This window comes from Streptomyces canus 299MFChir4.1 (genome assembly GCF_000383615.1).
In the GTDB taxonomy this organism is placed as follows: Bacteria; Actinomycetota; Actinomycetes; order Streptomycetales; family Streptomycetaceae; genus Streptomyces; species Streptomyces canus_C.
Window position 1 is genome coordinate 1 of record NZ_KB911628.1, and the last position, 47,902, is coordinate 47,902.

The window sequence follows — 47,902 nt, forward strand, 5'->3', positions numbered from 1 at the left end:
GGCCATCGCCCCGCACTGGCGCACAGCCCCAATCAACCCACCGACCAAAGTCCCAAGAAGCTGGGACCCGATTCCTTAAGTCACTGGTATTGGGGCTACGTGCCCAATCTCGCGGCCCGCTCCCTGGCCGGGCAGCGTGCGGACGCCGTGGCCCTCGTCCTGACTGAGCCGGACTGGCGGCAGTTCGCGGAGCCGTTCTTCTCGGAGATCGTCCGCTCACTCGGCGATGCGCTGGCGGACACCGGGATGCAGCTGATGCTGACCCTGGTCCGCTCGGAGACCGAGCGGCAGCGCTTCCTGGAGTACGCGCGAGGCGGCCGGGTCGACGGAGTCCTGCTGATGTCCGTACACGCGGACGACAGGCTGCCGGACATGCTCGCCGAGGCGCGGTTGCCGACCGTTCTGCTGGGGCGCCGCTCGGGCGACGAGTATGTGAGCTACGTCGACGCCGACAATGTGGGCGGCGCCCGAAACGCCGTGTCCCACCTTCTGAAACAGGGCCGCACGGCGATCGCCACCATTACGGGGCCATTGGACATGTACGTTGCCCAGTGCCGGCTGCGCGGTTATCAGGACGCGCTGGCGCTGGCCGGCCTGAAGACGTCACGGTCCTGGGTCGCGGAGAGTGATTTCTCGGAGGAGAGCGGCCGTAGTGCCATGACGGAACTCCTCGAACGGCACCCCGAGATCGACGCCGTCCTCGCTGCCTCGGACACCACCGCGGCCGGGGCGTTGCGCGCACTGCGCGCGGCCGGACGGCGGGTCCCCGGAGACGTCGCCGTCATCGGTTTCGACGACTTTCCACTGGCAGAGCGCACCGAGCCGCGCCTGACCACTGTGCGACAGCCGCTGGAGCAGATGGGGCGGGCCATGATCAGGCTGCTGCTGGAGGAGATGGAGGAGGAGTCCGTGGCCTGGCGCCACGTCATCCTCCGCACAGAGCTGGTCGTCCGGGAGTCGTCCTGACCGCCCTCCGCCCGACAGCTTCACGCGCCACGCACAGGTCAAGTCGGCCTCGTCGGCCGAGGCCGCGGAGGTGGTGCAGAACGCCGCTCATCCAGTGGTCGTGCAGCAGCGACAAGAACCAGCAGTGGAGCCTCACCGAACGCCCAGGGTAGGCGCCTTCGTCCCCGCTGTGACCTCCGGCGGTGACACCTTCTCAGAGCAGACGCTGCGGATGGTCGTCCACATCAGCGCCGCAGGTTCCGGGGTGCGGATCCGGGTGTCCAACCTGCGCGGCACCACCGCGCTGTCCGTCGGCGCCGTCGACGTGGCCGTCCGGTCCAGTGGCGCCGCCGCGGTGCCCGGCACCCATCGCACCGTGACCTTCGGCGGAGTCGGCAACCCGACCGTCGTAGCCGGGGCGCAAGTGACCAGCGATGTCATCCCGATGTCGGTGAGCGCGGGGCAGGACCTCCTGGTGAGCCGGCGCGCGCTGGGTAGGTGCTGTTGAACCTCAAGCCTGGCGAGGAATCCGGTCATCCCGTGGGCGCCGAGGTCACCCACGGGATGTACTCACCCGGTGAACCGGGAGACGGGGTGCCGATGCGTGATCGGGATGCCGGTCACGCTGTCAGACGCCAGAGGGACGTGGTCTCTGCGCTTCGCGCTGCGTGGAGTGGGTCGGTGGCGTCCTTGGAACGTGGGTGACGGGGCTTGGCGTCGATCTTGTCGACGACGCGGAGGTGTGCTGCCTGGATGGCGTTGAGCAGTTGCTGACGTGTCCGGAGCCCGAGGTGCTCTGCCAGGTCGGACAGGATGAGCCAGCCCTCGCCGCCCGGCCGAAGATGGGCGGACAGGCCAGCGAGGAAGCTGCGGAGCATGGCGCTGTCCGGGTCGTAGACGCCTTGTTCGATGAGGCTGGTCGGATGGGCGGGGAGCCAGGGCGGGTTGCACACGATGAGGTTGGCGCGGCCTTCGGGGAACAGGCCGGGGCCCGACACTTCGATACGGCCGGTCAGTGCGAGCCGGTGGGCGTTCTCCCTGGCACAGGCCAGGGCGCGTGGGCTGATGTCGGTGGCCACGACGCGGTTGATTCCGCGGTAGGCCAGGACCGCAGCCAGGACGCCGGTTCCCGTGCCGAGATCGAATGCCGTACTGGTGTCGGGACTGCGCAGGGTCGCCGGTGGCAGCGGTGTGTGGGCGACCAGGTCGACGTACTCGCCTCTGACCGGCGCGAACACGCCGTAGTGGGGGTGGATGCGAGTGCCGAGCGCCGGCACATCGACCCCTTTCAGGCGCCATTGGTGAGCGCCGATCACTCCCAGTAGTTCCCGGAGGGAGACCACCGTGGGCCCCTTCGGGGGACCGTAGGCCTCAAGGCACGCCTGACGGACGTCGGGAGCCCGTCGCAACGTCAAGGTGTGGTCGTCGTCCAGCAGTACCAGGAGTTTTCCGAGCACACGGGCACGGTGACTGTTGTTGCGTCGGTGCAGGTGGAAGGACTCGCTCGGGGAAGTGCTGGACCTGGGCGTTGTGCGGTCGATGCGGCGGCCCATCGCCTGAAGCAATTGCTGGGCGTTGTGGAAGTCGCCTTGCCAGAGCAGGGCCGTCCCTTCGCATGCCTGACGGTAGGCGTCGTTGGCCTTCATCCGGTCGTCGGCGACGACGGTCCGCCGTGGAAGGGGGGCGGCGTTCTCGGAATGCCAGCGGGCGGACTGTTGAGTGTCGGCTGTGGTCCAGTGGATGGTGGACACCACGTACTCCTCGTGATCGAACGTGCAGGGGCACGAAGAGCACTTCGACGAGGAGCAGGCTGAACCCACGTCTGTCCATCGGGCAGGCGTGTGCGTTGAGGCAGGTGGCTGTTACCGCTCTCGCGTCGAAGTGCGAGAGCGGACGTCCCAGACAACCATGCCGAGCATCAGGTCAGTCCTTTCGGAGGAATGGCAGCAGGCTCGCACAGGTGTTGCTCGGCTTCCAAATACGCCAGCGCCGGCAGCAACTTCCTGATCCACTGCTGTGCCCTGTCGGCCGCCACCATGTCGGCAGGATTGATGACCCGCACCGGTGCCGGGCCGTGCCTGCTGCCAGGCCGCACCACACAACTCCGCACTCGCCAAAGTCCGTGCAAGGCCCGTACAGAGCCCCGTCCACGCCGCCAGGAGCGTGCCGCGCCCCGCGCAATCGAGCTGGTTCCCACGGCAGTTGTGGTGGAACTGCCCGAGTCGGTGCGTGCGCGCCTGCGGCGCCTGGCTCCATCCCTGACCGCGGAGGGCCGGCAAGCTGTGCGGGCAAAGCTCGTTCTTGCCGCGGCCGAGGGGCTGGCCAACGCCGCGATCGCACGCGAGCTGAACGGCAGCGTCAACATGCTGCGCAAGTGGCGGGGCCGCCGGTTCGCGTTCGGTGGCCTAAAGACATGAGCCACGCGAAACGTTCCGGTCGGCCTCATATCCAGGGGCCGTGGGTGCACGTGGCTGTGGTAGCCGCCGCCACCAGCGAGCCCCCGCACCCGGAGGCGACCTGGTCGTACCCAAGGGTCGCCGCGCAAGTAGCAAACACCGCCCTCGCTGCTCGCGCCGCGGTCTCACCGTCTCGGGTTGGTCGAACCCCGGCGGACCTGGACCTCAAACCACACCAGGTACGGGGCTGGCTCCCCGCCGCCTGGCAGGCGTTCAAGGTGTTGACCGCCGCCGTGCCCCACCGCAGTTCCAGGCCTCGCCGATCCGCTCGGCGGTCTTCCCTGATCCCGTAGTTCCGGATCGTGTTGGGGTTGGTGAGCGAGCCGAGGAAGAGGTCGGCGGCCGGCCCGACTGTCGTACGGCCCCTGCCGGGAGCTGGGCGAGAGCGGGTACCGCTTCCCCTCTTGCCACAGACAACGGGGCCGCCCGACACCCCCGCCGGCCACTCACCGGGGCCGACGAACATTTGGCGCACGATCTGACGCGGATGTTCCTCGGCCCCCGATCACGTCAAGTGCTCCCAGGCGCGCGGAGTGTGCGGCGAACAGCGCTGCGGAGCCATTGGTGGGCTCCGTCGGCTGCGTGGCGGGGGTGCCAGGCCATGCCGATGGTCAGGGGCGGCAGCGGCAGGGGAATGTCGAGGAGACACAGGCCGAGGGCGGCGGCTGTGTGGGTGAGAGGCGATTCGGGGTCGCCGGGAAGCGCGGCGGGGACGAGGCAGACGACGTCGCTGCGGGCCGCGAGGGTCATCGCCGCCAGGTGGCTGGGGAGGACGGCGGTGACGCGCCGGTGGAGGTTCTGCCCGGCGAGGGCGGTGTCGAGAGGGCCGGTGAACCGGCCTCGTCGGCTGACCGAGACATGTTCGGCGGCAGCCAGCCGCGCCGGGTCCAGGGCCTTCCCGGCGAGGGGGTGGCCCGGGCGGACGGCCGCCATCATCCGGAGCGTGACCAGTTCTTCGACCTGGGTCTCCGGGGCCATGTGGTCGATGGATCCGACCTCCAGATCGATCCGGCCGTCGCGGAGGGCCGAACCGGCCTCCAACTCCTCGTCCCGGAGCCGGAACGAGACGCCGGGCGCTTCCTGGCGGGCGAGGTGCAGCAGTCCGGGGGTCAGCGCCGCACCGACCAGGTCGGCGGCCTGGAGGGTGAAGGCGCTGCGCAGGGTGGCGGGGTCGGCGCCTTCGCCGGGGCTGAGCAGCGTTCCGAGGCGGCGCACCACCGCGGCGGCTTCGTCGCGCAGAGCCAGGGCGCGGGGGGTGGGGACCATGGTCTGTCCGGCCCGCACCAGGAGCGGGTCCTGGAGGGTACGGCGCAGGCGGCCGAGGGTGCGGCTCATGGCGGCGGGGGAGGTGCGCAGGCGGGCGGCGGCCCGGGTGACGCTCTGCTCGGTCAGCAGGGCGTCCAGCGCGACGGCGAGGTTGGCGTCAAGGGCCGAATGTGGGCTGTTCACCAGCGTAATTCCATTTCAGGCAACATCTCCTTGCTGAAGTTCCCATTGTGGCATCACTGCAGCGTTACCCAGGATGGGGGCGTACCGACCCGACACGGACCCGTGAGGTTTTCATGATCGTCATCACTGCTCCCACCGGGAACATCGGCCGCCACCTGCTCGCCCGGCTCCTGGAGTCCGCCCCTGCCGCCGGTGAGGAACTGCGTGTGATCGTGCGTGACCCGGCACGGCTGCCGGACGCGGCACGCGGACGCGTCGAGGTGATCACCGGCTCGCACGGGGACGCCGAGGTGGTCGACAGGGCCTTCCAGGGCGCGGACGCCGTCTTCTGGCTCGTCCCCCCGGACGCCGCCCTGGCACCGGAGGACGCCTGGACCGGCTTCACCCGCCCCGCCGCGAGGGCACTCACCGCCCACGGAGTCGGGCACGTCGTCGGCGTCTCCGCCCTCGGCCGCGGCACCCCGCTCGCTGGCCGCGCCGGACTCGTCACCGCCTCTTTGGCCATGGACGACCTTCTGGCCGACACCGGCGTGGCCTACCGCGCCCTGGCCAACCCGTCCTTCTTCGAGAACCTCCTGGAGGAGGCCGCCCCGATCCGCGAGAAGGGCGTCTTCACCGACGACGCAGACGCCGACCGCAAGGTGCCCCTCGTCGCCGTCGCCGACATCGCGGCCGTCGCCGCCGGCCTGCTGCTGGACCGTTCGTGGACCGGCACCGACAGTGTCCCGGTCGTGGGGCCGCAGGACCTGTCACCCAATGACCTGGCCCGCATCATGACCGAGCAGCTCGGCCGCCCCGTCCGGTATGAACGCCAGCCGCTCGACGCGCTGTACACCACCCTCGTCGGCTACGGCCTCAACGAGGCATTCGTCCAGGGCGTGGTCGACATGAAGCGGGCCAAGGACGAGGGCCTCGATGCCGGAGTCCCCCGCACCCGGGACACCGTCGGCCCGACCACCTTCGAGCACTGGTGCGCCCAGACCCTCAAGCCTGCCGTCCTCTCCTGAAAGCCTCCAGCCCCTTCGCCATCGCGTGTGGCGCCCATGGCGTCAGACCCCCGCCACTCAGGAGACATCCACCATGCCTGTTGAGGAAGCCGAACCGCCGGTCACCGCGTTCATGCTCGTCAAGACCACGCCCGAGTGGCTCGCACTGACTGTCCCGGAGCGGATCGAAGCCTTCACCACTCAGGTCGTCCCGACGATCGAGGCCAGGACCACCGGCGTCCGGTCACGCTTCTACGACACCGAGTTCTACTCCGCTCGTGTTACCGACGTGTGGGTCTGGGAAGCCGACGACCACCACAGCTATCAGCTCCTCATCGACGCACTGCGCGAAACCCCGTTCTGGGACCGCTACTTCGAGGTCGTAGACCTCCTCGTCGGTACCGAAAACGGCTATGTGCGCAACTACCAGGTCGACCCCGCTGCCACCTACCCGGGTGCGTCGCAGATTTGTCGGACATCGCGTCGCCTGGGGACAAGATCGTGAGACGGAATGGCGTGGCCCATGAATGAGACGCCCGGAAACGGCCCAGGTCACTGCTGCGGAACGGGACATCAACGAGGGCCTACACAGGCCCTGTCCCGCCACGGCCCGAAGTGCCGTGCCTGGACCCGCGGTCAGAGCGGCCTCGACCGTGGGGAAGGACTCCCGCGGTTACGACCCAGGCAAGAAAATCAATGACCACAAGCGGCATCTCGTGGTCGACACCCGTGGCCTCCCGCTGATGGCCATGGTCCCCCTGGCCGACCTGCACGACTCCCAGGCGGCGAAAGAAGTCCTCTTCCGGCTGCGGCCGACCCACCCCGGGATCACCACCGTCCGGGCCGACCGTGTGTACGCGGGCACGCTCGTGACCTGGGCCAAACGCCATCAGAACCTCACGATCAAGACGGCCGGCCGTCCGAAGGGCACCTACGGGTTCGTCCTGCTGCCCCGCCGTTGGGTCGTCGAACGCCGGCATGGATCATGCACGCCCGCCGGCACGCCCGGGACTACGAGCGGCTCGTGGAGCACGGAGTCTCTCATCACCTGTGCGGTGATCACGCTGATGACCCGCCGTCTCACCCGGAAACCCACCGCCGGACCCTGCCCAGGTCGCCGCCTCCGCCTGACAGGCGATGGTGATCCACAAATACCTCGACGCACCGTTGCAGTGCCCGACGAGACCGGACTGGCCGTCCGTGAACTCCTGTCACTTTTGATCACCGCCTGGGCCCGTGAGGAATCGGAACGACCGTCACCGTCGCTCAGAACGGTGCCGGCCCTTCACCGATAAAGGGCACGGACGTTTCACCGTCAGGGGTGGCAAGAGGCCGGATTCGACGCTCATCGCCAGTCGGCAGACGCAAACGAGCCTCAGCGTCTCTCGACACCTCTGCCAGCCACCCCGGAACACGGCGCAGGACACCGCCCCACACCCCCGTGTCCGGCAGGAGCAGCCCCAGGTCGACCTCCACCGCGATCTGCTGATCACCAAGGAAGAGCCAGGCATCCATACAGCGCAGGTGGGCTGTCACGTCCTCATCCTGCACCGGCGGCAGCCTCCGAAGACGCCGCCGTCAGCCGAACAAGTGACACGGGAGAAGCCACTGGAGCTGCCGCATCGTCTCAGATCCTGAGGTGCTGGTTCTGGAGCGACTGTTCGCGCCGGCCGGGGTGGAGTCTTTGTTCTGCGACTGTTCCGTGCTCGACGCCCTGCTCAGTGCCCGCGAACATGCCTAGGAACAGCGCCGCAGATCAACAGACAGGCGACCTTCAGAACGGGTTCCCGCCGACCAGGCTGCGCGGCACCGCGTCTCTGCCTACCGCCTTGCACGCCGACGCCGACGCCGACGCCGACGCCGACGCCGACGGCGGCAAGCCGTGCATGCGGTAGCGGGGTCGGCCGGGACCGGCGGGCGCCGGGTGAGAAGACGATCACTCTGCGGGAAGGAGACGCCGACGGACGGAAGGCGCTCAGACACCGAAGGTGACGGGCCGACCCCGCCACAAACCATGCTGATGCATTTCAATCGTTGTTGCAAGTAGTTCGCAATAGAGGCATAGGCTGTCCCCGGACGATCACCCACCCGGAAAGGGGACGTGCCTGATGGGCACCTACGCGCTTCCCGACCTGCCCTACGACTACGCAGCACTCGAGCCGGCCATCACCGGGCAGATCCTGGAACTGCACCACGCCAAACACCACGCCGCCTACGTCAAGGGCGCCAACGACACCATCGAGCAGCTCGCCGAGGTCCGAGACAAGGACCAGATCACGCCCACCGGTCTGGTCGGGCTGGAGAAGACCTTCGCCTTCAACCTCTCCGGCCACGTCCTGCACTCGATCTTCTGGCAGAACCTCTCCCCGGACGGCGGTGACCGCCCCGACGGCGCGCTGGCCGGCGCCATCGACGAACACTTCGGCGGCTTCGAGGCGTTCAGGAAGCAGCTGACCGTCGCCACTGCCTCTGTGCAGGGCTCCGGCTGGGGCGTGCTGGCCTGGGAGCCCCTCGGCAAGCGCCTGATCGTCGAGCAGATCTACGACCACCACGGCAACGTCGGCCAGGGCAGCACCCCGCTGCTGGTCTTCGACGCCTGGGAGCACGCCTACTACCTGCAATACAAGAACGTCCGCCCCGACTACGTCACCAAGCTGTGGGACCTGGTCAACTGGGAGGACGTTGCCACCCGATTCGCTGCGGCAGCCAACACCTGAGTGACCCGCCGCCGCCCGACTGGCGCAGGAGGGGGTGTCGGGCGGCGGCGGGGGCAGAGGGGTGCGGACTCGCCAGCCGAAGCGGGATGGGCGAGTCCGCAGACCGGGCAGAGGGTGGCCCGGCACAAGGCAGTGCGGGACCGCGCCCGATGGGGACGGAAGGGAGGGACAGCCGCGTCCGGGAGACGGAGGCCCACAGGCCTCAACGGCCGCCGTGGCCGAGGGGAAAGGCATCAGGGACGCCTGGACGTCAACGTCCTCGGCATGGTGCGCGACCCGTGCCGCCCTGCCGCATCTACGGCGCGCTGCCACTGCCCGTCCGGGCACTGCGGCGATCGTCAACATCGGCTCGATCGCTGCCACGGCCGGCCTCCCGCAGCGTGCCCTGTACTCAGCGAGCAAGGGTGCCGTCCTGGCGCTGACCCTGGACCTGGCCGCCGACCACGTCCATGAGGGCATTCGCGTCAACTGCGTCAACCCGGGCACCGCCGACACCCCCTGGGTAACCCGGCTCCTCACCGCCCCCGCGACCCGGAGGCGGAACGCGCCGCCCTCAACGCGCGCCAGCCCATGGGACGCCTGGTCGGCGCGGAGGAGATCGCGGCGGCCGTGGCCTACCTGGCCTCCCCGGCCGCCCCCTCCATGACCGGTATCGCCCTCGCCGTCGACGGCGGCACGCAGGGGCTCCGGCTCCGTCCGAGGGGCGGGTCATGAGGACGTCGACGCTGGGTGACACCGGTGTCCGGGTGACCGAGCTGTCGTTCGACGCCGCCTGGGGCGCGGGCATCCGCAGCTTCGACACGGACCCGCACTACGGACTCGGGCTGACCGAGCGCCGCCTGGGCACCGCCTGTGCGATCGTCCCCGACATGACTGACACCGTCGGCGTTTCGCTCGACGAGGCACTGGCGGTACTCAAGCCGCAAACCCGCATCGCCACGGAGCCGGATGAGCCGACCGACAAGTCGTCGGCCGACGGGCATGTACGGGTCACCACGGGACGTCCCCTGAGGGCGCGGGCCTGCTGTGACTTCTCCCACCTGCTCTTGCCGGGGCGAGAAGCGCTTGCCTACGTTCGGTCCCATGTCCTCTCATGGCCGCGCCCTTCCAGGCGAACCGGACGAACCCGCCACGGAAAGCAGGTCCGCGGCGGACCGACCCGACCCGTCTTCGACGGTCGACCTGGACATCGACCTGAGCTCGCATGAACTGCTCCGGCGCGCTCATGTCCTGGACGCTCTCGGTCCCGACTGGGACCCCGTCGCCGCGCTGCGCGGCGAGGAAGCGGCGTATGAGCTGCTGTATTCCGGCCTCAGCGCGGAGCAGCAGCGCATGTACGACGAACTGGTCTCGGCCGGTGTCCTGCCGCGGCGAGGCGGCGGCGATGCTGCCGCTTGACCCACAGGCGGACATCGGGCGTCGCGCCTGGGTGGCCTGCCCGAACTGCGACGACCGTCGCGGGTGCGCCACCTGCGAGCAGGGGCGCACCTGTTCGGAGCACTGGCGCTACCTGCTGTCCCACGTCGGCAGCCTGCTCCACCTGCAGTGCCGGTCGTGCACCCACATCTGGGCACACGAGACCCACTTCGGCGCCACCCGCTCCCGGTGGGAGCGCATCACCAGCGGCCTGCGACGAATGTGATCATCGGTGGCGCCGTCTGCCGCGGCCAGTGAGGCCGGACGGCGGATCGGCGTCCGCTTTCGGATGACCTCACCGCCTGTCGTCGGGGACGGCAGGTCGCCCTGCCCGAGGATCGCGTGCGGCGGCCATTGCTGCCTGCCGTTCGTCCGTCTCGGAGGCAGCCGTGCACATCCTGCTCCTGGCCAGTGCGTTCAACAGCCTCACCCAGCGTGTCCACGCCGAGCTGCGCGACCGTGGCCACACCGTGGCGGTGGAACTCGCCCTCCCCGGCAGCCCGTTGCCCGACCTCGTGCGGCGGCACGCACCGCAGCTCATCGTGGCGCCGATGCTGAAGACGGCGATTCCCGAGGAGGTATGGACAGCGCACACCTGCCTCATCGTCCATCCGGGGCCCGTGGGCGACCGCGGTCCCTCCTCCCTGGACTGGGCGATCCATGAGGCTGTCGACCAGTGGGGCGTCACCGTCCTGCAGGCCGACGGGGAGATGGACGCCGGTGACGTGTGGGCCTGCGTATCGTGCCGGGTTCCTCCGGTTCCCAAGAGCGAGCTGTACCGGGGCGAGATCGCCGACGCCGCTGTCGAGGCCGTCATGCTCTCGGTCGAGCGGTTCGCCGAGGGAACCCACGTACCACGCAAGCAGGACGTGGCACCCACGGCCGACGCTCTTCTGCGCCCCCGTCCCTACCTCGACCAGAGCGTCCGGCGAATCGACTGGGCCGAGGACTCCACCCAGGATGTCCTGCGCAAGCTGAGAGCGGCGGACTCGCAGCCCGGTGTGCTGGACATCCTGCTCGGCCGTGAGTGGTACCTGCACGGCGGTCATCCCGAGAGCGTGTTGCGCGGCCGCCCGGGCGAGCTGCTGGCCACCAGGGCCGGAGCGGTCTGCCGGGCCACCAAGGACGGCGCCGTGTGGATCCCCGAGCTGCGGCCCCGGCGCATGCCCGGGCAGCCGCCCACCTACAAACTGCCTGCCGTGCGGGCACTGGGCGACCTGCTGCCAGCCCTGCCCGAACATGCCCTGCCCCTGCTGCCCGAGGCGGGGCACGGTACCTGGACGGACATCCGCTACCGGGAGCAGGGCAACGTCGGGTTCCTCTCGTTCGCCTTTCCGGGCGGCGCCATGAGCACGGAGCAGTGCCGACGTCTGCTGGACGCATACCGGCAAGCGTGCCGGCGGCCCACGTCCGTCCTGGTGCTGGGCGGCGAACGGGACTTCTTCTCCAACGGGATCCATCTCAATGTCATCGAGGCCGCGGACGATCCCGCCGCAGAGTCCTGGGCGAACATCAACGCCATCGACGATCTGGTCGAGACCGTCCTGACGACGACGGACCGACTGGTGGTCGCGGCGGTCGCGGGCAACGCCGCGGCGGGCGGGGTGATGCTCGCCCTGGCGGCCGACGAGGTGTGGTGCCGCTCGGGCGCCGTGCTCAACCCGCACTACCGCCTGATGGGCCTGTACGGCTCGGAGTACTGGACGCACACGCTGCCCCGCAGGGTGGGTTCCGCGACGGCCGAACGGCTCCTGCGTGAGGCTCTGCCGGTGAGCTCGGCGGGCGCGCTGAGCCTCGGTCTCGTCGACCGGGTGGTCGACCGCGGACCTGAGGAGTTCGCGGGGGAGGTCGGCGCTCTGGCGGCGCGTCTGGCGTCACTGCCGGCGACGGCGTCACGGATCGCCGCGAAGAAGGCGGAGCTGGACCGGTTGGAGAGCACGACCCCGCTGGCCGGCTTCCGTGAGCAGGAGCTGGCCCGGATGCGGCGCACCTTCGACGACCCGGACGCCCCGTACCACTCGCTGCGTCGTGCCTTCGTCCACAAGGAGCGGCCCGCGTGCACCCCGCCGCACCTCGGCCCCGCCCGGGTTGCGCAGACCGGCCCGACCCCCTCCGTCGCGGATGTCACCGGAACGGCCCTCATTGGCGTCTCATCACGGCCGAACGGCTGATACGAAGAGAAGCGATGGTCGAAATCTGGGCCTTCATCCCTTACCTCCCCAGGAGGCGGTCCCATGACTGAGGCGACGCCGGACACGGTCGATGCTGCGGACGCGAGTGGCGCGCCCGCCGACGAGACACCCACGATCCACATTCTCTGGATCAACGCGGGCCTGAGCTGCGACGGCGACTCGGTCGCGCTGACGGCGGCCATGCAGCCCAGCATCGAGGAGATCGTGCTCGGTGTGCTGCCGGGCCTTCCGAAGATCGCCGTCCACTGGCCGCTCATCGACTTCGAGTGCGGTCCGGTCGGCGGTTCGGACACGTTCATCGAGTGGTTCTTCAAGGGGGAGCGGGGCGAGATCGACCCGTTCGTCCTGGTCGTAGAGGGCTCCATCCCCAACGAGGCGATCAAGCCCGAGGGCTACTGGTGCGGCTTCGGCGACAACCCGGAGACCGGTCAGCCGATCACCACCAGCGAGTGGATCGACCGGCTCGCCCCGAAGGCACTGGCGGTCGTCGCCATCGGCACCTGCGCCACCTACGGCGGCATCCACGCCATGGCGGGCAACCCGACCGGCGCGATGGGCGTGCCGGACTACCTCGGCTGGGACTGGAAGTCGCACGCGGGCATCCCCATCGTGTGCGTCCCCGGCTGTCCGATCCAGCCCGACAACTTCTCCGAGACGCTCACCTACCTGCTCTACCAGGCGACCGGCGCGGCCCCGATGATCCCGCTGGACGACAAGCTGCGCCCGACCTGGCTGTTCGGGGCCACCGTGCACGAGGGCTGCGACCGTGCGGGCTACTACGAGCAGGGCCAGTTCGCCCTGTCGTACGACTCGCCGACGTGTCTGGTCAAGCTCGGTTGCTGGGGCCCGGTCGTCAAGTGCAACGTGCCCAAGCGCGGCTGGATGAACGGGATCGGCGGCTGTCCCAACGTCGGCGGCATCTGCATCGCCTGCACCATGCCCGGCTTCCCCGACAAGTTCATGCCGTTCATGGACGAACCCCCCGGCGCCAAGGTGTCGAGCGGTACCAGCGGGGCGTACGGAGCCGTGGTCCGCAAGCTGCGGTCGATCACGGCCAGAACCGTGGACAAGGAGCCCAAGTGGCGTCGTACCGGAGACACGCTCACCACCGGATACCGACCCCCGTGGTGAGCGCTCGCCGCAGCTGACCCGCTCCCCGTTCTCGTGCATGCACCCCCCACCCGAACCTCCCGCGCAACGAAGGGCACGGCACACAGATGGCACCGAAGACGAAGGCGGCCGGCGACGGCAGCGGCCTGGTGGAGATGGCCTGGGACCCGATCACCCGGATCGTGGGCAGCCTGGGCATCCACACGAAGATCGACTTCAAGCAGAAGCGGGTCGCCGAGTGCTACAGCACCTCGTCGGTCTTCCGTGGCTACAGCGTCTTCATGCGCGGCAAGGACCCCCGCGACGCCCACTTCATCACCAGTCGCATCTGCGGCATCTGCGGTGACAACCACGCCACCTGTTCGGTGTACGCGCAGAACATGGCGTACGGCGTGAAGCCCCCGCACCTCGGCGAGTGGATCATCAACCTCGGTGAGTCCGCGGAGTACATGTTCGACCACAACATCTTCCAGGAGAACCTGGTCGGGGTCGACTACTGCGAGAAGATGGTCAAGGAGACCAACCCCGGCGTCCTCGAACTCGCCGAGCGCACCGAGGCCCCGCACGCCGCGGAGCACGGCTACCGCACGATCGCCGACATCATGCGCTCGCTCAACCCGCTGGAGGGCGAGTTCTACCGCGAGGCCCTCCAGGTCAGCCGCTACACGCGCGAGATGTTCTGCCTGATGGAGGGCCGCCATGTGCACCCCTCCACGCTCTACCCGGGCGGCGTCGGAACCATCGCCTCCGTGCAGCTCTTCACGGACTACCTCAGCCGGCTGATGCGCTACGTGGAGTTCATGAAGCGCGTCGTGCCGCTGCACGACGACCTGTTCGACTTCTTCTACGAGGCGCTGCCCGGGTACGAGGAAGTAGGCCGCCGGCGTGTCCTGCTCGGCTGCTGGGGCGCGCTCAACGACCCCGAGTACTGCGACTTCACCTACGCCAACATGACGGACTGGGGCAGGCGGATGTTCGTCACGCCCGGCATCGTCGTCGACGGCAAGCTCGTCACCAACGACCTCACGGAGATCAACCTCGGCATCCGCATCCTGCTGGGCAGCTCCTACTACGAGGACTGGCAGGGCCAGGAGCAGTTCGTCACCCACGACCCGCTCGGCAACCCGGTGGACCCGCGCCACCCGTGGAACCAGCACACCATCCCCACCCCGCAGAAGCGGAACTTCGACGACAAGTACAGCTGGGTCATGTCCCCGCGCTGGTTCGACGGCAAGGACCACCTCGCCCTGGACACCGGTGGCGGCCCCATCGCCCGCCTGTGGTCGACGGCCCTGTCCGGTCTCGTCGACATCGGGTACGTCAAGGCCACCGGGCAGAGCGTGGTCATCAACCTGCCCCGCACCATGACCAAGCCGGAGACCACCTTCGAGTGGAAGATCCCGAAGTGGTCCAACGCCCTGGAGCGCAACCGCGCCCGCACCTACTTCCAGGCGTACGCCGCCGCGGTCGCCCTGCACTGCGCGGAGATGGGCCTGGCGGAGGTCCGCGCCGGACGCACCCAGACCTGGGAGAAGTTCGAGGTTCCGGACGAGAGCATCGGCGTCGGTTTCACCGAGGCCGTCCGCGGTGTCCTGTCCCACCACATGGTGATCCGGGACGGCAAGATCGCCAATTACCACCCGTACCCGCCGACCCCCTGGAACGCCAGCGTCCGGGACACCTACGGCACGCCCGGCCCGTACGAGGACGCCGTGCAGAACACGCCCATCTTCGAGGAGAACACCCCGGAGAACTTCAAGGGCATCGACATCATGCGCGCCGTCCGCAGCTTCGACCCCTGTCTGCCCTGCGGAGTCCACATGTACGTCGGCGGCGGCAAGACCGTGAAGTCGATGCACGTCCCCACGGGCCTGAGCGGACTGGGCGGATGAGCGCGGCGACGGCGGCGACGCCGGTGAACGCGGAGCAGACCGGACGCCGTGTCGAGGAGGTGCTGGAGCGGCTCACCGCGAGCGGCGACCCGGCCGCCGCCGCGGCCGCGGAGGAACTCGTGCGCTCCCTCATGGACTTCTACGGCGCCGGCCTGGCCCGCGTCCTCCACCTGCTGTCCTCCACTCCAGGCGAACTCCCCGCGGAGCTGCTCGGTGACGGACTGGTCGCGAGCCTGCTCGTCCTGCACGACCTGCACCCCGAGGACCGCGACACCCGCATCGCCCGCGCCCTCGACGGGGTCCGGGAACACACCCTGGAGGTGGTGGGCTTCGACGAGGAGAGCGGCACCCTGACCCTGCGAGCCCGGGAGGCCGGCGGCGGTTGCGGTTGCGGCAGCGGCACGGGTGCCCAGGAGGCCGCTGAGGCAGCGCTCGCCTGCTTCGCACCGGAGGTCAGGGCGGTCGACGTACAGACCGCCCCCGCGGGGCCGAGGCTCCTCCAGATCGGCACGGCACCGACGGGGGCCCGATGACGGCGTCCCCGGCGACGCGCACGCCCGGCCTGCGGAGGTTCCTCACCGAGAAGCCTCCGCAGCCCGAACGCTGTGAGCTGTGCGCCGTGGCGGTCGAGGCGGGCCACCGCCATCTCGTCGACACCGAGAAGCGCGCCCTGGTGTGCGCCTGTGCCCCGTGCGCGCTGCTGATGGAGCAGCCGGGCGCCGCCGCGGGCCGCTTCCGCACGGTCCCGGCCCGCTACCTCACCGACCCCGGGCACCGCCTCGACGAGAGCGCGTGGGAGGCGCTGCAGATCCCGGTCGGCGTCGCCTTCCTCTTCCGCAACGCGGCGCTCGACCGGTTGGTCGCCCTCTACCCGAGCCCGGCCGGAGCCACCGAGAGCGAACTCGAACCGGCCACGTGGACGGACGTCCTCGGCGGCAGCCGCCTCGCCGGACTGCTCGAACCCGACGTGGAGGCGCTGCTGCTGCGCCGCACGAAGGCCGGCTGCGAGTGCCACCTCGTACCCATCGACATCTGCTACGAACTCGTCGGCCGTATGCGCCTGTTGTGGCAGGGCTTCGACGGCGGAGCCGAGGCCCGCGCCGCGCTGGACGCGTTCTTCGCGGATGTCGCGCGACGGGTCCGGCCCCTGGGCGAGGTGGGTCATCCGTGACCGAGTTCTCCTTCGCCTGCACCGGCGTGCGAGCCGACCGCTACGCCGCCGGTCCGACCCTCGTCTTCCGGCTGCGCGTCACCGCCGGCGACAACGCGCACGTGCACGCCCTCGCGTTGCGCTGCCAGATCCGGATCGAACCCGCCCGCCGTGGCTACGAGCCCGCCGAGGCCGACGGCCTCGCGGACCTCTTCGGCGAGCGCTCACGCTGGGGCAGCACGCTCCAGCCGGTGCAGTTCGCCCAGGTCTCGGTCATGGTCCCGAGCTTCACCGGAGAGATCGAGACCGACCTCGTCGTTCCCTGCACCTACGACATGGACATCGCCGCGACCCGCTATCTCGACGCCCTCACCGACGGCGAGGTCCCCTTGCTGATGCTCTTCTCCGGTACGGCGTTCACCGGAACCGGTGGCTTCCGGGTGGAGCCCGTCCCGTGGGACCGCGAGGCAGCCTTCAGAATGCCCGTCACCGCCTGGCGGGACATGGTCGAGCAGCACTTCCCCGGCTGCGGCTGGATCCGGCTGCCCCGCGACACCATGGACGCCCTCCTCGCCTACCGCTCCCGGCATGCCCTGCCCTCCTGGGAGGCGACCGTCTCGGCGCTGCTTGAGGGTGCCGACCCGCCGGCGCACGACCCGCTGCGCGCCCTCACCGCCACCACCGGAAGGACCGATCCGTGACCGTGACCGCGTTCGCCCCGGAGACCGAGGAGCGCTTCGCTCTGGCCCGGCAGGTGGCCGACGCCGTCCTCTTCGAGGGCTATGTGCTCTACCCGTACCGCGCCTCGGCGGCCAAGAACCGGCTGCGCTGGCAGTTCGGTGTGCTCGTGCCGCCCGGCTGGGGCACCGAGTGCGAGGAGCACGACTTCCAGCACACCGAATGCCTGATGGAACCGAAGGCGGGGGCGACCCTCTCGGTCGAGGTGCGCTTCCTGCACGCCCGAAGGCGCACGGTGCAGCAGTCCTGTCCGGACGGCGGCTTCGAGACGGTGCCCGAACTCCGCCTCGACGACCGGGTGCTGGTGCCCTGGGACGAGGGAAACGAGGAGCGCGTCGAGGTGGTCGCGTCGGTGGACGAGCTCCTCGGCGACGGCGTCACACATCCCTTCCGGCTGCCCGCCCGCGAGGAGTCCGAGCCGGTCGTGGACGAGGCCGGCCGCACTGTCGGCCGGCTGGTGCGGCGTTGCGAGGAGATCAGCGGGGCGGTACGGCTCTCGGCCCGCGAACTCGACGGCCCCTACCGGACCGTGCGGCTGACCGCCGTCATCGAGAACACCAGCGACTGGACACCGCCCGCGGGCCGCGGCGCGGACCGGGAGGCGGCTCTGCCGCACTCCCTGGTGGCCACCCACCTCCTCATGGGCCTCAGCGCCGGCTCGTTCCTGTCGATGACGGATCCCCCCGAGTGGGCGAAGGGCGCGGTCGCCGCCTGCCGCAACCTGCACACCTGGCCCGTACTCGCCGGCGAACCGGGCCGTGCCGACCTCGTGCTGTCCTCGCCGATCATCCTGCAGGACCATCCGGCCATCGCGCCGGAGAGTCCCGGCGCGCTCTACGACGCCACCGAGATCGACGAGATCCTCGCGCTGCGCACAGCGGCCCTCACCGACGAGGAGAAACGCGAGGCCCGGGGCACCGACGAGCGGGCGGCCGCCGTGATCGAGCTGGCGGACTCGATGCCGGCCGAGGTCCTTGAGCGGCTGCACGGCGCGGTGCGAAGCCTGCGCGAAGTGACCGGTCCGGGCCCGTCCGCCCCGGACGGCGGCTTCCCCGACGAGTACGGGGTGCAGCGGCCCGACACACCCTGGTGGGACCCGGCGAGCGACGCGGGCTTCGACCCCGAGCGGGACCGGGTGGTCGTGGACGGCCGGTCGGTGGGCCAGGGCAGCCGCGTCGAACTGCATCCGGGCCTGCGGCGCACGGACGCGCAGGACATCTTCCTGCGGGGCCGCACCGCGACGGTCGAGGCGGTGCTGCACGACGTCGACGGCGGGGTGCACCTGGCGGTCACCGTCGAGGGCGACCCGGGCGCCGACATCCGCCGCGAGCAGGGACGGTACCTGTACTTCCAGCCGGACGAGATCACCCCGCTGGAGGACGACGTATGAACCCCGCTTCGCAGTCAGGACCCCGGACTCTCGTCGCCGGCATCGGCAACGTCTTCCTCGGGGACGACGGCTTCGGCGTGGAGACCGCCCGCCGGCTCGCCGAGCACGACCTGCCCGCACACATCGAGGTCGTGGACATCGGGGTGCGCGGGGTGCACCTCGCTTATCAGCTGCTGGACGGCTACGACACCCTGGTCCTCGTGGACGCCACGGCACGTGGCGAAGCCCCCGGCACGCTGTACGTGATCGAACACGACATCGGCGGAAGCCCTTCGCCGCCCGCCGCCACGCTGGACGGCCACCGGATGACCCCGGACGCCGTCCTGGCACTGCTGGACACCCTGTGCGCCGGGACCGGCGGCGAGCCACCACGCCGCGTCCTGGTCGTGGGATGCGAACCGGCCTCGGTGGACGAGGGCATCGGTCTCAGCCCGCCGGTGTCCGACGCCGTACCGGAGGCCGTCCGGCTGATCGAAAAGCTGCTGCGGCACGAGGAGCCGGGAGAGTCCGCGCCGCGGGCCACGGCCGGTGGGATCTCGACATGAGGAGAGACGGGATGAAGAAGATCGTCATCGGTGGAGCGGCCCTCGCCGCCCTGGTCGCTGTCGCCGCCGAGGTGCTTCCCGACGTCCGGCGCTACCTGCGGATCCGACGGATGTGAAACGCGGGAGCCGGCGGTGCGCCGTGAGGTTGCGTCGAACGGTGTATCCGCCGGCCGGCGACGGCGTGCCGGGCCGCCCCTCCAGGGGGCGCCCGCCTCTAATGAAGCCCGCGGAAGGCAGCCTGCGGAAGGACGAAGCCCCATGCACGAGATGTCCGTCGCGCTGGCCGTCGTCGACCAGGTGGAAGAGGCCGCCATGCGGGCCAAAGACGTCACGGCGGTGCGATCGGTACGGCTCCAGGTGGGCGAACTGGCCGGCGTCGTACCCGACGCACTCGCCTTCTCCTTCGAACTCGCCTGCGCCGGAACTCTGCTGGAAGGCGCCGAACTGATCACGGAAGCGGTGCCGGGGCGGGCTCGCTGCACCCCCTGCACACACGAATGGGCCGTCGGCATGCCGCCCCGGCTGACCTGCCCCGCGTGCGGCGGTACGCAGACCGACCTGCTCGCGGGTCGGGAACTGCAGATCCTCGACGTGCACTGGGAGGACGGCGGCCCCCCGCAAGTACTCACCCGCGAACCGATCCCCGAGGAGCGCTGAACCATGTGCCGTGTCGTCGACCTGCGGCAGGCCGTACTCGCGAAGAACGACGCGAGCGCCCACGAACTGCGCGCGCACCTTACGGCTCGAGGCATCGCGGTCGTCAACCTGCTGTCCAGTCCGGGCAGCGGCAAGACCGCGCTGCTGGAGCGCGAACTGCTGCGAGCACGGGAGCGGGCGGTTCCCGTCGCGGCGCTGAGCGCCGATCTGGCCACCGAGAACGACGCGGCCCGGCTGGCGCGTTCGGGGGTCCCGGTCAAGCAGGTGCTCACGGACGGACTGTGTCATCTGGAGGCGGGGATGCTCGCCGGGCACCTGGACGGCTGGCTGCCCGAGGACACCCGGCTGCTGTTCGTGGAGAACGTCGGCAACCTCGTCTGCCCGGCCTCCTACGACCTGGGGGAGACGCTGAGAGTCACGCTCGCCTCCGTGACGGAGGGCGAGGACAAGCCCCTCAAGTACCCCACCGCCTTCGGTCTCGCCCACCTCGTGGTGGTCACCAAGACCGACATCGCGGAGGCCGTCGAGTTCGACGAGGCGGCGTTCCGCGCGAATGTGCAGCAGGTCAACCCGGGGGTCGAGGTGATCCTGACGTCGGCACGCCGGGGGCAGGGAGTCGGCGCGCTGCTCGACCGGGCGCTGGGCGCGGCGGACGGCACACCCGTCCACTCACCGGTCATGGCCCGGCAGCCTCATCTCCACACCCACACCCACACGCACCCGGAGGCCACCGGCACCATGGCCCACACCCACTCGTGAGCGGTCCGCAGGCTCCGACCGCCGTCGCCGGGAACACCCCACGACGCCGCCGGGTCACCGTCCGGGGAGTCGTACAGGGCGTGGGCTTCAGGCCCTACCTCTACGGCCTCGCCACCGAACTGGCCCTGGCCGGACATGTGACCAACACCCCGGAGGGCGTCGTCGCGGAGGTCGAGGGCAGCGCCTCGGCCGTGGCCCGGTTCTGCGACCTGATCGCCGCCCAGGCACCGCCGCTGGCCCGCGTGGAGTCCGTCCACCACCGGGAGATGGCTCCCGTCGGCGGCACCGCGTTCACCATCCTCACCTCGCGCACCGGCGGACCGGCCCGCACCCTGGTCTCCCCGGACTCCGCCACCTGTGCCGACTGCCTCGGCGAGCTGGCCACCCCGGCGGACCGGCGCTACCGGCACCCGTTCGTCAACTGCACCCACTGCGGCCCGCGCTTCACGATCGTCACCGGCGTGCCGTACGACCGGGCGAACACCACCATGGCGGGCTTCCCGATGTGCCCCGACTGCGCCCGGGAGTACGAGGATCCGGCCGACCGCCGGTTCCACGCGCAGCCGGTCGCCTGCCCGGCCTGCGGGCCCCGTCTGCGGTTGGTCCTCGCCCAGGAAGCACGGATCGGGAAGATCGAGGGGGCGGACCCGGTCACCGAGGCCCGCGCGCTGCTGACGCGGGGCGCGATCCTCGCCGTGAAGGGCCTGGGCGGCTACCACCTGGCCTGCGATGCCTCGAACCAGGACGCGGTCGCCCTCCTGCGCCGGCGAAAGGCGCGCGGGGACAAGCCGTTCGCCGTCATGGCCAGGACCGCGGACGACGTCCGTCACCTCGTGCGGCTGAGCCCGGCGGAACGGAGCCTGCTCGAAGGCCGTGCCAGGCCGGTCGTGCTGCTGAGGCGGCGTCCGCGCCCGTCGCACATCCCCGGGGGCCTCCGGCCCGCCGAGGCCGTGGCACCCGGCAGTCCAGACCTCGGCGTGATGCTGCCCTACACGCCCGTGCACCATCTGCTGCTCGGTCTGCCCGGCGACCCGGACGGCCCCGGGCTGCTCGTCATGACCAGCGGCAACCTGTCCGGTGAGCCCATCGTCACCGAAGACAACGAGGCGTTGGAGCGACTCGCGCACCTGGCGGACGCCTGGCTCACGCACGACCGGCCGATCCACGTCCCCTGCGACGACTCCGTGGTCCGCGTCTGCGACGGGGAGCCACTGGTGATCCGCCGCTCGCGTGGCTACGCCCCGTTGCCGCTTTCCCTCCCGCTGCCCGTGCGTCCGGTCCTGGCCGTCGGCGGAGACCTGAAGAACGCCTTCTGTCTCGGGGCGGGCCGTCAGGCCTGGCTGTCGGCGCACATCGGCGACATGGACGACGTCGGCACACAGCGGGTCTTCGCGGGCGCGGTGGCGCAGTTGGAGTCCATCACGGGAGTGCGGCCCGAGGTCCTGGTCGCCGACCGGCATCCTGGCTACCGCTCCGCCGGATGGGCCGACCGGAACGCGGCGCACCGGCCCGTCGTACGCGTCCAGCACCATCACGCGCACATTGCCGCCGCCATGGCCGAACACGGACTGGACGGCACCCGGCCGGTGATCGGCGTCGCCTTCGACGGCACCGGCCACGGTGACGACGGCGCCGTGTGGGGCGGGGAGTTCCTGGTCGCGGACTACGACCGCTTCACCCGGTTCGGACATCTCGCGTATGTTTCCCTGCCCGGTGGTGACGCCGCGGTGCGCCGGCCGTACCGCATGGCGCTGTCCCATCTGAGGGCGGCCGGGATCGACCGGTCCGACGACCTCGCCTGTACGACCGCCTGCCCGCCCGACGAACTCCACCTGCTGGAAAGGCAGTTGGAGCGCGGCCTGAACTGTGTCCCCACATCCAGCATGGGCCGGCTCTTCGACGCCGTGTCCTCCCTCGCCGGGGTGTGCCACCGAGCCGGATACGAGGCACAGGCCGCCGTCGAACTGGAGGGGGCGGCGGTGCGTGCACCGGCCGACGACACCACCGCGTACGCCTTCGCCCTGCACGCACCGGAGGAGAACCGGGACGGCGCCGTACAGGCCGATCCGGAACCGGTACGGGCCGACCCGGCACCTGTACTCGCGGCGATCGTCGGCGACCTGCGCGGGGGAGTCGAGCCGGCACTGGTCGCCGCGCGCTTCCACCGGGGCGTGGCCGGCCTGGTGCACCGGATGTGCGTGCGGGCGCGAGAGCGGCACGGGCTGGACACGGTCGCACTGACGGGAGGCGTGTTCGCCAACACGCTGCTCTCCGCGGCCTGTTCCGCCACCCTGCGCGAGGACGGCTTCACGGTCCTGCGGCACCACCTGGTGCCGCCCAACGACGGTGGCCTGGCGCTGGGCCAACTGATGGTGGCCGCCCGCGCCACTCCCACTCCCCGTCCCATCCCCACCGACTGAGCAGACGCGCGACCGACAGCGAGGAGATCACTCATGTGCCTGGCGGTACCCGGCAGAGTGCTGGACATCGAGGAACGGGACGGCACCCGGATGGCCACCGTCGACTTCGGCGGCGTGGTCAAGGAGGTGTGCCTGGAGTATCTGCCCGACCTCCAGGTCGGCGAGTACGCCATCGTCCACGTCGGGTTCGCCCTGCAGCGGCTGGACGAGGAGTCGGCGCGGCAGACACTCGAACTCTTCGCCGAACTCGGCTTGTTGCAGGAGGAGTTCGGCGACGCCTGGGAGATGGCGGCGACCGAGGCGGGCGTCGACCCGGTGGAAGAGGTGCGCAAGTAGTGAAGTACATCGACGAGTTCCAGGACCCGGAGCTGGCCCGCCGCCTGCTCGACGACATCCACGCCACGGTGACCAGGCCGTGGGCCCTGATGGAGGTGTGCGGAGGGCAGACGCACAGCATCATCCGTCACGGCATCGACCAACTCCTGCCGGAGAAGGTCGAGTTGATCCATGGACCCGGCTGCCCGGTGTGCGTGACTCCACTGGAGGTCATCGACAAGGCCCTGGAGATCGCCTCCCGACCGGAGGTGATCTTCTGCTCCTTCGGCGACATGCTGCGCGTGCCGGGCACCGGACGGGACCTGTTCCAGGTCCGCGGCGAGGGCGGTGACGTGCGCGTCGTCTACTCACCGCTCGACGCGCTGCGGATCGCCCGGCAGAACCCGGAGCGCGAGGTGGTGTTCTTCGGCATCGGCTTCGAGACGACTGCACCCCCCAACGCCATGACGGTCCACCAGGCCCGGAAGCTGGGCATCGGGAACTTCAGCATGCTGGTGTCCCATGTCCGCGTACCGCCCGCCATCGAGGCCATCATGTCGTCGCCGAGCTGCCGGGTGCAGGGCTTCCTCGCGGCCGGCCATGTCTGCAGCGTGATGGGCATGGGGGAGTACCCGGAACTGGCGGAGCGCTTCCGGGTACCGATCGTCGTGACGGGCTTCGAGCCCCTGGACATCCTCGAAGGCGTACGCCGTACCGTCCAGCAGCTGGAACGCGGCGAGCACACCGTCGACAACGCCTACGCCCGTGCCGTGCGCGCGGAGGGCAACCCGGCCGCCCGGGCCATGCTGGAGGACGTCTTCGAGGTCACCGACCGTGCCTGGCGCGGCATCGGGGTGATCCCGCAGAGCGGCTGGCGGCTGGCACCGAAGTACCGCGCCTACGACGCCGAGCACCGCTTCTCCGTCGAGGGCATCCGGACCCAGGAGCCGGCCGAGTGCCGCAGCGGAGAGGTCCTGCAGGGGCTGCTCAAGCCACACGAGTGCGAGGCCTTCGGCACCCTGTGCACCCCTCGCACCCCGCTGGGGGCCACCATGGTCTCCAGCGAGGGAGCCTGCGCCGCGTACTACCTCTACCGGCGGCTGGACATGCCCGCCACCAAGGCTCAGGAGGCGACCCCCGTTGTCTGACACCACCGATCTCCCCGTCCCCGCCCTGGACGTCGAGGCGTGGACGTGTCCGGCGCCCCTGCGGGACCGGCCCCGCGTCGTCATGGGCCACGGCGGTGGGGGAGTCCTCTCCGCCGAACTGGTCCAGCAGATCTTCGCGCCCGCTTTCGGGGGCACGGTGCTCGCCCAGATGGGTGACGCCGCCGTCCTCTCCCTGGGCGGTGCCCGGCTGGCCTTCTCCACCGACTCCTACGTGGTGCGGCCGCTGTTCTTCCCCGGCGGCAGCATCGGCGATCTGGCGGTCAACGGCACCGTCAACGACCTCGCCATGAGCGGAGCCCGCGCGGCCTACCTCTCCTGCGGATTCATCCTGGAGGAGGGTGTCGAGCTCGACGTGGTCACCCGCGTGTCCGAGGCGCTGGGCGCGGCCGCGCGCACCGCCGGTGTGGAGGTGGCCACCGGCGACACCAAGGTGGTGGAGGCCGGACACGGCGATGGGATCTACATCAACACCGCGGGCATCGGTCTGGTCCCTGCGGGCGTCGATCTGCGCCCTCAGCGAGTCGTCCCCGGCGATGTCGTGATCGTCAGCGGCGCCATCGGCGTCCACGGGGTGGCGGTCATGAGCGTGCGGGAGGGCCTGGAGTTCGGAGTCGAGATCAAGAGCGACTGCGCGGCGCTCGGCGGCCTGGTCGACGCCATGCTCACCGTCACCCCGGATCTGCACGTCCTGCGCGACCCCACCCGAGGCGGCCTGGCCGCCTCGCTCAATGAGATCGCGCAGGCCTCCGGCACCGGAGTGGTCATCCAGGAACGCGACGTCCCGGTCCCGCCGGCCGTCGCCAACGCCTGCGCCATTCTCGGACTGGACCCCATGTACATCGCCAACGAGGGCAAGCTGGTGGCCTTCGTCCCGCGCGAGCACGCCGACGCGGTCCTCGCCGCGATGCGAGCCCATCCTCTGGGCGCGGACTCCGTGATCATCGGTGAGGCCGTGGAGGGGCATCCCGGCATGGTGGTGGCACGGACCGGCCTGGGAGGGACGCGGGTGGTCGATCTACCGATCGGGGAGCAACTGCCGCGGATCTGCTGACGGCATCCGAACGGATCCGCTGACAGGGGCGTCGCTCGTCCAGCCGCGAGTCAGGCCGCCGCGAATCAGGCCGTCCAGGCGCCAGGGGACCGTCAACCCTGTCGGCGCCCGGACGGCGGGTCCTGTGGATCCACGCCGGTCGCGGCGGAAGCGTCCCTGGTGCCGCTGGGGCGCTGGGAGCGGCCCTTGGGCCCGGTGTCGCGCCTGCCCTTCTCGTCCGCGTCGCCGTACTCCTCGCCTCTCGCACTGCTGCTCTTGGCCGTGTCGCCCGGAACGGACTTCGTCTCCTCCGGGGAGCCCGACCGGCCCCGACCCTTTTCGCCGGCCTGCTCTGGCCGGAAGGAGCGGTGGGCGCTCGGGTTGTCCTGCTGGCGCGTCTCGTCCACATCGGGCGACCAGCCGTGCTGTCCGGTGCCCTGGTGACGGCTGGGACCCTTACCGTGCGGTGGCTCGGACGAACGTGGTTTCTTCGACATGGTCGGATCCGCCTCTTCACGGTCAGTGGGGGAGGGGGACCGGTGACGCGTCCCCGCTTAACTCAATTATCCCACCTTGCACTATTTTGGGCATTTAATGACCTACTTCGGTGCGACCACGGAAGTCGAGCTGCCCACGCGACGGACGCGGCCCTGGCTGGGTGCGTCGGTCGGGGCTGCGGCCGCCACCCGGTGCCAACGCTTGACCGCGGCGAACAGCCCCAGCCCCATGCGCGGATCGCAGAGGAGGACGGTCCAGTCGTCGCTTCAGTGTCCGTCGCGGATGACCGCTACTCCGCCGACCCGGGTCGTGATGCCCGCAGGCCCGCGTCGGGCCGAAGCGAGCACGCTGGCCGGTCGACCGAGGGTGTCGCCCTGCTCCACCTCGATCGCGACCGTCTGTGCCCCTGTCATGTCGAGCGCGGGAAGTCAGTGGTGTGCCTTTTCCGCGGGTTGGCCTTTCGGTTTCGCTGACTTCTCGGATGGGTTCTTGTCATTGGACCGAGCAGCGCCCGGGCGGGTGCGGCTGCTCCGTGCGTTCTTGCGGTCCGCTGATGTTCCAGGTCCGGGAGTGCTTGCCGTACGGGCCCGCGGTCCGGAAGCCGCCGATGTCGCGGGACGATGAGCTTTCGATGGGGGTGTGGACGTGGATGCGGCCGGCCGCCCGGCCGCATCCCGTGGGCTTTCTGCGGAGGTGGTGGGGGAGGTCTGCTGTAGGGGAGTGGATCCGTGTGAGCCTGGGGCGGACCGTTCGGCGCCGTCTCCCGCACCGTCCAGTGAGGCGACCAGGGTGGCGCCGAGGAGTGCTGTGAGCACGGCCGCACCGGTGGCCAGCAGTGGACGGCGGGTACGGGACGGCTTCGATACCTGGTGCCGGAGGCTCGGCCCGGCGGCAGTCGGTGCGGGGCCTTCCTCAGGTCGTGCCCCTGCCCTGGCGTGCGTGTCCCTGCCGCTGCCGCTGCCGGGACCGTTGGGACGGACAGCGTTGGCCGCGGTTGGCATGAGGGCCTCAGCGGACAGGGCCGAGAGCGTCTCGGTGCACTGTTCGGCGTCAGGTCGTGCCTTGTCCTCAAGTGCTGTCATGGCATGGATCAGCTCGGCCAGCCGCGGAGGCACTGAGGGCGGAACTACAGGCGGGCGGTGCAGGCGAGCCACAGCGGCTTCAAGGGGCGTGCCGCCGTATTCGAGTTCGCCCTTCACACATTCCAGCAGGACCAGGCCGAGCGCGTAGATGTCGGCGGACGGTCCCACGACCTTGCCCAGCACCTGCTCCGGTGCCAGGTAGGCGGCGGTGCCGAGAAGCGCCCCGGAAGCCGTGTGCCGGGTGGCGCCCATCATTCGTGAGATGCCGAAGTCGGCGAGGTGCGGGACGCCCGCGGTGTCCAGCAGAACGTTCGAAGGTTTGACGTCGCGGTGCACGATGCCCGCCGCGTGCACATGGGCGAGAGCTCCTGCGAGGGCGGTGCCGAGCCGGGCCACACGCGCAGGCTCCATGACCCCAGCCGAGATGCGCTGGGCCAGGGTGGGGCCTTTCACCAGCTCCATCACGAGGAAGGGGCGGTCCTGGTGCCGTCCCGCGTCGTAGAGAGTGACGAGCCCCGGGTGCTGCAACCTCGCCAGCAGCACGGCCTCGTCCGCGAAGCGCTGCGCCAGCGCCGGCTCGCCGTCGGGCCGGAAGACCTTGACGGCCACCGGACGCTTGAGGCGGAGATCGATCCCCTGGTACACGTCGGCGGCGCCACCGGAGCCGAGCCTGGCCTCCAACCGGTATCGGTCGGCCACGACTTCGGCGGGCGTGCCCAGCGCCGTGGGGGAGCCTGATCGGCGCACCTGCATGTGTGGTCTCCCGGTGCTGCGCCGCGAGCTGGACGCGGACATCGACAAAGTTTCGTGGCGTGTACCCGCCACGGCTCTGCCCACCCCCGCTGATTCGGCGCCGAGCAGGGCGGATGCGTCAACCGGCTGGACGGCGCCTCGATGCCTTCCGGGATCGACGGGGTTCCACGCTCGGTGGAGGTGGCCACCTGGCACCCGCCTTCCGTCCGTCCAGGATTGTGGAGCGGGACTGAGCCGGGCGCCGCCCCAGTGCCCGCGGGCGCGGCGGCCCAGCGGTGGTGTACTGCGGGCAGCCGGGCGTGCGCCGGCCCTCGCTCGGCACTGCTAACTCGGCGCAGCTAATGCCGCGTCAGACAACGTTCCTTCGTGATACGTTCCTGCCGCCGTGCACTGCTGCGAATTGAGGAGGTGAGACCGATCAACGCTTTGACAGGTCGGGCCTTCCTCCCTCGCATGGCCTAGGGAGTGCCCGCAGAGGCATCCCGAAAGGCATGAACCGCTATGCGCTTCATCTCTGAGACGTCGTCCGACGGCGTCCGCGAACAGCAATTCACCCTCGGCGACATTCCTGGCGTGTTGTGGACGCCGGAAGGTGCCGGCGCCACTCGTCCGCTCGTCTTGATGGGACACGGTGGCGGTCAGCACAAGAAGGCCCCTGACGTCCTGGCTCATGCACGCGGCTTCGTGACCGAATGCGGTTTCGCGGTCGTGGCGGTCGACGTGCCCGCCCATGGCGACCGGCCGAAGGTGGAGGAGTACGACCGGATCGCGACCGAGAACCGGTCTCGTGTTGAGGCCGGGGAAGAGTTGGCTCCGCTGATCGCCGGCTTCCAGGCGCTCGTAGCCCGCCAGACCGTGCCGGAATGGCGGGCGGTCCTGGACGCGGTTCAGCAACTCGAGCACGTAGGCGCCGGCCCGGTGGGCTACTGGGGGGTCTCGCTGGGATGCGGACTCGGTGTTCCGTTCATCGCTGCCGAACCCCGGGTCCGCGCAGCGGTACTGGGTTTGGGCGGGGTGCTGGCGTCGGCCGAGGCCGCCGCGCGGATCACCATCCCCGTGGAGTTCTTGGTGCAGTGGGACGATGAGCGAGTGCCACGGGTCCAGAGCTTGGCGCTGTTCGACGCCTTGGGCTCGGCCGAGAAGACGTTGCACGCCAACCCCGGCAGGCACGGGGAGCTCCCGGCATTCGAGCTGGAGAGCACGCTGAGGTTCTTCGCCCGGCACCTGGGCTGATACCGCCGCCTGCAGTCCGCGACGCGCCGATCGGGAACCGGATCCCGGTCGGCGCGTTCACTGAAACCGGTTGGCATGGCCGTTCAAGGTCAGCGATCTTTGTCGGGGGTTGAGGCGGGTGAACTCGCATGGTGCGGTGTCGCGTATTCGCGAGCATCTCGATGCACTGAGCACGTGGAGTGATCGCTTGGGGTTGTGGCGGCCGCGTGCGACTACCAGAGCCAGCGGTCGAGGAACTCGGCCCAGATGAACCCGTGGTAGCCGTCGAAGGCAGGTGGATCGATCTTCTTGAGTTCGTCAGCGAGCGTGCTGAGCTCGGCCAGGGCTTCGTCCTCGCGGTCATCCGGGTCGCTGAGGATCTCGGATTCGCTGACGTGCAGGCCGTAGTGGTGCAGGGTTCGCAGCCACAGGCCGATGGAGGAGTTCGCGAACCATGCCTCGCGTTGCGGAAGGACGTAGTGGACCCTGCCTGTCCCGAGTTCGACGCCGAACGACCATTCCAGGCCGGGCACGAGGTCACCATGGCGGTTCCGGGTGAGGCGGTAGAGCGACCTGACGTCTGACGTCTGAAGTACTGGAGCCGCTTCCACCTGGAGCGATATGTACTCGATCAACTGATCAACGATGGGGATCCCGACACTGACCAGTAGTGCCTTCTGATCCTCGGGGATCTGCCAGCCCGCCGACACGACTGCCGGGTCTGCCCTTGTAACGTTCCCGGTGCCGGCCCAGGCGGTGAGCTCGGCAAACGTCGTCATGTGAGAGTCCTTCCGGGGCTGGCTGCCATGCGGACCCTATCGGCAGGGCTGACAGACAGGCGGCCTCAGCGACACAGTCCTCAGTGGTCGCCGAGGGCGAATCGGCTCCAGGTTCCGTCGGACTCGGTGACCAACAAGACCACCACCCACCTGTCGGGTTGCGGAGGTCCTGCCGCGCTGCGGCGGGACGCCGATCTCACGCAGAGGGACTTGAAGGCTGACCGGGTCCACCGGGCTGTCCGGGCCGGCGGCCGGGAACGCACGCCTGCGGAGGACGCGCTCCAGGGGCGGGGACTCCTGCTCGTCGACGCACTCGCCGACCGGGGGGCTACGACTTCAGGCGCAGCCCGGTGTGCAGCCGTGGGTCAAGCGCGTGACACGCTCGCGACCAAGCTCGCGATGATGCTAGAGACGGCCAGGATGAGGGCACGTCCACAGTTCTTGACAATTCCTCGACGCTCAGACGTTGGGGACCTGTAGTTTGTCCCAACTGGTCTCGCCGGGTATGCCGTTGGCGGCGGCGCCGTCGAAGCCGAGTTTCTTTTGCCAGGCGGCGTAGGACTTCACATCGCCCGGGCCCCATACGTCGGTGTTGGCGTGGGACTGGTACCGGTCGCAGCCTTTGGCGACGAGTCGGTGGTGCATTGCGGCGATGATCGGCGATTTCCGTCCGGTGTGGAAGAACGACGCACCGGGGAACGGCTCGGTGTTCGACACACGGACTGGGTGTGAAGCCTTGAAGTGGTCGTACGCCTCCTGAGCCGCCGCGAGGACCTTGTTGTAGTGCGTGTCCATGTGCGGGCCGGCGCAGGCGGTTGAGGACCAGTGGTGGTGGTAGAAGAGGTTTCTTGTGCTGGGGCGTTCGCCGATCACCTTGGCGAAGAGCCAGCCGGCGAGCCGTGCGGAGTTCTTCCACGTGATCTCGGAGACCGTCCAGGCGGGTGCGAGCGTTTCGTTCGCCATTTCGATGCTGATCGATCTCTGGTTGCCGACCGTGTCTCCTACGGCCCAGGCGTACTCGTTCACTTTGACGTACTGAGCGACGGCACCGGCTGCGTCCACGTCGAAGTGCGCCGAAGCGGGACGCGTCTTCCAGACGTTGAGCACACCCTGGTGCGAAAGCCGGCCGCCGTTGTGGTGCAGCGTGACCGACGTCTTCCTGTAGGAGTTGTGGGTGACGTGGCCCGTGGCGCTGAGTTTGTCGATGAAGTTCGAGACGGGGCGGTCGTAAGCGATGGTGGCGGTCACTTCGGGGTCTCCGCGTCGTTCTCGACCCCGCCCTCGGCGAAGGCGACGAAGTCGCTTGCCGGAAGGCCATCGAGGTTGTCGGTGCCGGGTCCGTCGGCGGTGTCGGTCTTCTCGAGGGCCGCCTTCACGTCCTCGTGGTCGAAGTTCTTCTCGTGCATGACGCAGTCCTTCCACTCACCACTTTTTGTGCCATTGGCGGTTCGACCTGCGGCCGGGGGAGAATTCTCTCGTCGCCGTAGGGAAGAACACCGGGGTTTGTTCATACGTTGGGGACTTGCAGTTTGTCCCAACTGGTTCTGCCGGGTATGCCGTTGGCGGCGGCGCCGTCGAAGCCGAGTTTCTTTTGCCAGGCGGCGTAGGACTTCACATCGCCCGGGCCCCATACGCCGGTGTTGGCGTGGGACTGGTACCGGTCGCAGCCTTTGGCGACGAGTCGGTGGTGCATTGCGGCGATGATCGGCGATTTCCGTCCGGTGTGGAAGAACGACGTACCGGGGAACGGCTCGAACTTGGCGGGGTTGCCATCCATGTGCTGCTTGTAGGCCCCGTTTGTGAACGTGGACCATTGGTTCCAGTCGTGTGCGTCTTTGATGGCCTTTGCCGTCTTGGCGTTGTAGAGCGGATCTTTGAGTTTTGCCTCAACCCTGAGTGTGTCCGGTGGGGAGAACTGCCCCGGGTGCTTGAGTGAGCGTATCTGGAACAGGCCTATGGACGGCCCCCACTTGTGGTCGATCAGATGCTGGTCCCCGATGATGACCGGGTCGCCCTTTGACTCTGCCATGGCGACGGCCGCGGCGATCTTGATGTCGCTGCCGGTGAACCCTGCCTGTGTGGCGAGTGCGCGCAGCTGGGCCAGGCTCATTTTCATTTCCGACGCCCCTCTCTGCCGCTGCAAGCCATCCCTGATGGGCGCTCAACGCATGAGACCGGGATCCTTATCGCTGCGCCTCTGCGGGGGCGAACAGCTCTGCGAAGCATGAAAGATCGGCATTTCTAAGATATTGCAAGGTCAGGTATGGGGCAAGCGCAGTGTCGACGAACTGGTGCACGGTTGAACGAAATCGCCGCGTACTTGGGTCTGGCCGTGTTCACAACTGTTGTGTCGAGTTCAGATCCGTGGCCTGCTGGTCGACTACAGTCCGGCGAGTGCTGGATGGGGTCTTCGCCGGGTCGCCGGTCTGGGCGCCCACTCCCTGACCGCCGGCACAGTGTGCTGCCGGTCGCTCAGCTGAAGGCCCGACACCGATGCGTCGGCCGTACGCCGTGTCCTGACCGTCTGATCCTGTGACAGTTGTGGCTGCGTCAGCCGCGTCTGACTCTTGACTATTGCCATCAAGAGAGGTCTGGTCGTGTGAGCCTCGGCAGACGGGGCCGACCGTTTGCGCTTCTCGGTAGCGCGCCGCCGAGTTCGGCGCGAACTGGTCGTGGTGAAGCCTCCGAACCCCCGACAAGGAGTCCGCATGGCACCGCGTATCAGCCGTCGCACCATACTGACCGCCGGAGCGAGCGCTGCCGGCCTGTCCCTGCCCGGCGTTGCCGCGTACGCGGACGACCGTGCGACCACCAGCGTGAGATTCACCCTGAACGCCCGGGTGCTCGACGGCGGAGAACAGGTCACGTCGATCACTCTCAGGACCTCCCGGCTCGGCCCGATCGACCCGGCCGGCCTGACCACCGACACCTTCAGCGTGCACGCCAAGGCCGTCAGCCCGTTTCCCGTCGCCCCGGACGACATCATCTTCGGCGAGTACGACCTCGACCGTACGGTGACCGCGGTCCGGCTCGACCACCGCGGAGACATCGTGCTCGAACTGAGCCATGGCGAGGGACAATCCGGGGGCGGCACGCTCGGCTACCTCGCGGGCGCGGGCCGCAACGTGATGCTCGACCTCGTCTACACCCTCACCCAGCACGCCCCGATCCCCTTACGCAACGACCGGACGATCACCATCGACAACTTCGTGCAGGACCCGCGACTGTCGGACCCCGAGGTGGACGCCTTCAGCTCGCACATCTCCGGCTCGGGAATGAAGTACCGCCTGCACTCGCGCACCGCCTCCCACGCTTTACGGCACAAGAAGCGTCCGCTGATCGTGTGGCTGCACGGCGGAGGCGAGGGCGCCTCACTGCCCAACGACTACTACGACAACGAGACGACGCTGCGCGCCAACCGCGGCGCCCTGGGCTTCGCCACCCCCCAGGCGCAGCGCATCTTCGACGGCGCCTACGTCCTCGCCCCGCAGAGCACCTCGTACTGGATGGAGGACGGCCCCCGCTTCGCCCCCCTCATCCACGAGATCATCAGCGACGTCACGCGCCGCCACCACATCGACCGCAACCGGATCTACGTCGCGGGCTGCAGCAACGGCGGCTACATGAGTCTGAAGATGACCACCGTCTATTCCACGCTGTTCGCCGCATCGGTTCCGATCTGCGGCGTCGTCGCGTCGCTCCCGCCCGGCGGTGCACCCCTGATCCCTGACAGCGACCTAGCCCGGATCAGCACCCCTACCTGGCTCGTCACCTCCCGCGACGACCCCACCGTGGACCCGCAGGCCAACACCGTGCACGCGCACGACCTGATTCCCGGTTCACTGATGACGCTCTACGACCACGTCGTCCGCGACGGCCACCAGTTCAACGGCCACTGGTCATGGATCTACGTCGCCCGCAACGACCCCAGCATCAGCGGAACTCACATCTGGCAGTGGATGGCAGCCCGGCACCGTCACTGACAGGCGGGTGGGGGGGTGCCCCTTTCTCTTTGGTCAAGCGGGTTGGGGCGTTGTTTCAGTCTGGGTGCGGGATCGATGTCCTTGTGTGAGGAGACCCAGCCTGCTTGGGGCGTAGTCCCGATGGGCAGACGAGCGTGCGAAGCTCCGGGCGGACAGGTTGATCTTGGTCGACAACTCGTCTACCAGGAGCTTCACTTCTTCACGCGGGCAGTGCCCCAGCTGCCGCGCAAGGCAGTGGAAGCGCCACCTGTCGTCCCAGACCGAACTCCTCGGCCTCGTCGTTACTGACGACCGCGACGGTTCCCGCGGGGACGCCAGGAAGGGTGGCCACGCGGGACCCCACCGCCAGAAGATCCCCCTCACCGGCTCCGGTGATGAAGAAGACGTACACGTCCCCGTCCTCCTCTCCCTCGTCGAAGACTTCCACGTCACCTTGGCCGTCCGGCAGGCCGGGCGTCGGCAGCAACGGCACGTGGATCTCAACAACCATGGTCGGCACGATGCCATTCTCCCCTTCCCCACAGAGCCTCCGCCTGGCTCAACCAGCGGCCCTGCTGAGGTTGAAAAGTAGGGTGATCGAGAACCGGCTGTACTTCGTCCGTGACACCACGTTCACCGAGGTCGCCTCCAAGATCCGCACCGGCCACGGCCCCGACAACAAGGCCACCCTCCGCAGCTTCGCGATCGATCAGCTACGAGTGGCGGGTCACACGCGTATCGCTGCCGGGCTCCGCGAGATGTCCTACCAGCCCTTCCACCGCCCGCTGGACCTCTTCGGCCTGGCCTGACCAACGCCAACGACGATCCAAGATCGTCAGACTGTGCAACAGCCCTGCGTTTGCCAGCGGTCGTGCCCGGCGGGAAACTGGACGTATCGGTGCGGGCGTGCTGTTACCAGCGAATGCCGACTGTGCCAGAGCATCTCTCGCTCCTGCCGCGTCGGCACCTGTGCCCGCTGCTTCGCAGCGGCCTTACTCCAGTCCCGTCTTCTCGGGAGCACCCATGACAACGCTGCGACTGGCCACGTTCAACGTCGAGAACCTGTTTGCCCGCTGGCGGTTCAAAGCCGATGTCGATCCCGCAACTGCCAATACACGGGGGTGGATTGTCGACCAGACCCATTTCGAGGAACTGGGCGTGGACGACAAGGCAATCACCGGGGCAGCGGTTCGGGAGCTGCGGGCCGACGTGCTGTGCCTGCAAGAGGTGGAGAACGTCGACACGCTCAAGCATTTCAGGGCTCAGGCCCTCGGGGGGCGTTCGGAATACCCTTACGTCGCTGGGGTTGACGGCAACGATCCTCGGCTGATTGACGTCGCCGTGCTGTCGAAGCTGCCGATCACGCGTATTCGCTCGTACCAGCACCTCATGGACCCGGCGAGCCCGACGGCAGCACTGTTCTCCCGTGACTGCCTCGAGGTCGACATAGAGGTCGAGGTGAACCCGGGGCAGACAAGATCGGTCACCCTGTTCGTCAACCACTTCAAGTCGATGCTCGGCGGGCGTGCGCAGACCCGCGGGAAGCGGGAACGCCAGGCCAAGAAGGTGATGGACGTAGTCACCGACCGCTTCGGGCACGAGGCTCCGGGCGACCATCCGTTCGTGGTTCTGGGCGACTTGAACGACTATCTGGAACCGGACGGCGACGGGAGTTCGGGCATCGATCAACTCGTCACCTGGGGCCAGCTCGAGAACGTCGTGGCCCGTCTGCCCGAGGAAGACCAGTGGACGCACTACTGGGACGACGCCGACGAATACCGGCAACTGGACTACCTCCTGCCGTCGGTATCGCTCGCCCGGGCCGTGCCGCAGGCGCTCCCGGAGATCTTCCGTAAGGGGACCCCGCTGCGTGCCACCCGGTACAAGGGCCCTCGCTTCCCAGGGGTGGGGCAGGACAAGCCCAAGGCATCCGACCACTGCCCCGTCATCTTCAGCCTCGAAGTCTCCTGAGCAGCCGCTGGCCGGGGCGACGGGAGAGCATGTGCCGGCAGTCGCCTGCGCCCGCTCAGTGCGGCGCGCCCGGCCTGCCGGCGCATCCCGGGCGTGACTTCTTGTCCTGGCCGGCATTGCTCGCCGGGACGGCACGCGTTGCCGGGGGTTATGGGCGATGAAGGAGGCCCTCTGTGGCCAGGGCTGTTGCACAGTCTGACGATCTTGGATCGTCGTTGGCGTTGGTCAGGCCAGGTCGGAGAGGTCCAGCGGGCGGTGGTAGGGCTGGTAGGACATCTCGCGGAGCCCGGCAGCGATACGCGTGTGACCCGCCACTCGTAGCTGATCGATCGCGAAGCTGCGGAGGGTGGCCTTGTTGTTGGGGCCGTGGCCGGTGGATGCCTGGCGGGCGTTGAGGTCCCTGAGTGCGTAGACGGTCTGCCGTGTCACCTTTCCCGAGCGCACGTCGGTGCGGTGACGAACGGTCTTCGAGGCCTGCACCGCGTGGGGGAAACCCAGCCCGACATCGGTGACGGTCAGCGCCCTGGTCGTCCGCGTCTCCTTGCGGCCATGCCCCCCGTTTCGCGGTCGTAGCGCCGCGCGGTGGCCTGCGTCCAGGGCAGCGACCTCAACTACCGCAACAGTCCAAGCTGGTTGCTTCCCCCGCCGATGCAGCGGGTCAGGCAGTGTGGCCAGCCGCTGCGGCAGTCTCGCAAGGGCGCGGTGCTGACGCGAGGGCGACTTGATCAGACAGACGCTGGCAGACTGACCACACACCGAGCTCCGGTTCGGCAGGGCGACTTGGTAGGTCACCCCCTCCAACCGGAGCTTCGCCGCGTACGAGGTGGGACGGTCGGCAAGCGTCACACCACCGTGAAAACGGTCGGGGTGGGAACGACTGCACCCCGGTCCCACCGGCCCCGATTCACCTGACCCGGCCCCACCCCTACCGCGGAGCAATCGCCCCGTCATAGACGTTCCCCGGCGTGACAATCCCCGTCACCGCCCGGGCCAGCAGCGTCGACGGCTCCTGGCCGCCGCTGCTGATGTCCGTGTTGATCATGATGACCAGGGTCGCCTTCTTCGAGGGCAGATACACCGTCACCGTCTGGTACCCCGGGATCGAACCGTTGTGGCCGATCCACCCTCCCGTCTCGAAGATGCCGAGGCCGTAACTCAGGCCCGGAAGCCCCGTCGGCAGCGTCTTCAGCCTCTGCGCCTGGGTCTCGGGGCTGAGGAGCGACCCGGTTGCGACGATCGGCGCCCAGCGGCGCAAGTCGTGCAGATTGGAGATCATCGCGCCGGCCGCCCAGGCCCAGCTGGGGTTCCAGTTGGTGGCGTCGGCCACCTCGCCGGTCAGGGTCTGGTTCGTGTAGCCGTGTGGGTGTGGCTCGGGGAATTCCGGGCCCTGGGGGAGCAGCGTGTGGTGCAGGCGGGCCGGCCGCAGCACCCGGCTCTCGATGAAGTCGGCGAGGCTCTGGCCGCTGACCTTCTCGATCACCAGGCCCAGGAGGACCAGGTTGGAGTTGGAGTACTGGAACTGCGTGCCCGGCGCGAAGGTGTTGTCGTGGCGGTAGCCGTACGCGAGTACCTCCTGCGGGGTGAAGCAGCGCTGCGGGTCGCTCAGCAGGGCGCGGGCGAAGTCCGGGTCGGCGCTGTACGGGAACAGACCGCTGCGCATCCCGGCCAGGTGGCGCAGGGTGATTCGGTGTCCGTTCGGTACGCCGTCGACGTAGCGGGAGATCGGGTCGTCCAGGCGGATCCGACCGTCGTCTACGAGTTTGAGCAGCGCGGTGACCGTGAACGTCTTGGTCTCGCTGCCGATCCGTAGGAAGACATCGGAGGTCATCGGGCGGCGGGTGGCTGTGTCGGCGACGCCGGTCGCGCGGACGTAGCTTCCCTTGCCGGGCAGCCAGACGCCGACTACGGCACCGGGGATGCCTGCCTGCCGGCGGACGTCCTCGATCGTCCTGTCCAGGCGGGCGGTCAGCTCGGGGCCGAGGCCGTCCGGCGGGTAGTCGTCCCCGTAGCGCCGGTCGACCCCTGTGGTCTGGGCGGTTGCGGCGGGAGCCACGGTCGTCGGGACCAGAGCGGCGCACGCCACGAACAGCGTTGCGGCGAGCATCCGGAGGTGGGGGGTACGTCGCATCTGCGGGGCTTCTTTCAGTCGCGGGCGGGCTCGGACGGCAGCAACCTCACCATTGGCAACGTGTCGTAAAGGGCCCCGCCAGACCACGTACCGGTGAGTCCACTCGTTCGGAGCCGCGCGAGTGCTCGACATTCCCGTCGGCGTCGTGAAACACCCACTTGCGCACGTTGCCGTACTGCTTCACGCTCACCGGCCGCAGGCCCCGCTCAGCGATCCGTGCGACCTCGGTAGCGGGGTCGTCCAGCCAGATCAGGCTCACAGCGCCGCCCGCCCGGTCCACGTTTTTGACGAGCTACACGTACAGGTCCTCGGCCGGCTGCCACACCGCCTCGACGTCGCTGGGGTAGAAGGCCGGTTCCGCTCCGAGCAGTTGCTTGTACCACTCAAGAGTGCTTGCTTAGGTGCGCACCGTGATCCCCGGGAAGTTTCCTGCAGACACGACCGGTCACCACACGACAGCCGTGTGCCGGGTCGGTGACCGCCGGCCCGGTTACCGGGCCGACCACGTCCACGACGACCAGGCGCTGACGGCCGGCTGGCCGATCGCCAGCGGAACGGTCGAGGGAGAGGGCACGCCACTTGATCGCCGACAGACTCGATATCACGGGCTGCAGGCGGAGCCTGGTCGGCGCCGATCCGGACGCCTGCCGCCTCCACCTCGACCTGGTGGGGCTCGCCCTCGGACGGGAAGCGGAACTTGTCCGGCATCCCACGGCTACGGAAGAACGCTGCGCAGCCCGCCACGTCGTCGCACCACAGGTTCACCTGAACAGACCCGAACACCGCCATGCCCGTCCGCTATCCACCCAGACGCCCGTTCGCGGGGGTCCCCCCCCCGGGAGCTTCGGCCAGGGCGTCACTCCGCCGTCAGACGGGAGGCACCTGTCAGTCCGGGCCGGGGCCGAGCATGCGGCGGGAGAGTTCGGCGAACTGGTTCAGCTCGGGCATGGTCCGGTGCTTGCTGTAGGCCAGGGCGACCATGCGTGGTGCGACGCCTTCCAGGGTCAGGTAGGTGACGTCGTCGCGGCGGTAGAAGCCGGCCATGCCGGCCGGCATGACGTAACAGCCGGTACCGGACGCGACACCTTCCAGACACTCCTCGATCGTGACGGGAAAACGGCCGGTGTCCGCCTGTGGCGCAAGGGGGGCGCGTGGCAGGCGCCCGCGCCACTCCGGGACATCTTGCGGGTCCTGCAGCAGGACCATGTCCCGCAGGTCCTCGACGTGCACCGCTTTGCGCTCCGCGCACGGATGCCCGCTCGGCAGCGCCACCACCCGGGGCTCCGGGAAGAGCGGGACCACCTCGAACATGCCCTGCGGCAGGGGCAGTCGGACGAAGCAGACGTCGACCCGGCCGTCGATCAGGAAGTCGGCCTGGTCACTGATCGAGGTGTGCACGACCTCGATGTCGAGTTGCGGTGCCATCGCGGCGAACTCCCGCACGATGGGGGTGACGACGATGCCGGGCATGAAGCCGACGGCGAAGTGGTTCACCTCTCGGTTCGCCATGTTTGGTCCCTGCCGCGGGTGCTTCCCGATCGGCTTCGGAACCCTCCCCCGAGGTGCCGTGGGCCTGTTGGGCTTGGACCCGGGGCACCGGGAACGGTGACGCGGCCAGGAGGCGTCCAGTGCGGCCGACGAGCCGTATCCCTTGCCTGGTTGCAGGGTGGGGGCTGCTCGCCGGTCCGGCTCCGGCCTGTGCCGAAAGGACACGGGCCGGAGCCGTACCGCGCAGGACGCGAAGGCGATGGTCAGTCCGCGGATCGGACGGTGGGCATGGCGAGTGTGACCGGCACCGTGCCGGCGCCGCTCTTGCAGGAGTCGTGGCAGTCCTTCTCCAGGCTGCAGCACAGGGAGCAGATCGCCCCGGAGTGGAAAGCGCAGTTGGCCACGTCGGGCCGCTCGAAGTCGGTGGTGCACACGGTGCAGGTGAGCGTGACCGCCGACGGCAGGCCGTCGGTGCCGAGCAGCGGTTCCGCCAGGTCGTCGACGCGGGCGATGTAGTACTTGCCCTTGGTCAGCACCGCGAAGAGCGGCGAGAGCACCATGGCCAGGAACAGGGCGATGAAGGGGGAGTACGCCTTGCCGTAGTCCCCGAAGGCGTTGAAGTAGGCGGCGATGGAGACCGCCGAGGCGATGAGCATCGAGCCGAAGCCCACCGGGTTGAAGTTGTAGAGGTGGGCCCGCTTGAACTCGATGTACGAGGGGCTGAGCTTCAGCGGCTTGTTGATGACGAGGTCGGCGACCACGGCGCCGATCCAGGCGATGGCCACATTGGAGTAGAAGCCGAGGACCGTGTTGAGGAAGCCGAAGACACCGCCCTCCATCAGGGCCAGCGCGATCCCGACGTTGAGGAAGATGTAGACCACGCGGCCGGGGTGGCGGTGGGTCAACCGGGAGAAGAAGTTCGACCAGGACAGGGAACCCGAGTACGCGTTCGTCGAGTTGATCTTTATCTGGGAGAGGATCACGAAGAACGTGGCCAGGCCCAGGGCGACGGGCGCCGCGAAGGTCTTGAAGCCGTGGACGTACTGCTGGATGGGCTCGTTGGCCTTGCTCAGTCCGACGCTGCCGGCGATGAAGAAGGCGAGGAAGGCCCCGCCGATCTGCTTGGCCGCGCCGAGCACCACCCAGCCCGGGCCCGCGCTGAGCACGGCACCCCACCACTTCCTGCTGTTCTCCGGCGTCTTGTCGGGCATGAAGCGCAGGTAGTCGACCTGCTCACCGATCTGCGCGATCAGCGACAGCGCCACGCCCGCACCCGCGCCGATGCCGAGCATGCTGATGCTGGAGCCGGTCGGGGAGTTACCGGCGAAGTGGGTGAACTGCGAGAACTTGCCCGGCTCCTGAATGGCGATGGACACGAACGGCGCGACCATCAGCACCAGCCAGACCGGCTGCGTCCACACCTGCATCTTGGACAGCGCCGTCATGCCGTAGATCACCAGCGGCAGGATGATGAGGGAGCAGATCAAGTAGCCGACGGCGAGCGGGATGTGCAGGCCCAGCTCCAGGGCCTGCGCCATGATCGAGCCCTCGAGGGCGAAGAAGATGAAGGTGAAGCTGGCGTAGATGACCGAGGTGAGCGTGGACCCGAGGTATCCGAAGCCCGCGCCGCGGGTCAACAGGTCCATGTCGATGGAGTACTTCGCCGAGTAGTACGAGATCGGGATGCCGGTCAGGAAGATGACCACCGCCGCCGCCAGGATGGCCACCATGGCGCTGGAGAAGCCGTTGGAGATGGCGATCGAGCCGCCGATGGCGAAGTCCGCGAGATACGCGATGCCGCCCAGCGCGGTCGTGGCGACCACGTAGGGGCTCCAGCGTCGGAAGGACTTCGGCGCGTAGCGCAGCGAGTAGTCCTCCAACGTGTCGTTCTGCGCCCAGTTGTTGTACGTCCGTCCGCCCGAACTCGTCGGCGGTGCTTCCTTGTCGACGATCTCCGTCACGACATTCCCTCTTCCAGCACTGGGGACGACCCGAGTGACCCCGGGCGATTGCACGGAAGAGTCACGCCGCACTGTTTCTCGAAGGTTTCGCTTCCTTTAAGGGGAAGGTCTTTAACGGGCCTTTATTCAATGCGCGTAGATAGCGCGCGAACAGGAGCGGAGCCGCGTGGGCTGGAGCGCCCGTCCATGGGCGAATGCGGCGAGCGAACGGCCTGATTGAGTACGGATGTCTCGCCTCCGCCAGATGCTTCCCGTAGAAAGTATTTCTGTGGCAGGGTAATGTCAACGGCAGGGAGTGGGGTCAGAGTTGGGTGACGATGTGGAAGTCGAAAGCATCCGCCCGTGCCAGGTACAGCCGTTGGGTGAGATGGTTGCCGCGCAGCCGCAGTACGCCGCGCGGGCCCTCATAGGAGACCGTTTCGCCCACCGCGCACATCGTCCGCACGTCCAGCGTCCGCGCCCGCTCGGCCAACGCCGCCAGCAGGCGCACCCCTTCGAAACACGACTCGCCCAGACTGCCCACGACGGGTGCCTCCACACCGAACCGCGCCGCGTACCGGGCGCTGAAGTCCAGGCTCTCAGCGGTCGCGAGCGTCTCGAAGAAACCGGCCGTCGCCCACAGCCCGTCGGTGGCCTCGGCACCGGTGGCCAACAGGATGTTCTCGTCCATATGAGTGCTCAGCCGCAGACACCGCTGGTGAAGGCCGTACGCGGCGAACGCCCGGTTGAAGCGTGCCGCGTCGTCGCCGACCAGCAGCATCAGCACCGCGTCCGCCTCGCACCGCTCGATCCGGCGCAGGACCCGCCCGAACTCGTGCGTCCCCAGCGGCACGAAGACCTCGTCGCGCACCAGGCCGCCGCACGCCCGGGCGTATCGCCGTGCGGCGCGGGCGCTGACGCGCGGCCACACATAGTCGTTGCCCACCGTGCACCAGCGTCGCGCGCCGGTCGCCTCGGCCAGCAGCCGCATCGCCGGCAGCAGTTGCGCGGCATCGGTCTCGCCCGTCAGGAAGACGCCGGGCGTACGCTCGCCGCCCTCGTACTGGGCTGTGTAGACGTAGGGCACGCGGCCCGCGATCCGCGGCAGCAGTGCCTGGCGCACGGCCGATGTGTGCCAGCCCACCACCCCGTCGACGGCCTGCAGCGACACCAGGGCCTCGACCTCGGCCGCCACCTGCTCCGGCGATGCTCCGCCTTCCACCGTGACCAGGCGGACCTCGCGGTCCAGCACGCCGCCCGCGGCGTTCAGTTCCTCCGCGGCCAGTTGTGCGGCCAGCTCGCACGACGGGCCGAAGACCCCCGCGGGCCCCTGCAGCGGCACGACCAGGGCCACGACCAGCGTCGTGCTCGAATCGCCGATCCCGCCGGGCGGCACCGGATGCACAGACCACCTCCGTGAGGGCACTGGGCGTGGATCCCGGTCCGGGCCCCGGCGCCCTTGCGGAGGCTCGTAATCTGTCCGAACACTAGACCTATCGGAAGGACACCGGCAATGCCGTCCGAACCCTCCTCCCCGGACCTTGGCCACCTCCTCAGTCACGCCGAGCGGCGCCTCGGCCGGCGCTTGAGCGCGGTGTTGGCCGAGGAGGGCTGCTCGGTGGAGGAGTGGCGCGTCCTGTCGGCCGTCGCCGACGGGCAGGGCCACCCGATGTCCGAAATCGCCGAGCATGCCCTCATGCCGGCGCCCACTCTGACCAAGCTCGTCGACCGTATGGTGGCCGGCAACCTGGTTTACCGTCGGCCCGACCCCGACGACCGCCGACGCGTCCTGCTCCACCTCACCGCCCGCGGCCGCATCCTCCACCAGCGCGCCGCCCACCGCGTCCACTCCGACCAGACCCGGCTTCTCGATGCCATCGGTGACCGGGGAGAACTCGCCCAGCTCCTGCCTCTGTTGTCGGCGACGGTCGACGGATTGCCTGCGGTGGCACCCAGCAGGCCGCAGAGTTGAACTTTTCGATCAATGGCTGCGGTCTCGTCCCTGTGCGGCGAAGCCGGGCGTGCGCTCCAGCGTCTTTGTGGTGGCGCGAGCGAGGAGAACGAACGACCAGGTTGGCGTGGCAGTCGACGGTTGGGGTGAAGCCCTGCGTGCGCTCAGAGAGGGAGGGCGGCCGGCGTGCGGGCGGGATGACAAAGGCCGAGGCTGAATGATCAGTCGACTACGACGTGGTCCTCGTCGACTGATCGTTCAGCCGTGAGCCGTTGCGTCGCAACTCGCGGGCGAACCGGGCGCGCATCCTGGCCACGGCCCGTCGGGAGCTGGCGCGGAATCCGGACGTCCAACTGGAGGAGCCGGCGCGGGCTTCGGGTGTCGTACGGCGCACCCTGTTCGGTCACTTCCCCGGGCGCGCGGCACTGCTGGACGCTCTCGCGGAGGAAGCCTCCGAGACGCTTGGGACGGCGGTGGCGGCCGGTGCCGAACGTTCGGAGGCGGAGCCGGCCGAGCGGGTGCTTGCTCACCTCGTGTTCTCGATGTGGCCGGTGGGGGAGCGGTACCGTCTGCTCCTGGCGCTGGCCAAGCGCGATCTTGGCGCGCAACGTATGGCCGAGGTGCTGGCACCGGCCCGCGAGGCGACCACGGCCGTCCCGATGGCCGTCACCTCCATGGGCGGGCTCATGGCCGGGCCCGGCATGTCCGCCTACTGCGGCAGCGAGTTCGCCCTGGAGATCATCCTGGAGGCGCTGGGCAAGGGAAGTCGCCCAGTTCGGGATCCACGTGAGGGCGATCGAGCCCGGAGCTCCTTCCGCACCGAGTGGTCGGAACCAGGGCGCCGGCATCACACGCGGCGGACGGCTTTTCGTAGGCGTTACGTCGGTGTGCCCGGACTGCACCTGTCCTGCTTCGACTGGGAGAGCAACCTCCAGAAGTGCGGCAAGGACTACGCGGACCTCGGGGCGAAGAACGCCGACTTCCTGGTCACCGATGTGTCGGACCGCGACGCGGGCTGGTACGCACAGCCGGCCCACGGTGGCAGTGACCACTTCTGGACCGACCAGAAGGCCGCCGCCGCGCTGAACTTCTACAAGACGATGGCCGAGTCCGTTGGCAAGCCGATCGTCCTGTGGCAGATCCCCGTGGGCAACATGGCGGGGAACAACACTCCCGGCCATTTCAAGGACGACAAGGTGGACTGGTTCTTCGCGCACATGGACCAGGTGGCGAACGCCCATGTCGCCGGTCTGATGTTCGGTGCGGGGTGGTCGGAGCAGACGACGGTCGAGTCCGACGGCGGAAACCTGATCCGCAAGACGATCGCCTATCACAACTCGGGCGGTACACCGCTCAAGTAGGTGCTAGGTGCTAGGCGCTAGGCGCGAATGCGGCCCCCATCCCTTCGATGGGGGCCGCATTCGTTGCCTGACGGTGGCGATGAGGGCGGTCACTGATCTGACAACGGCATGTCCGTCCGGCACAACGGGCCTTGGCCCGGGCCCGGTTACCCGGCAGTTGCCGACACGCACACAAAGGTGGCCGCGATCGAGGGGAGTATCTTCAGCCGCTGCCAGCTTCCCCACCCAGTTCCGACCATCGCGCCGTGCGGCAAGGGGACTCTTCCCCTTGCCGCACAGCGGTGTTCACCGGGTCGGGGCGAACCCTCCCCGGACCGACGCGGAGCCGCCCAAACCCTGCGCGTCGACGCGGTACCTGTCGCCCGCGGCACTGCGCACGCCGGTGCCGTTGTTGAACTGGGCGGCGAACTCATGGCTCGCGGCCGGCACGGTGAGGCCCGGCTTGAGGACCCAGCGGTAGACCAGCGCGCCGCCGGTTTCCTGGACGGTGACGGTGAAGTCATCACTCGGCAGGGTCTGCCAGGTTCCGGTGTTCTTCACCCCGCCGGTCTGCACGATGCGGATCTCGATCGTGAGCGTGGTGAGCGGCTGGGTCGTCTTGAGGGCGAGGTTGTTCTGCGTCCAGTAGACCGTGCTGCGCGGGTTCACCGAGCCGGCTGACCACAACGGTCCGTCCTGGCTCTCGCCGGCGGTCGGCGATGGACTGGTGGCCGGCGGAGTCGTGCGCGAGCTGCCCGGGGTGGTGTCCGGACCCGGCGCGACAGGGGTGGGGCGGGCCGACGTCGGTTGCGGGGAGCTGACGGTCGGGGACGGGGTGGCAGGCGTGGTCACGGTGGCCGACGGCGACGGCGACGGCGACGGGGTGGTGACGATGCCGGCGACGGCGAGGCCGCCGGTCGTCAGGATGCCGCCGGCGGCGAGCCCGGCGAGCGCGACCCTGGTCCCGGACCTCGCGAACGGCCGCGCGCGGTGACGGACGGCCGGGCCGGCCATGCCGCGTTGCACCCGGGCCAGCATCCGCGCACGGTCGGGCCGGTGGGCCTCGGCGGCCTCGCGCAGCCGACGGGCGATCTCCTCGTTCACCGGTTCCTCCTCCCTGCCACCAGGTCCCCGGCCGCTCCTGCGCCCAGTATCTTTACCAGCTCGGCCATTCCCTTCGAGGTCTGGCTCTTCACCGTTCCGACCGAGATGCCCAGCGCCACCGCTGTGTCCTTCTCCGACAGGTCGAAGGCGTGCCGTAGCACCACACAGGCGCGCTTGCGGAACGGCAGCCGGGCGAGCGCCGCGCGGACGTCCAGCACGGCCGCCATGTCCGGCCCCTCCACCCTCTCGGGGCCGCGTGACCAGAACAGCGCGATCCGGCGTCGCTCGCGCACCGCGCTGCGGACCCGTCCGCGCGCCAGGTTCGCCACCACACCGCGGGCGTAGGCGAGCGGGTGGTCGGCCTGCCGCAACCGGTCCCAGCGCTGCCACAGGGCGACCAGGGCATCCGCCGCGAGGTCGTCCGCCGCGTCGGTCTCGCCGGTCAGGAGGTGGGCCAGACGGGCGAGTTCGGCATAGTGGCGTTCGAAGAATTCGTGGAACTCCGCGGACGCGTCGTCGAGGAGCATCCCCCGGTCGCCCTCTCCTAGCCATGATGTGCGCGTTGGTTGCGCGTTAAACAACATCGGGGGCCGCAGCCTAACAGCGCCCAGCCCGGGACCGGCCCGGCGCTCGTGCTCGGTTGTGGCCCGGTGAAGGCCGACCGGCGGGCTGGTCAATGGCGGGTGAACTGGACGCGGGCCGCTTGCGCGACGTCCGGCTGCACGGCGGTGCCGTCGACGGTCAGGTGCTCTCCGTGGATGTCGGTGATCCTGAGCGACTCGCCGCAGCGGGTGGCGACCCCCTGGTGGCTGACGGCCGATGTGATCCGTACGGCCGGGGCCGTCGCCTTGGAGTTCGCGGGCGCGGTGCTGGTGGCCGAGGCAACCGGAGTGGCCGAATCCGAAGGGCACGGCGTGGCGGAGGCCAGGATCGTCGGACTGGCCGAGGCCGTCGGCTGCACCGTCGCACGCGCAGCGTCGCCGCCCGCCTCAGACCCGGCATCGGACGGGGCGGCCGCCCGCCCGGCACCGGTTGCGCTCCCTGGGAGGACGGTCAAGGCCAGGCGCGCCGGCACACCGACGACCAGCGGCCCCGAGGGAATGCCCGTGAACAGTCCGCGCCTGCGCCACGGTTGCGGCGCGGCGTGCTTCGTTGCCCTCATGCCCGTCCATCCGGTTGGTTCGAGTCGGTCTTCCGACTCCCAGTTGCCGCAGAGGACGAGAAGGTTGCCGCCACGACGCTGATTTCTCGGCGACCAGTACGGGGCGCGGAAGGGTTCCTGCAGTGACGGCGCCCCGCACGTCGAGGACTGTGCGGAACGGGTGCCCGGTCACCAAATGGATCGCTTCCTGCGAACCGGTTCGCAGGAAGCTAGCAGCGAGAAAAGCTCTCAGCAATACCCTGAGGCAAGCGGAGCCCGCAGAAAATGCGAGTTACAGGTCTGTTTGGAGGAGTCTCGTCGCAGGCGTTGACAGCCCTCAGGGTCGTTCCTATCTTCGCTTCACCGAACCGGTTCGACAACCGATGATCGTTTGACTTTTCACCGCAGTGCCCACTCCACCTACCTACGCGACCGGACGTTCCGTTTCACACGGCTTCGAACGGTTCGGGCAAGGAGTTTCCGTGAACATCGGTGAGATCGCCCGGCGGGCCGGTGTCTCGCGCAGCACCGTGTCCTACGCGCTGAGCGGCAAGCGCCCTGTGTCGGAGGACACGCGCCGGAAGATCCAGCGCATCGTCGACGAACTGGGCTACCGGCCCAGCGCCAGTGCCCGCGCCCTGGCCAACGGCCGGACCAGCACCATCGGTCTGGTCTTCCCGCCCGCCGGGAACCACTACACGGGCATGCAGCTGGACTTCATCGGCAGCGTGGTGGAGGCCGCCGCGGCCCACGACTACGACGTGCTGCTGTCACCCAGCGGTGTCGACAGCGACCGTTCCTTCCAGCGGCTGCTGGGGGAGCGGAGGGTCGACGGGGCGATCCTGATGGAGATCCGGCTGGAGGACGACCGGGCCGAACACCTGGCCGCGCTCGGCTTCCCCTCCGTGGCCATCGGCCGCACCGCCCACCCGGAGGACGGCTGGTACGTCGCCCTGGACCACACCGCGCTGGCGGCGGCCTGCGTCCATCACCTCGCCGACCTCGGCCATCGCCGAATCGCCTTCGTCAACCGGCCCGAACAACTCCTGAGGACCGGCTACGAGTCCGCCCACCGCGGCCTGGACGGCTTCACCAAGGCCGCGGCCGAACGCGGGCTGACGGTCCGCACGTACTGCTGCGGGGACGACGCCGCCGCGGGCCAGGCCTGCCTGGAACAGATCCTGCACGACGACCCGGCCACCACCGCCCTGGTCACC

Annotated in this window: 46 protein-coding genes and 5 pseudogenes; 33 read left to right on the forward strand and 18 right to left on the reverse strand. The window is 69.2% G+C overall.

The window, feature by feature from the left end:
- Window positions 1-93: 93 nt before the first annotated feature.
- Both H293_RS0143590 and H293_RS0143595 read left to right on the forward strand, forming a co-directional pair.
- Window positions 94-966, forward strand: a pseudogene (locus H293_RS0143590) (LacI family DNA-binding transcriptional regulator); the annotation flags it as partial.
- A 169-nt stretch (window positions 967-1,135) separates the two neighbouring features.
- Window positions 1,136-1,453, forward strand: coding sequence for a hypothetical protein (locus H293_RS0143595; protein ID WP_020124070.1), 318 nt, complete (start codon window positions 1,136-1,138; stop codon window positions 1,451-1,453).
- 112 nt (window positions 1,454-1,565) lie between these two features.
- On the opposite strand, the gene H293_RS0143600 is transcribed toward H293_RS0143595, so the two are convergent.
- Window positions 1,566-2,696: a methyltransferase gene (locus H293_RS0143600; RefSeq protein WP_020124071.1), complete on the reverse strand. Its 1,131-nt coding sequence runs from the start codon at window positions 2,694-2,696 to the stop codon at window positions 1,566-1,568.
- Window positions 2,697-3,152: 456 nt separating this feature from the next.
- Here H293_RS0143600 and H293_RS0143605 point away from each other — a divergent pair, with 456 nt between their 5' ends.
- A complete protein-coding gene (locus H293_RS0143605; RefSeq protein ID WP_158694538.1) occupies window positions 3,153-3,362 on the forward strand; it encodes a hypothetical protein in 210 nt (69 codons plus the stop codon).
- Window positions 3,363-3,911: 549 nt separating this feature from the next.
- On the opposite strand, the gene H293_RS0143610 is transcribed toward H293_RS0143605, so the two are convergent.
- On the reverse strand, window positions 3,912-4,859 hold the full coding sequence (locus tag H293_RS0143610; RefSeq protein WP_033416459.1) for a LysR family transcriptional regulator: 948 nt from the start codon (window positions 4,857-4,859) through the stop codon (window positions 3,912-3,914).
- Between the two features lie 104 nt (window positions 4,860-4,963).
- On the opposite strand from H293_RS0143610, the gene H293_RS0143615 reads away from it, so the two are divergent.
- The 3 genes and pseudogenes from H293_RS0143615 to H293_RS53325 form a co-directional block, all read left to right on the forward strand.
- A complete protein-coding gene (locus tag H293_RS0143615; RefSeq protein WP_020124074.1) occupies window positions 4,964-5,857 on the forward strand; it encodes an NAD(P)H-binding protein in 894 nt (297 codons plus the stop codon).
- Window positions 5,766-6,341: a darcynin family protein gene (locus H293_RS0143620; RefSeq protein ID WP_259294680.1), complete on the forward strand. Its 576-nt coding sequence runs from the start codon at window positions 5,766-5,768 to the stop codon at window positions 6,339-6,341. The genes H293_RS0143615 and H293_RS0143620 overlap by 92 nt, the downstream gene beginning before the upstream one ends.
- Window positions 6,342-6,471: 130 nt before the next feature.
- Window positions 6,472-6,931, forward strand: a pseudogene (locus tag H293_RS53325) (transposase); the annotation flags it as partial.
- Between the two features lie 171 nt (window positions 6,932-7,102).
- Here the strand turns inward: H293_RS53325 and H293_RS58775 are convergent.
- Window positions 7,103-7,387 carry a hypothetical protein gene (locus H293_RS58775; protein WP_158694539.1) on the reverse strand — a complete coding sequence of 95 codons (285 nt, stop codon included), beginning with the start codon at window positions 7,385-7,387 and terminating at the stop codon, window positions 7,103-7,105.
- A gap of 557 nt (window positions 7,388-7,944) precedes the next feature.
- Between H293_RS58775 and H293_RS0143635 the strand changes: the two genes are divergently transcribed.
- The 19 genes and pseudogenes from H293_RS0143635 to hypE all read left to right on the forward strand — a co-directional run bounded on the left by H293_RS0143635 (window position 7,945) and on the right by hypE (window position 25,357).
- Complete coding sequence (locus H293_RS0143635) at window positions 7,945-8,553, forward strand: superoxide dismutase (RefSeq protein ID WP_020124076.1); 609 nt, start codon at window positions 7,945-7,947, stop codon at window positions 8,551-8,553.
- Window positions 8,554-9,267 (forward strand): annotated as a pseudogene (locus tag H293_RS53330) (SDR family NAD(P)-dependent oxidoreductase).
- A 369-nt stretch (window positions 9,268-9,636) separates the two neighbouring features.
- Complete coding sequence (locus H293_RS0143645) at window positions 9,637-9,951, forward strand: DUF6400 family protein (RefSeq protein WP_020124078.1); 315 nt, start codon at window positions 9,637-9,639, stop codon at window positions 9,949-9,951.
- The gene (locus tag H293_RS0143650; protein ID WP_033416466.1) at window positions 9,938-10,195 is read left to right on the forward strand and encodes a hypothetical protein; all 258 of its coding nucleotides are present in this window, start codon (window positions 9,938-9,940) and stop codon (window positions 10,193-10,195) included. Before H293_RS0143645 ends, H293_RS0143650 begins: the two co-directional genes overlap by 14 nt.
- Window positions 10,196-10,358: 163 nt before the next feature.
- Window positions 10,359-12,140, forward strand: a complete 1,782-nt coding sequence (locus H293_RS0143655) for an enoyl-CoA hydratase-related protein (protein ID WP_020124080.1) — start codon at window positions 10,359-10,361, stop codon at window positions 12,138-12,140.
- 63 nt (window positions 12,141-12,203) lie between these two features.
- Window positions 12,204-13,292: an NADH-quinone oxidoreductase subunit B family protein gene (locus H293_RS0143660; RefSeq protein WP_020124081.1), complete on the forward strand. Its 1,089-nt coding sequence runs from the start codon at window positions 12,204-12,206 to the stop codon at window positions 13,290-13,292.
- An 86-nt stretch (window positions 13,293-13,378) separates the two neighbouring features.
- Window positions 13,379-15,163, forward strand: a complete 1,785-nt coding sequence (locus H293_RS0143665; RefSeq protein ID WP_020124082.1) for a nickel-dependent hydrogenase large subunit — start codon at window positions 13,379-13,381, stop codon at window positions 15,161-15,163.
- Complete coding sequence (locus H293_RS0143670) at window positions 15,160-15,696, forward strand: hypothetical protein (protein WP_020124083.1); 537 nt, start codon at window positions 15,160-15,162, stop codon at window positions 15,694-15,696. The genes H293_RS0143665 and H293_RS0143670 overlap by 4 nt, the downstream gene beginning before the upstream one ends.
- Entirely contained in the window at window positions 15,693-16,334 is a 642-nt protein-coding gene (locus H293_RS0143675) for a DUF5947 family protein (RefSeq protein WP_020124084.1), read from the forward strand. Before H293_RS0143670 ends, H293_RS0143675 begins: the two co-directional genes overlap by 4 nt.
- Window positions 16,331-17,014, forward strand: a complete 684-nt coding sequence (locus tag H293_RS0143680) for a DUF6084 family protein (protein ID WP_020124085.1) — start codon at window positions 16,331-16,333, stop codon at window positions 17,012-17,014. Before H293_RS0143675 ends, H293_RS0143680 begins: the two co-directional genes overlap by 4 nt.
- Window positions 17,011-18,441: a hypothetical protein gene (locus H293_RS0143685; RefSeq protein ID WP_020124086.1), complete on the forward strand. Its 1,431-nt coding sequence runs from the start codon at window positions 17,011-17,013 to the stop codon at window positions 18,439-18,441. Before H293_RS0143680 ends, H293_RS0143685 begins: the two co-directional genes overlap by 4 nt.
- Window positions 18,438-18,986, forward strand: coding sequence for a hydrogenase maturation protease (locus H293_RS0143690; protein ID WP_020124087.1), 549 nt, complete (start codon window positions 18,438-18,440; stop codon window positions 18,984-18,986). Before H293_RS0143685 ends, H293_RS0143690 begins: the two co-directional genes overlap by 4 nt.
- Window positions 18,987-18,997: 11 nt before the next feature.
- A complete protein-coding gene (locus H293_RS61835; RefSeq protein ID WP_020124088.1) occupies window positions 18,998-19,102 on the forward strand; it encodes a DUF6893 family small protein in 105 nt (34 codons plus the stop codon).
- A 142-nt stretch (window positions 19,103-19,244) separates the two neighbouring features.
- Window positions 19,245-19,643, forward strand: coding sequence for a hydrogenase maturation nickel metallochaperone HypA/HybF (locus H293_RS0143700; RefSeq protein ID WP_020124089.1), 399 nt, complete (start codon window positions 19,245-19,247; stop codon window positions 19,641-19,643).
- Between the two features lie 3 nt (window positions 19,644-19,646).
- Window positions 19,647-20,402, forward strand: coding sequence for a hydrogenase nickel incorporation protein HypB (gene hypB, locus H293_RS0143705; RefSeq protein WP_020124090.1), 756 nt, complete (start codon window positions 19,647-19,649; stop codon window positions 20,400-20,402).
- The gene (gene hypF, locus H293_RS0143710) at window positions 20,399-22,822 is read left to right on the forward strand and encodes a carbamoyltransferase HypF (protein WP_020124091.1); all 2,424 of its coding nucleotides are present in this window, start codon (window positions 20,399-20,401) and stop codon (window positions 22,820-22,822) included. The genes hypB and hypF overlap by 4 nt, the downstream gene beginning before the upstream one ends.
- A 33-nt stretch (window positions 22,823-22,855) precedes the next feature.
- A complete protein-coding gene (locus H293_RS0143715) occupies window positions 22,856-23,158 on the forward strand; it encodes a HypC/HybG/HupF family hydrogenase formation chaperone (RefSeq protein WP_020124092.1) in 303 nt (100 codons plus the stop codon).
- Window positions 23,158-24,285 (forward strand): hydrogenase formation protein HypD, encoded by a 1,128-nt coding sequence (hypD, locus tag H293_RS0143720; protein WP_020124093.1) that lies wholly within the window; start codon window positions 23,158-23,160, stop codon window positions 24,283-24,285. The genes H293_RS0143715 and hypD overlap by 1 nt, the downstream gene beginning before the upstream one ends.
- Window positions 24,278-25,357, forward strand: coding sequence for a hydrogenase expression/formation protein HypE (hypE, locus tag H293_RS0143725; RefSeq protein ID WP_020124094.1), 1,080 nt, complete (start codon window positions 24,278-24,280; stop codon window positions 25,355-25,357). The genes hypD and hypE overlap by 8 nt, the downstream gene beginning before the upstream one ends.
- A 92-nt stretch (window positions 25,358-25,449) precedes the next feature.
- Here the strand turns inward: hypE and H293_RS0143730 are convergent, their stop codons facing one another.
- Both H293_RS0143730 and H293_RS0143735 read right to left on the reverse strand, forming a co-directional pair.
- On the reverse strand, window positions 25,450-25,833 hold the full coding sequence (locus H293_RS0143730; protein WP_028808727.1) for a hypothetical protein: 384 nt from the start codon (window positions 25,831-25,833) through the stop codon (window positions 25,450-25,452).
- Window positions 25,834-26,262: 429 nt separating this feature from the next.
- Complete coding sequence (locus H293_RS0143735; RefSeq protein WP_020124096.1) at window positions 26,263-27,669, reverse strand: serine/threonine-protein kinase; 1,407 nt, start codon at window positions 27,667-27,669, stop codon at window positions 26,263-26,265.
- Between the two features lie 501 nt (window positions 27,670-28,170).
- Here H293_RS0143735 and H293_RS0143740 point away from each other — a divergent pair.
- Window positions 28,171-28,902, forward strand: a complete 732-nt coding sequence (locus tag H293_RS0143740; protein ID WP_020124097.1) for a dienelactone hydrolase family protein — start codon at window positions 28,171-28,173, stop codon at window positions 28,900-28,902.
- Window positions 28,903-29,114: 212 nt separating this feature from the next.
- Here the strand turns inward: H293_RS0143740 and H293_RS56135 are convergent, their stop codons facing one another.
- The 4 genes from H293_RS56135 to H293_RS0143760 all read right to left on the reverse strand — a co-directional run bounded on the left by H293_RS56135 (window position 29,115) and on the right by H293_RS0143760 (window position 31,776).
- On the reverse strand, window positions 29,115-29,660 hold the full coding sequence (locus H293_RS56135) for an SUKH-4 family immunity protein (RefSeq protein ID WP_020124098.1): 546 nt from the start codon (window positions 29,658-29,660) through the stop codon (window positions 29,115-29,117).
- A gap of 459 nt (window positions 29,661-30,119) precedes the next feature.
- Complete coding sequence (locus tag H293_RS0143750) at window positions 30,120-30,908, reverse strand: peptidoglycan-binding protein (protein WP_020124099.1); 789 nt, start codon at window positions 30,906-30,908, stop codon at window positions 30,120-30,122.
- Window positions 30,905-31,066, reverse strand: coding sequence for a hypothetical protein (locus H293_RS60895; protein WP_020124100.1), 162 nt, complete (start codon window positions 31,064-31,066; stop codon window positions 30,905-30,907). The genes H293_RS0143750 and H293_RS60895 overlap by 4 nt, the downstream gene beginning before the upstream one ends.
- Window positions 31,067-31,167: 101 nt before the next feature.
- Window positions 31,168-31,776 carry a peptidoglycan-binding protein gene (locus tag H293_RS0143760; protein ID WP_259294681.1) on the reverse strand — a complete coding sequence of 203 codons (609 nt, stop codon included), beginning with the start codon at window positions 31,774-31,776 and terminating at the stop codon, window positions 31,168-31,170.
- A 592-nt stretch (window positions 31,777-32,368) separates the two neighbouring features.
- Here H293_RS0143760 and H293_RS0143765 point away from each other — a divergent pair.
- Complete coding sequence (locus H293_RS0143765; RefSeq protein WP_020124102.1) at window positions 32,369-33,643, forward strand: prolyl oligopeptidase family serine peptidase; 1,275 nt, start codon at window positions 32,369-32,371, stop codon at window positions 33,641-33,643.
- 199 nt (window positions 33,644-33,842) lie between these two features.
- On the opposite strand, the gene H293_RS0143770 is transcribed toward H293_RS0143765, so the two are convergent.
- A complete protein-coding gene (locus H293_RS0143770) occupies window positions 33,843-34,133 on the reverse strand; it encodes a hypothetical protein (protein ID WP_259294682.1) in 291 nt (96 codons plus the stop codon).
- Between the two features lie 82 nt (window positions 34,134-34,215).
- Between H293_RS0143770 and H293_RS0143775 the strand changes: the two genes are divergently transcribed.
- Window positions 34,216-34,431 (forward strand): hypothetical protein, encoded by a 216-nt coding sequence (locus tag H293_RS0143775; RefSeq protein WP_020124104.1) that lies wholly within the window; start codon window positions 34,216-34,218, stop codon window positions 34,429-34,431.
- A gap of 214 nt (window positions 34,432-34,645) precedes the next feature.
- A complete protein-coding gene (locus tag H293_RS0143780) occupies window positions 34,646-35,593 on the forward strand; it encodes an endonuclease/exonuclease/phosphatase family protein (RefSeq protein ID WP_020124105.1) in 948 nt (315 codons plus the stop codon).
- A 225-nt stretch (window positions 35,594-35,818) separates the two neighbouring features.
- Here the strand turns inward: H293_RS0143780 and H293_RS0143785 are convergent, their stop codons facing one another.
- From H293_RS0143785 to H293_RS0143805, 5 genes are all read right to left on the reverse strand, one after another.
- Complete coding sequence (locus H293_RS0143785) at window positions 35,819-36,022, reverse strand: hypothetical protein (RefSeq protein WP_033416478.1); 204 nt, start codon at window positions 36,020-36,022, stop codon at window positions 35,819-35,821.
- Between the two features lie 496 nt (window positions 36,023-36,518).
- Window positions 36,519-37,721, reverse strand: coding sequence for a serine hydrolase domain-containing protein (locus tag H293_RS0143790; protein WP_028808729.1), 1,203 nt, complete (start codon window positions 37,719-37,721; stop codon window positions 36,519-36,521).
- 885 nt (window positions 37,722-38,606) lie between these two features.
- On the reverse strand, window positions 38,607-39,230 hold the full coding sequence (locus tag H293_RS0143795; RefSeq protein ID WP_020124108.1) for a LysR family substrate-binding domain-containing protein: 624 nt from the start codon (window positions 39,228-39,230) through the stop codon (window positions 38,607-38,609).
- A gap of 242 nt (window positions 39,231-39,472) precedes the next feature.
- On the reverse strand, window positions 39,473-41,170 hold the full coding sequence (locus H293_RS0143800; RefSeq protein ID WP_020124109.1) for a purine-cytosine permease family protein: 1,698 nt from the start codon (window positions 41,168-41,170) through the stop codon (window positions 39,473-39,475).
- A 301-nt stretch (window positions 41,171-41,471) separates the two neighbouring features.
- Complete coding sequence (locus tag H293_RS0143805; protein WP_020124110.1) at window positions 41,472-42,554, reverse strand: substrate-binding domain-containing protein; 1,083 nt, start codon at window positions 42,552-42,554, stop codon at window positions 41,472-41,474.
- 108 nt (window positions 42,555-42,662) lie between these two features.
- Here H293_RS0143805 and H293_RS0143810 point away from each other — a divergent pair, with 108 nt between their 5' ends.
- The 3 genes and pseudogenes from H293_RS0143810 to H293_RS61530 all read left to right on the forward strand — a co-directional run.
- Complete coding sequence (locus H293_RS0143810; protein ID WP_020124111.1) at window positions 42,663-43,121, forward strand: MarR family winged helix-turn-helix transcriptional regulator; 459 nt, start codon at window positions 42,663-42,665, stop codon at window positions 43,119-43,121.
- A gap of 251 nt (window positions 43,122-43,372) precedes the next feature.
- Window positions 43,373-43,756: pseudogene (locus H293_RS56145) on the forward strand (TetR family transcriptional regulator); the annotation flags it as partial.
- Window positions 43,757-43,759: 3 nt separating this feature from the next.
- Window positions 43,760-43,930, forward strand: a pseudogene (locus tag H293_RS61530) (SDR family NAD(P)-dependent oxidoreductase); the annotation flags it as partial.
- 816 nt (window positions 43,931-44,746) lie between these two features.
- Here the strand turns inward: H293_RS61530 and H293_RS0143825 are convergent.
- The 3 genes from H293_RS0143825 to H293_RS58780 form a co-directional block, all read right to left on the reverse strand.
- Window positions 44,747-45,544 (reverse strand): superantigen-like protein SSL4, encoded by a 798-nt coding sequence (locus tag H293_RS0143825; RefSeq protein WP_020124113.1) that lies wholly within the window; start codon window positions 45,542-45,544, stop codon window positions 44,747-44,749.
- Entirely contained in the window at window positions 45,541-46,071 is a 531-nt protein-coding gene (locus tag H293_RS0143830) for a SigE family RNA polymerase sigma factor (RefSeq protein WP_020124114.1), read from the reverse strand. The genes H293_RS0143825 and H293_RS0143830 overlap by 4 nt, the downstream gene beginning before the upstream one ends.
- 146 nt (window positions 46,072-46,217) lie before the next feature.
- Window positions 46,218-46,706, reverse strand: a complete 489-nt coding sequence (locus tag H293_RS58780; RefSeq protein ID WP_158694540.1) for a hypothetical protein — start codon at window positions 46,704-46,706, stop codon at window positions 46,218-46,220.
- A 461-nt stretch (window positions 46,707-47,167) separates the two neighbouring features.
- Here H293_RS58780 and H293_RS0143840 point away from each other — a divergent pair.
- Window positions 47,168-47,902: LacI family DNA-binding transcriptional regulator (locus tag H293_RS0143840; protein ID WP_020124116.1), on the forward strand; the 735-nt coding region annotated here is incomplete at its 3' end.

What these genes read in the sequence shown, in the direction of transcription:
- H293_RS0143810 (WP_020124111.1), top strand. Translation starts at nt 42,663, where the DNA reads ATGCCGTCCGAACCCTCCTCCCCGGACCTTGGCCACCTCCTCAGTCAC.
- H293_RS0143735 (WP_020124096.1), bottom strand. Translation starts at nt 27,669, where the DNA reads ATGCAGGTGCGCCGATCAGGCTCCCCCACGGCGCTGGGCACGCCCGCC.
- H293_RS0143770 (WP_259294682.1), bottom strand. Translation starts at nt 34,133, where the DNA reads ATGGTTGTTGAGATCCACGTGCCGTTGCTGCCGACGCCCGGCCTGCCG.
- H293_RS0143830 (WP_020124114.1), bottom strand. Translation starts at nt 46,071, where the DNA reads ATGCTCCTCGACGACGCGTCCGCGGAGTTCCACGAATTCTTCGAACGC.
- H293_RS0143675 (WP_020124084.1), top strand. Translation starts at nt 15,693, where the DNA reads ATGACGGCGTCCCCGGCGACGCGCACGCCCGGCCTGCGGAGGTTCCTC.
- H293_RS0143760 (WP_259294681.1), bottom strand. Translation starts at nt 31,776, where the DNA reads ATGAAAATGAGCCTGGCCCAGCTGCGCGCACTCGCCACACAGGCAGGG.
- H293_RS61835 (WP_020124088.1), top strand. Translation starts at nt 18,998, where the DNA reads ATGAAGAAGATCGTCATCGGTGGAGCGGCCCTCGCCGCCCTGGTCGCT.
- H293_RS0143740 (WP_020124097.1), top strand. Translation starts at nt 28,171, where the DNA reads ATGCGCTTCATCTCTGAGACGTCGTCCGACGGCGTCCGCGAACAGCAA.
- H293_RS0143665 (WP_020124082.1), top strand. Translation starts at nt 13,379, where the DNA reads ATGGCACCGAAGACGAAGGCGGCCGGCGACGGCAGCGGCCTGGTGGAG.
- H293_RS0143780 (WP_020124105.1), top strand. Translation starts at nt 34,646, where the DNA reads ATGACAACGCTGCGACTGGCCACGTTCAACGTCGAGAACCTGTTTGCC.
- H293_RS0143690 (WP_020124087.1), top strand. Translation starts at nt 18,438, where the DNA reads ATGAACCCCGCTTCGCAGTCAGGACCCCGGACTCTCGTCGCCGGCATC.
- H293_RS0143730 (WP_028808727.1), bottom strand. Translation starts at nt 25,833, where the DNA reads ATGTCGAAGAAACCACGTTCGTCCGAGCCACCGCACGGTAAGGGTCCC.
- H293_RS0143765 (WP_020124102.1), top strand. Translation starts at nt 32,369, where the DNA reads ATGGCACCGCGTATCAGCCGTCGCACCATACTGACCGCCGGAGCGAGC.
- H293_RS0143670 (WP_020124083.1), top strand. Translation starts at nt 15,160, where the DNA reads ATGAGCGCGGCGACGGCGGCGACGCCGGTGAACGCGGAGCAGACCGGA.
- H293_RS0143645 (WP_020124078.1), top strand. Translation starts at nt 9,637, where the DNA reads ATGTCCTCTCATGGCCGCGCCCTTCCAGGCGAACCGGACGAACCCGCC.
- H293_RS58780 (WP_158694540.1), bottom strand. Translation starts at nt 46,706, where the DNA reads ATGAGGGCAACGAAGCACGCCGCGCCGCAACCGTGGCGCAGGCGCGGA.
- hypB (WP_020124090.1), top strand. Translation starts at nt 19,647, where the DNA reads ATGTGCCGTGTCGTCGACCTGCGGCAGGCCGTACTCGCGAAGAACGAC.
- H293_RS0143620 (WP_259294680.1), top strand. Translation starts at nt 5,766, where the DNA reads ATGCCGGAGTCCCCCGCACCCGGGACACCGTCGGCCCGACCACCTTCG.
- H293_RS0143790 (WP_028808729.1), bottom strand. Translation starts at nt 37,721, where the DNA reads ATGCGACGTACCCCCCACCTCCGGATGCTCGCCGCAACGCTGTTCGTG.
- H293_RS56135 (WP_020124098.1), bottom strand. Translation starts at nt 29,660, where the DNA reads ATGACGACGTTTGCCGAGCTCACCGCCTGGGCCGGCACCGGGAACGTT.
- H293_RS0143660 (WP_020124081.1), top strand. Translation starts at nt 12,204, where the DNA reads ATGACTGAGGCGACGCCGGACACGGTCGATGCTGCGGACGCGAGTGGC.
- H293_RS0143650 (WP_033416466.1), top strand. Translation starts at nt 9,938, where the DNA reads ATGCTGCCGCTTGACCCACAGGCGGACATCGGGCGTCGCGCCTGGGTG.
- H293_RS0143795 (WP_020124108.1), bottom strand. Translation starts at nt 39,230, where the DNA reads ATGGCGAACCGAGAGGTGAACCACTTCGCCGTCGGCTTCATGCCCGGC.
- H293_RS0143700 (WP_020124089.1), top strand. Translation starts at nt 19,245, where the DNA reads ATGCACGAGATGTCCGTCGCGCTGGCCGTCGTCGACCAGGTGGAAGAG.
- H293_RS60895 (WP_020124100.1), bottom strand. Translation starts at nt 31,066, where the DNA reads ATGCACGAGAAGAACTTCGACCACGAGGACGTGAAGGCGGCCCTCGAG.
- H293_RS0143635 (WP_020124076.1), top strand. Translation starts at nt 7,945, where the DNA reads ATGGGCACCTACGCGCTTCCCGACCTGCCCTACGACTACGCAGCACTC.
- H293_RS0143615 (WP_020124074.1), top strand. Translation starts at nt 4,964, where the DNA reads ATGATCGTCATCACTGCTCCCACCGGGAACATCGGCCGCCACCTGCTC.
- H293_RS0143715 (WP_020124092.1), top strand. Translation starts at nt 22,856, where the DNA reads ATGTGCCTGGCGGTACCCGGCAGAGTGCTGGACATCGAGGAACGGGAC.